43 protein-coding genes and 1 tRNA gene are annotated in these 52,077 nt (G+C 50.8%); 23 read left to right on the forward strand and 21 right to left on the reverse strand.

What is annotated here, in order from left to right:
• Window positions 1-1,163: beta family protein (locus tag HRH59_RS16790; RefSeq protein ID WP_218573550.1), on the forward strand; the 1,163-nt coding region annotated here is incomplete at its 5' end.
• Between the two features lie 28 nt (window positions 1,164-1,191).
• On the opposite strand, the gene HRH59_RS16795 is transcribed toward HRH59_RS16790, so the two are convergent.
• Window positions 1,192-1,278: transfer RNA gene (locus tag HRH59_RS16795), tRNA-Leu, on the reverse strand.
• A gap of 160 nt (window positions 1,279-1,438) precedes the next feature.
• Here HRH59_RS16795 and HRH59_RS16800 point away from each other — a divergent pair.
• Window positions 1,439-1,936: an RDD family protein gene (locus tag HRH59_RS16800; protein ID WP_173502438.1), complete on the forward strand. Its 498-nt coding sequence runs from the start codon at window positions 1,439-1,441 to the stop codon at window positions 1,934-1,936.
• An 87-nt stretch (window positions 1,937-2,023) separates the two neighbouring features.
• Here HRH59_RS16800 and lptG read toward each other — a convergent pair whose 3' ends face one another.
• Window positions 2,024-3,091: an LPS export ABC transporter permease LptG gene (lptG, locus tag HRH59_RS16805; protein ID WP_173502439.1), complete on the reverse strand. Its 1,068-nt coding sequence runs from the start codon at window positions 3,089-3,091 to the stop codon at window positions 2,024-2,026.
• Between the two features lies 1 nt (window position 3,092).
• Window positions 3,093-4,199 carry an LPS export ABC transporter permease LptF gene (gene lptF, locus HRH59_RS16810; protein WP_173502440.1) on the reverse strand — a complete coding sequence of 369 codons (1,107 nt, stop codon included), beginning with the start codon at window positions 4,197-4,199 and terminating at the stop codon, window positions 3,093-3,095.
• Window positions 4,200-4,382: 183 nt separating this feature from the next.
• Here lptF and pepA point away from each other — a divergent pair, with 183 nt between their 5' ends.
• The 8 genes from pepA (at window position 4,383) to HRH59_RS16850 (ending at window position 15,600) form a co-directional block, all read left to right on the forward strand.
• Window positions 4,383-5,891, forward strand: a complete 1,509-nt coding sequence (pepA, locus tag HRH59_RS16815; RefSeq protein WP_173502441.1) for a leucyl aminopeptidase — start codon at window positions 4,383-4,385, stop codon at window positions 5,889-5,891.
• Complete coding sequence (locus HRH59_RS16820; protein ID WP_173502442.1) at window positions 5,891-6,349, forward strand: DNA polymerase III subunit chi; 459 nt, start codon at window positions 5,891-5,893, stop codon at window positions 6,347-6,349. Before pepA ends, HRH59_RS16820 begins: the two co-directional genes overlap by 1 nt.
• 14 nt (window positions 6,350-6,363) lie before the next feature.
• Window positions 6,364-9,231 (forward strand): valine--tRNA ligase, encoded by a 2,868-nt coding sequence (locus HRH59_RS16825; RefSeq protein ID WP_173502443.1) that lies wholly within the window; start codon window positions 6,364-6,366, stop codon window positions 9,229-9,231.
• Window positions 9,232-9,557: 326 nt separating this feature from the next.
• A complete protein-coding gene (locus tag HRH59_RS16830) occupies window positions 9,558-11,039 on the forward strand; it encodes a Na+/H+ antiporter NhaC family protein (RefSeq protein WP_218573551.1) in 1,482 nt (493 codons plus the stop codon).
• Window positions 11,040-11,225: 186 nt separating this feature from the next.
• Entirely contained in the window at window positions 11,226-12,299 is a 1,074-nt protein-coding gene (locus tag HRH59_RS16835) for a hypothetical protein (RefSeq protein ID WP_173502444.1), read from the forward strand.
• A gap of 184 nt (window positions 12,300-12,483) precedes the next feature.
• Entirely contained in the window at window positions 12,484-12,975 is a 492-nt protein-coding gene (locus HRH59_RS16840; protein ID WP_173502445.1) for a TIGR03546 family protein, read from the forward strand.
• A 10-nt stretch (window positions 12,976-12,985) separates the two neighbouring features.
• On the forward strand, window positions 12,986-14,737 hold the full coding sequence (locus HRH59_RS16845; protein ID WP_173502446.1) for a TIGR03545 family protein: 1,752 nt from the start codon (window positions 12,986-12,988) through the stop codon (window positions 14,735-14,737).
• Window positions 14,738-14,877: 140 nt separating this feature from the next.
• Window positions 14,878-15,600, forward strand: a complete 723-nt coding sequence (locus HRH59_RS16850; RefSeq protein WP_173502447.1) for a DUF6795 domain-containing protein — start codon at window positions 14,878-14,880, stop codon at window positions 15,598-15,600.
• Between the two features lie 48 nt (window positions 15,601-15,648).
• On the opposite strand, the gene rraB is transcribed toward HRH59_RS16850, so the two are convergent.
• The 9 genes from rraB to nudF all read right to left on the reverse strand — a co-directional run bounded on the left by rraB (window position 15,649) and on the right by nudF (window position 25,006).
• A complete protein-coding gene (gene rraB, locus HRH59_RS16855) occupies window positions 15,649-16,020 on the reverse strand; it encodes a ribonuclease E inhibitor RraB (protein WP_173502448.1) in 372 nt (123 codons plus the stop codon).
• A gap of 4 nt (window positions 16,021-16,024) precedes the next feature.
• Window positions 16,025-16,771 carry a 1-acylglycerol-3-phosphate O-acyltransferase gene (locus HRH59_RS16860; protein ID WP_173502449.1) on the reverse strand — a complete coding sequence of 249 codons (747 nt, stop codon included), beginning with the start codon at window positions 16,769-16,771 and terminating at the stop codon, window positions 16,025-16,027.
• Between the two features lie 87 nt (window positions 16,772-16,858).
• A complete protein-coding gene (gene parC / locus HRH59_RS16865) occupies window positions 16,859-19,147 on the reverse strand; it encodes a DNA topoisomerase IV subunit A (protein ID WP_173502450.1) in 2,289 nt (762 codons plus the stop codon).
• Window positions 19,148-19,150: 3 nt separating this feature from the next.
• Window positions 19,151-20,593: a tetratricopeptide repeat protein gene (locus HRH59_RS16870; RefSeq protein ID WP_331460198.1), complete on the reverse strand. Its 1,443-nt coding sequence runs from the start codon at window positions 20,591-20,593 to the stop codon at window positions 19,151-19,153.
• A gap of 33 nt (window positions 20,594-20,626) precedes the next feature.
• Entirely contained in the window at window positions 20,627-22,522 is a 1,896-nt protein-coding gene (gene parE, locus HRH59_RS16875) for a DNA topoisomerase IV subunit B (RefSeq protein WP_173502451.1), read from the reverse strand.
• Window positions 22,523-22,557: 35 nt separating this feature from the next.
• Window positions 22,558-23,130 carry a YqiA/YcfP family alpha/beta fold hydrolase gene (locus tag HRH59_RS16880; RefSeq protein ID WP_173502452.1) on the reverse strand — a complete coding sequence of 191 codons (573 nt, stop codon included), beginning with the start codon at window positions 23,128-23,130 and terminating at the stop codon, window positions 22,558-22,560.
• Window positions 23,131-23,161: 31 nt separating this feature from the next.
• Complete coding sequence (locus tag HRH59_RS16885; RefSeq protein WP_173502453.1) at window positions 23,162-23,929, reverse strand: metallophosphoesterase family protein; 768 nt, start codon at window positions 23,927-23,929, stop codon at window positions 23,162-23,164.
• Window positions 23,929-24,369, reverse strand: a complete 441-nt coding sequence (locus HRH59_RS16890) for a DUF1249 domain-containing protein (RefSeq protein WP_331460199.1) — start codon at window positions 24,367-24,369, stop codon at window positions 23,929-23,931. The genes HRH59_RS16885 and HRH59_RS16890 overlap by 1 nt, the downstream gene beginning before the upstream one ends.
• Window position 24,370: 1 nt before the next feature.
• Window positions 24,371-25,006 (reverse strand): ADP-ribose diphosphatase, encoded by a 636-nt coding sequence (gene nudF / locus HRH59_RS16895; protein WP_173502455.1) that lies wholly within the window; start codon window positions 25,004-25,006, stop codon window positions 24,371-24,373.
• A gap of 118 nt (window positions 25,007-25,124) precedes the next feature.
• Between nudF and tolC the strand changes: the two genes are divergently transcribed.
• The 3 genes from tolC (at window position 25,125) to HRH59_RS16910 (ending at window position 28,063) form a co-directional block, all read left to right on the forward strand.
• A complete protein-coding gene (gene tolC / locus HRH59_RS16900) occupies window positions 25,125-26,420 on the forward strand; it encodes an outer membrane channel protein TolC (protein WP_173502456.1) in 1,296 nt (431 codons plus the stop codon).
• Between the two features lie 119 nt (window positions 26,421-26,539).
• A complete protein-coding gene (gene lpxL, locus HRH59_RS16905) occupies window positions 26,540-27,472 on the forward strand; it encodes an LpxL/LpxP family Kdo(2)-lipid IV(A) lauroyl/palmitoleoyl acyltransferase (protein ID WP_173502457.1) in 933 nt (310 codons plus the stop codon).
• Window positions 27,473-27,475: 3 nt separating this feature from the next.
• The gene (locus HRH59_RS16910) at window positions 27,476-28,063 is read left to right on the forward strand and encodes a TcpQ domain-containing protein (RefSeq protein ID WP_173502458.1); all 588 of its coding nucleotides are present in this window, start codon (window positions 27,476-27,478) and stop codon (window positions 28,061-28,063) included.
• A gap of 9 nt (window positions 28,064-28,072) precedes the next feature.
• On the opposite strand, the gene glnE is transcribed toward HRH59_RS16910, so the two are convergent.
• Together glnE and HRH59_RS16920 are read right to left on the reverse strand one after the other, a co-directional pair.
• A complete protein-coding gene (gene glnE, locus HRH59_RS16915) occupies window positions 28,073-30,886 on the reverse strand; it encodes a bifunctional [glutamate--ammonia ligase]-adenylyl-L-tyrosine phosphorylase/[glutamate--ammonia-ligase] adenylyltransferase (RefSeq protein WP_173502459.1) in 2,814 nt (937 codons plus the stop codon).
• Window positions 30,887-30,899: 13 nt separating this feature from the next.
• A complete protein-coding gene (locus HRH59_RS16920; RefSeq protein ID WP_173502460.1) occupies window positions 30,900-31,802 on the reverse strand; it encodes a CYTH domain-containing protein in 903 nt (300 codons plus the stop codon).
• 133 nt (window positions 31,803-31,935) lie between these two features.
• Here HRH59_RS16920 and HRH59_RS16925 point away from each other — a divergent pair, with 133 nt between their 5' ends.
• Window positions 31,936-32,541, forward strand: coding sequence for a TIGR04211 family SH3 domain-containing protein (locus tag HRH59_RS16925; RefSeq protein ID WP_173502461.1), 606 nt, complete (start codon window positions 31,936-31,938; stop codon window positions 32,539-32,541).
• A gap of 55 nt (window positions 32,542-32,596) precedes the next feature.
• Here HRH59_RS16925 and HRH59_RS16930 read toward each other — a convergent pair whose 3' ends face one another.
• Window positions 32,597-33,097 (reverse strand): Lrp/AsnC ligand binding domain-containing protein, encoded by a 501-nt coding sequence (locus HRH59_RS16930; RefSeq protein ID WP_173502462.1) that lies wholly within the window; start codon window positions 33,095-33,097, stop codon window positions 32,597-32,599.
• A gap of 132 nt (window positions 33,098-33,229) precedes the next feature.
• Here HRH59_RS16930 and putA point away from each other — a divergent pair, with 132 nt between their 5' ends.
• From putA to HRH59_RS19575, 3 genes are all read left to right on the forward strand, one after another.
• A complete protein-coding gene (gene putA / locus HRH59_RS16935) occupies window positions 33,230-37,006 on the forward strand; it encodes a bifunctional proline dehydrogenase/L-glutamate gamma-semialdehyde dehydrogenase PutA (protein WP_173502463.1) in 3,777 nt (1,258 codons plus the stop codon).
• Window positions 37,007-37,197: 191 nt separating this feature from the next.
• The gene (locus HRH59_RS16940; RefSeq protein WP_173502464.1) at window positions 37,198-38,328 is read left to right on the forward strand and encodes an HD-GYP domain-containing protein; all 1,131 of its coding nucleotides are present in this window, start codon (window positions 37,198-37,200) and stop codon (window positions 38,326-38,328) included.
• A gap of 106 nt (window positions 38,329-38,434) precedes the next feature.
• Complete coding sequence (locus HRH59_RS19575; RefSeq protein WP_173502465.1) at window positions 38,435-39,655, forward strand: HD-GYP domain-containing protein; 1,221 nt, start codon at window positions 38,435-38,437, stop codon at window positions 39,653-39,655.
• A 10-nt stretch (window positions 39,656-39,665) separates the two neighbouring features.
• Here the strand turns inward: HRH59_RS19575 and HRH59_RS16950 are convergent, their stop codons facing one another.
• Together HRH59_RS16950 and HRH59_RS16955 are read right to left on the reverse strand one after the other, a co-directional pair.
• Window positions 39,666-40,457, reverse strand: a complete 792-nt coding sequence (locus tag HRH59_RS16950) for a general secretion pathway protein GspB (RefSeq protein ID WP_173502466.1) — start codon at window positions 40,455-40,457, stop codon at window positions 39,666-39,668.
• A gap of 30 nt (window positions 40,458-40,487) precedes the next feature.
• Complete coding sequence (locus HRH59_RS16955; protein ID WP_173502467.1) at window positions 40,488-41,411, reverse strand: ExeA family protein; 924 nt, start codon at window positions 41,409-41,411, stop codon at window positions 40,488-40,490.
• Between the two features lie 97 nt (window positions 41,412-41,508).
• On the opposite strand from HRH59_RS16955, the gene HRH59_RS16960 reads away from it, so the two are divergent.
• Window positions 41,509-42,738 carry a multifunctional CCA addition/repair protein gene (locus HRH59_RS16960; RefSeq protein ID WP_173502468.1) on the forward strand — a complete coding sequence of 410 codons (1,230 nt, stop codon included), beginning with the start codon at window positions 41,509-41,511 and terminating at the stop codon, window positions 42,736-42,738.
• Here the strand turns inward: HRH59_RS16960 and HRH59_RS16965 are convergent.
• The 3 genes from HRH59_RS16965 to folB are packed head-to-tail and all read right to left on the reverse strand — an operon-like array spanning window position 42,735 to window position 44,382.
• Entirely contained in the window at window positions 42,735-43,538 is an 804-nt protein-coding gene (locus HRH59_RS16965; RefSeq protein ID WP_173502469.1) for an undecaprenyl-diphosphate phosphatase, read from the reverse strand. The two genes, HRH59_RS16960 and HRH59_RS16965, sit on opposite strands and share 4 nt — an antisense overlap.
• Entirely contained in the window at window positions 43,535-44,029 is a 495-nt protein-coding gene (gene folK, locus HRH59_RS16970; protein ID WP_173502470.1) for a 2-amino-4-hydroxy-6-hydroxymethyldihydropteridine diphosphokinase, read from the reverse strand. Before folK ends, HRH59_RS16965 begins: the two co-directional genes overlap by 4 nt.
• Entirely contained in the window at window positions 44,029-44,382 is a 354-nt protein-coding gene (folB, locus tag HRH59_RS16975) for a dihydroneopterin aldolase (RefSeq protein WP_173502471.1), read from the reverse strand. The genes folK and folB overlap by 1 nt, the downstream gene beginning before the upstream one ends.
• Window positions 44,383-44,520: 138 nt before the next feature.
• On the opposite strand from folB, the gene plsY reads away from it, so the two are divergent.
• Complete coding sequence (gene plsY / locus HRH59_RS16980; RefSeq protein ID WP_173502472.1) at window positions 44,521-45,126, forward strand: glycerol-3-phosphate 1-O-acyltransferase PlsY; 606 nt, start codon at window positions 44,521-44,523, stop codon at window positions 45,124-45,126.
• A 145-nt stretch (window positions 45,127-45,271) separates the two neighbouring features.
• On the opposite strand, the gene tsaD is transcribed toward plsY, so the two are convergent.
• Window positions 45,272-46,285, reverse strand: a complete 1,014-nt coding sequence (gene tsaD, locus HRH59_RS16985) for a tRNA (adenosine(37)-N6)-threonylcarbamoyltransferase complex transferase subunit TsaD (RefSeq protein WP_173502473.1) — start codon at window positions 46,283-46,285, stop codon at window positions 45,272-45,274.
• Between the two features lie 180 nt (window positions 46,286-46,465).
• On the opposite strand from tsaD, the gene rpsU reads away from it, so the two are divergent.
• The 4 genes from rpsU to HRH59_RS17005 all read left to right on the forward strand — a co-directional run bounded on the left by rpsU (window position 46,466) and on the right by HRH59_RS17005 (window position 52,055).
• Window positions 46,466-46,681, forward strand: a complete 216-nt coding sequence (gene rpsU, locus HRH59_RS16990) for a 30S ribosomal protein S21 (protein ID WP_027671378.1) — start codon at window positions 46,466-46,468, stop codon at window positions 46,679-46,681.
• A 173-nt stretch (window positions 46,682-46,854) separates the two neighbouring features.
• The gene (gene dnaG, locus HRH59_RS16995) at window positions 46,855-48,609 is read left to right on the forward strand and encodes a DNA primase (protein ID WP_173502474.1); all 1,755 of its coding nucleotides are present in this window, start codon (window positions 46,855-46,857) and stop codon (window positions 48,607-48,609) included.
• Window positions 48,610-48,693: 84 nt separating this feature from the next.
• Complete coding sequence (gene rpoD / locus HRH59_RS17000) at window positions 48,694-50,535, forward strand: RNA polymerase sigma factor RpoD (protein WP_173502475.1); 1,842 nt, start codon at window positions 48,694-48,696, stop codon at window positions 50,533-50,535.
• A gap of 851 nt (window positions 50,536-51,386) precedes the next feature.
• Entirely contained in the window at window positions 51,387-52,055 is a 669-nt protein-coding gene (locus HRH59_RS17005) for a hypothetical protein (protein ID WP_173502476.1), read from the forward strand.
• Window positions 52,056-52,077: the final 22 nt, after the last annotated feature.

Raw genomic sequence — 52,077 nt, forward strand, 5'->3', positions numbered from 1 at the left:
ATCTAATTTACTGTCCGGAATTAGTTGACCACTACACATACTTTCCAATTATGAAAGCAATGGCCGCTGAATTTACAGCGTTATCAAACACAAAGAGCGATGTGGCCAATTTACTGGTACCGTTGTTTGAGTTTCCGCAGAGGCCGCAGCGCAAGGCTTATACTGAATCAACTAATCCAAACGAACTTTATATTAGTGATACCTGCAAAGAAATAAGCAATGTTTGGGCTGGTCGGCCTGCAATGTTCGATACCTTTCATTGGAATCCTTCAACAACTCTGGAAAACGGTGAACATCTGACTACTAGTATATATAACCAGTTACGATCACTGGGTATTACTGCTGTGCCAGTCGTAGGCTATGACCGCTGGAGTATATACGACTATCAACTTGCTTTAAAAAGCATCATCTCGATGCATACAGGTAAAGTGTGTATTAGATTGGATCATCACGCCTTCGAAGATTCAGCTGAACCTGATTTTTTAAAAGAGATCATAGATGAAATGATTGATTTGCTGGAGCTGGAACCTGCTAACTGTCATGTACTTTTAGATTTTGAAGATGTTTATAGCGATTCGACTATCGAACTCTTTGATAAATTTGATGCGCTGTTTGACCTAATCAAAGATTACAACTTTGGCAGTTATTCTATCGCTGGCTGTTCATTACCAAAAACTATAGATATGGCGGTCTCAAAGCATAATTCATGTGGATCTGTTTTAAGAAAAGAAATGTTGCTTTGGAAAAACATTCGCACCCAGTATCCAAACCATTCAATTGGCTTTGGCGATTATGCGGTTAGAGGCCCTAGCAGTAACGCTGGCTTTCCGAACCCACATACAAATGGAAAAATTCGCTATACCAAAGAGAATGAATACTTTGTCGCTAGAGGACAAGCTATGACAAAGCCACCAAAAGGCAAGCAGCATTGGGCTTTAGCAGAAAAAGTGATAAATTCAGGACATTATTTAGGCCCTACTTTTAGTTGGGGTGACAATGAAATAATGCGATGTAAAAACCAAGAATTCCCCGGTGGAAATGCTCAGGTCTGGATCAAAATTGACACTAACCATCATCTAGCATTTGTTGTGTCAGAAATTTTTGAATACGAACGTGCTTTAACAGCGAGAGCTTTAGAAAACAATTCCAACGTACGGGCATAAGCGAAAAACTTTAGCTTGTTGGAAAATTTGGTGCCTAGGGTCGGACTCGAACCGACACGGAGTTTCCCCCGGCGGATTTTGAATCCGCTGCGTCTACCGATTTCGCCACCCAGGCACTGAGGGATATTTTGAGGTAAACGCCTGCATTATACGACGCGAATGGCGATGCGCAAGCGAATTTATGCCACAACGGTTTAGTTGCACAAAATTACAGCAGCTTCGAAAAAAGCACACTGCATGCTACACTTGCGCGGTTTTTACTGGCGGATAACACTATGTTTGCTGATGCACCCCGTGCGGGTTTAATTCGCCGTTTGGCGGCAATGCTGTATGACTGGTTAATTTTAGCTGCGCTTTGGATGGCAGCGATGGGGCTGGCGTTAGTGCTGGTAGCGCTGTTAAACAGCATTGGCGTAATTTCACTGGCCAATTATACCGACCATGCCGACTTTATTACTCAACATAAAGTCTGGTTTCAGCTGTATTCGCTGTTGTGGTTCTTTTGGTTTTATCTGTACTTTTGGTACAAAGGCGGCCAAACCCTGGGTATGCGTGCCTGGCGTTTGTTATTAGTACAGCAAAACGGTGCTGCTATCAGCTTTAAGCAAGGCTTGCTACGTGCGCTTACGGCGTTATTGGGGCTGGGTAATTTGTGGCTTTGGCTGCGCTGGGGTAAAGGCCTGGCGCTGCAGGATCAGTTAACTGATACTCAGGTAATAGTGCTGACTAAAGAGCAAAGCAAGCTGCTAAACCTGCATAAAGCAGCGCGGTGATTAAGCGCTAACAACCCGATTGCACTAAGCCAACCGTTAAACGCACGGCAGCGTGTTGGTGTGTGCAATTGGGTTGGTAAAAATTAACTATACCTTCTTACGCATTAAGTACACCGATAAGGCGATAAACAGCGCGCTGGGTACTATGGCGCCGGCCAGCGGCGGCAGCTGATACACCAGCGCCATCGGGCCAAATACCTCGTTAGCCATATAAAAACCAAAGCCGGTTAAAATACCCATAAGTACGCGGGCCGCCATGGTAACGCTGCGCAGCGGGCCAAAGATAAACGACAATGCCATTAACAACATGGCGATAATGGTCAATGGCTGCAGCGCTTTGCGCCAAAAAGCTAATTCGTAACGGCTGGAATCCTGAGCGTTTTGCTGCAGGTAATCGACGTAGTCATTTAAGCCGCTTAACGACAGCATTTCCGGCTTGATGGTTACCACACCCAGTTTGTCCGGCGTTAACGACGAGCGCCAGCCCTGCTCCGGCCACTGCTGTTTTACCACCCGCAGTTCGGTTAAATCCAACCGCTTTACCTGCTGCAGTTGCCAGGCGTCGTTATTGTACACCGCACTGTCGGCACTGGTGACCGACACTAACTGCAACTGGCTGTCGAACTGGTAAATAACAATGCCTTCCAGGTTGCCGAAATCGTCTACTTTGCTGATATTAACAAACTGATCGCCGTCTTTGGCCCAAATACCTTGCTGTGCGGCAAACAGGCTACCATCAGAAATGGCTTTGGTGCGCAGCTCGCGGGCGATGCGGTCGCTTACCGGTGCGCCCCACTCGGCCACCGCCATAACAAGCAACATCATCACCACCGCGGTTTTCATTACCGAGCTGATAATATTAAAACGCGACAAGCCGGCGGCCTGCATAACCACCAGCTCACTGCTGCTGGCCAACATACCCAGGCCAATTAAGCCGCCAATCAGGGCTGCCATCGGGAAAAAGGTCACCAGGTCGCCCGGTACGCTATACAGCGTAAATAAGGCGGCGTGTACCATATCGTAATAACCGCGGCCAACCGAACGCATCTGGTCAATAAACTTAAACATGGCGGAAATGGCCAACAACACACTTAGCGTTAACATGGAGGTGTTTAAGATGGTACGGCCGATATATAAATCAATAATTTTCAGCATCTTAACCCCTACCCGCCAGCCAGGCTCTGAAGCGTTGTGCACTACTGCGGCTGTTCATAATCAGTACCGTACCCAATAGCAAGGCGCAGCCATGCAGCCACCACATGCCCAGTGCCGGCGGAATTTTGCCATCCTCCAGTGCCGAACGGGCAATAATTAACAGCGAATAGTAGCCGAGGTATAACAGCAGCGCCGGCAGCAGGCGGCCGAATTTGCCCTGGCGCGGATTTACCCGGCTTAACGGCACAGCAATAAGTGCCAACAGCGGAATAGACAACGGTATAGCAATACGCCAGTGCCATTCGGCAATGGCTTCGTTGCTGTCCATTGTCATCAACTCGGCAGTAGAGACACTGCCCAGCTTACGCCGGCGCTGCTCTACTTCCTGTTCACGAATTTGAATTTGGTAACGCTCAAACTCGGTAATTTCAAACGCCGGTGACGCGGCATCACCGGCATAACGCCGGCCCTGCTCCAGTTGCAGCACCTGAGCGCCGTTGGCGTCTTCTTTTACATTACCGCTTTGCGCATACACAATGGAGTGGCCTGGTTCGTCGCGGGCATTACTTTGCGCCACAAACACACGGGATAACTCGCCGCTACTGCTGCCACGACCTACGTCGTGCACAAAGATCACCGCTTTTTCATTAGAGGTGTGCTGAAACCGGCCCGGCACTACCGACAACAAGCCGGCATTAGCATCGGCTTTTTCCAGAATGCGGTATTCCTGCTCGGTGGCCCAGGGGCTTAAAAACAGCGTTACAGCGCCGGCCAGTATCGCCATAGCGACAGACAGCATTAAAGTTAAGCGCGTAACGTACCACTCGCTTACGCCGGTGGCATGCAAGACGGTCATTTCGCTGTCGGCATACACACGGCCATATGCCACTAAGATGCCGATAAAAGCACTGAGCGGCAGAATGATCACCGCCAGTTGCGGCAATTTAAGCGCCACTATGCTCATGACCAACTGACCCGGGATTTCACCTTCAGACGCATCGGCCAGAATTTTGACAAAGCGCTGGCTAATGATAATGGTCATCAGAATGATAAATACCGCTAACTGAGACTTAAACACCTCACCTAACAGGTAACGAAAAATAATCAACGCGCCCCCTAAAAACCTGCCTTTTTACTGGAACCCTGGCGATTTTTCAGTAAACTTGATATTTATAGCAATTATTATCGACCAAACGGCGCAGAAAACCGAGCTTTTTTATAAAATCGCGGTAGAATTTAGCCGTTAATGGTCGGGTTATGTTAGCACAATCTCTTAGAATCAGGAGTTAGCATGGAGTTCAGCGTAAAAAGCGGAAGTCCGGAAAAACAACGCAGTGCATGCATTGTTGTCGGCGTGTACGAACCACGTCGTCTTTCCGCTGTAGCAGAACAACTGGATAAAATCAGTGAAGGATATATCAGCAACTTGCTGCGTCGCGGCGATTTGGAAGGTAAACCCGGCCAAATGCTGCTGTTGCATCACGTGCCTAACGTACTGAGCGAACGCGTATTATTGGTAGGTTGTGGCAAAGAGCGTGAGCTGGACGAGCGCCAGTATCGCCAGATCATCGCCAAAACAATCAGCACGTTAAACGAAACCGGCTCGATGGAAGCGGTATGCTTTTTATCTGAATTGCACGTAAAAGGCCGCGATACGTACTGGAAAGTGCGCCACGCTGTGGAAACCACGCAAGACTGCCTGTACGTTTTTGACCGCTTAAAAAGCAAAAAAGATGAAACGCGCCGCCCGCTGCGCAAAATTGTGTTTAATGTCCCTACACGGCGCGACTTAACCATTGGCGAAAAAGCGGTAGAGCAAGGCCTGGCCATTGCCGCCGGTATTAAACAATGTAAAGACGTCGGCAATATGCCGCCGAATATCTGTACGCCACAATATCTGGCCGACCAGGCACTGCTGCTGGCCGAAAGCTCAGCCAAAATCAGTGTCGATGTATTAGGCCCGGAAGAGCTGGCCGCACACGGTATGAATTCTTATCTCGCGGTAGGCCGCGGCTCGGTTAACGGCCCGCGTATGGCAGTTATTAAGTACAACGGCGCCGGCAATGACAGCGCACCGGTGGTGCTGGTGGGTAAAGGTTTAACCTTTGACTCCGGCGGCATCAGCTTAAAACCCGGTGATGGCATGGACGAGATGAAATACGACATGTGTGGCGCCGCCTCTGTGTTGGGTACCATGCATGCCGTTGTGCAGCTTAACCTGCCGGTTAACATTGTTGCCGTGCTGGCTGCGGCTGAAAATATGCCGGATGCCAATGCTTACCGGCCGGGTGATATTTTAACCACCATGTCGGGCCAAACGGTAGAAGTGCTGAACACCGACGCCGAGGGCCGGCTGGTGCTGTGTGATGCCTTAACATATGTTGAGCGCTTTGACCCCGAACTGGTAATAGACGTTGCCACCCTAACCGGTGCCTGCGTTATCGCACTGGGTAAGCATGCTACCGGCTTGCTGAGCAACCACAACCCGCTGGCGCATGAGATTTTAAATGCCTCAGAGCAAAGTGGTGACCGCGCCTGGCGCCTGCCGCTGTGGGATGATTATCAGGATCAGCTGGAAAGCCCGTTTGCCGATTTCAGTAACTTAGGTGGCCGCGCTGCCGGCACTATTACCGCCGCCTGCTTTTTGTCACGCTTTACCCGCAAATATAACTGGGCGCACCTGGACATTGCCGGTACCGCCTGGCGCAGTGGTGGCAAAGATAAAGGCAGCACCGGCCGGCCGGTATCCTTGTTAACCCAGTTTTTAATTAACCGGGTTGGCCAGCAGCAGGATAACTGATGCACGTTAGCTTTTATCTGCTAAGCGACACACCGGCAGAAGATCAAGCGATACAAAATGAGCTGAGCAGCACGCCAGCTCATTTTGCTTTAGCGTGCCGGCTCTGTGCCGACTTGTACCGCGCCAAACAACGGGTTTTCGTTTATACTGCCGACCAGCAACAGGCCGAAGCGTTTGACGAGCTGCTGTGGCAGTTTGATGCCGAACGCTTTGTACCGCATAACTTAAGCGGTGAAGGCCCGAAATACGGCGCGCCGGTAGAAATAAGCTGGCAGGCGCCACGGCAAAACCGGCAAGTGCTGATCAATTTAGCCACTGAGATCCCGGCCTTCGCCAACCGTTTTAGCCAAATCATCGAATTTGTTCCCACCGCCGAGCAACTAAAAGCACAGGCGCGGGAGCGTTTTAAGCAATATCGTCAGTTGGGCGTTAACCCGCAAACCGTTAACGCCCCCTGAGTACAGGTACTATCATGGAAAAGACGTTTAACCCCAGTGAAATAGAACAAGCCATGTATGACGCGTGGCAAGCCAAAGGCTACTTTGCGCCGAACGGCGATGAAAGCAACGGCAACTATTGCATTATGATCCCGCCGCCGAATGTTACCGGTAGCCTGCATATGGGCCATGCCTTTCAGCAAACCATTATGGATGCATTAACCCGCTATCAGCGCATGCAGGGTAAAAACACCCTGTGGCAGGTTGGTACCGACCATGCCGGAATCGCCACCCAAATGGTGGTAGAGCGTAAACTGGCTGCTGAAGGCCAACCGGGCCGCCACGCGCTTGGCCGCGATGCTTTTATTGAAAAAGTCTGGCAGTGGAAAGAAGAGTCCGGCGGCACTATTACCTCGCAAATGCGCCGCTTGGGTAACTCAGTAGACTGGCAGCGCGAACGCTTTACCATGGATGAAGGCTTATCCAATGCGGTGCAGGAAGTATTTGTGCGGCTGTATGACGACGAGCTGATATACCGCGGTAAACGGCTGGTAAACTGGGATCCGAAACTGCACACCGCCATCTCTGATTTGGAAGTGGAAAACAAAGAGCAAAAAGGCCATATGTGGCATTTACGCTATCCACTGGCTGACGGCGCAGTAACAGCTGATGGTAAGAATTACCTGGTTGTGGCCACCACGCGGCCGGAAACCATGCTGGGTGACACCGGTGTGGCAGTAAACCCGGAAGATCCGCGCTATCAAGCGCTGATTGGCAAAGAAATCCTGTTGCCGCTGGTTAACCGCCGTATTCCGGTGGTAGCCGATGAGCATGCCGATATGGAAAAAGGCACCGGCTGCGTCAAAATTACCCCGGCGCACGATTTTAACGACTATGAAGTCGGCAAACGCCAACAGCTGCCGATGATTAACGTGATGACACCGGATGCCACTATCCGCAGCGAAGGTGAAGGTTTTCACCCCAACGGCGAATTAAACCCGGCGCTGGTCGGCTTTATTCCTGCTGAGTATCAGGGGCTGGACCGTTATGCTGCGCGTAAAGCCATTGTCGCTGCCTTTGATGAGGCCGGCTTGCTGGAAAAAGTGGAAGATCACAACAACACCCTGCCCTATGGGGATCGCAGCGGCGTGGTAATCGAGCCGCTGCTAACCGATCAATGGTATGTGCGGGTTGCGCCACTGGCGAAAACCGCTACCGAAGCGGTAGAAAGCGGCCAGATTGAATTTGTGCCCAAGCAGTATGAAAACATGTACTACAGCTGGATGCGCGATATTCAGGATTGGTGTATTTCACGCCAGCTATGGTGGGGCCACCGTATTCCGGCCTGGTACGACCAAAACGACAAAGTGTATGTTGGCCGCAATGAAGCTGAAGTGCGCGCTAAACATCAGTTAGCCGACTCTGTGGTATTAAAGCAGGACGATGACGTATTAGACACCTGGTTCAGCTCAGCACTGTGGACCTTCTCTACTCTGGGTTGGCCGGACAATACTGAGGCGCTGCGTACCTTCCACCCCACCAATGTGTTGGTAACCGGTTTTGACATTATTTTCTTCTGGGTTGCCAGAATGATCATGATGACCATGCACTTTATTAAAGATAAAGACGGCAAACCGCAGGTACCGTTTAAGACCGTGTATGTAACCGGGCTTATCCGCGATGAAAACGGCGACAAGATGTCAAAATCCAAGGGCAACGTGGTTGACCCGCTGGATATGATTGACGGCATTACGCTGGACGCTCTGCTGGCCAAACGTACCAGCAATATGATGCAGCCCAAAGATGCTGAGAAAATTGCTGATCGCACCCGTAAGCAATTCCCCGACGGTATCAGCGCCAGCGGCACCGATGCGCTGCGCTTTACCTTAGCCGCACTGGCATCAACCGGCCGGGATATTAACTGGGATATGAAGCGCTTAGAGGGCTACCGCAACTTCTGCAATAAACTGTGGAACGCCAGCCGCTATGTGCTGATGAACACCGAAGACAAAGACTGCGGCTTTAACGGTGGCGACATGCAGTTATCGCTGGCCGATAAATGGATATTGGCGCAGTACCAGCAAACCGTTAAACAAGTGCGGCAGTACTTTGATACTTACCGCTTTGATTTAGCCGCCACCGCCTTGTACGAGTTTACCTGGAACCAGTTCTGTGACTGGTATTTAGAGCTGACCAAGCCGGTGCTGTTTAAAGGTAACGACGCCCAGCAACGCGCTACCCGCCATACGCTGGTTACCGTGCTGGAAAGCCTGCTGCGCTTAATGCACCCGATTATGCCGTTTATTACCGAAACTATCTGGCAATCGGTAAAACCATTAGCCGGCGCTACTATCAACAACAACGCCGACAGCATTATGCTGCAAGCTTACCCGCAAGTGGATGACAGCCTGGTTGATGCTACAGCGACAGCAGACCTGGAATGGTTAAAGGCAGTGATCACTGCTATCCGTAACGTGCGCGGCGAGATGAACATTGCGCCGGGTAAGCCGCTGAGCATATTGCTGCGCAACGTAAACAGTGAAGAGCAGCGCCGTTTAACGGAAAACGAAAGCTTTCTGATGAACCTGGCCAAGCTGGAGCAAATCACCGTGCTCTCAGCAGGTGCAACGCCACCTAGCTGTGCCACACAATTAATCGGCAGCATGGATTTACTTATTCCCATGGCTGGCTTAATTGATAAAGACGCTGAGCTTAGCCGCATTGCCAAACAGCTGGAGAAAACCCAACAGGAGTTGGCCCGGGTAGCCGGCAAGCTTGGCAACGCAGGTTTTGTCGCCAAAGCACCGGAAGCCGTGCTGGAAAAAGAGCGCGCCAAGCAAGCCGAGCTGGAGCAAGCCGTAGTCAAGCTGCAAGCGCAGCAAGCTGAGATCGCTGCGTTGTAACAGCATCTTGGCTGATAAAAAACCGGGCTTTATGTCCGGTTTTTTCTTGCCGCTACACGTTGCCGGCTAAGGCCCGGTTGAAAGATTCCATTTGTAGAAAAAATAATTTTTGCTATGATTGCGCGGTATTTCGGCAACTGGCTGACTATACGTTTACACTGCGTATTTATGCAGTAGCATCTGATGTTTAGCGCTGATGTTTTTGGGCGCGGCACGGCCGCTATATGCAAAATATTGTAAACAGCCGCTCCGTTGAGTTGGGTTATCTGCTGCAACGGTTCACTTAACTTTTATCCGGCCAGCCGGAAGTTTAATGAGAATAATAAATGATGTCAGCAGATACCCTGGTCGAGAGTCTCGCCGAACCTGTTGCAGCGGCGGCCGAAGCGGCCGCCGTAGTTGTCACTACCCCTTCTGCTATCAGTTTAATACCACCGGTTGTCGTATTAGCTATCGCTATTTGGTTAAAACGGCCCATATTGGCGCTGGTGATGGGTGCCATAGCAGGGTTGCTGTTGTTATCGCCGGTTGGCGCCCTGGGTAACTTTGCCGAAACCTCGCTTCGGGTAATGCAAGATGAAACCATTGGCTGGTTAATTCTGGTGTGTGGTGGTTTTGGCTCACTTATCGCGTTACTGGTGCATACCGGTGGCGCTTTTGCCTTTGGCCGCGCCGCACAAAATGTGGCCAAAGGCCGCAAGTCATCACTGCTGATGACCTGTTTCCTCGGCATTGTAATTTTTGTTGATGATTACTTAAACGCGCTGACCGTGGGTGAAACCATGAAGCGCATCACCGACAAATACAAAGTATCGCGTGAAATGCTGGCTTATATTGTCGACTCTACCGCCGCGCCGATTTGCGTACTTATTCCTATTTCTACCTGGGCAGTGTTTTTTGGTGGTTTACTGGTCGCCAACGATGTTGCGCCGGCCGGCGACACCAGTGGCATTCAAACCTATATCTCAGCTATTCCTTACATGCTGTATGCCTGGCTGGCGATGATTATGGTGATCTTAGTCATTTTGGGCATAGTACCGATATTTGGCCCGATGAAAAAGGCCGAGTTGGCAGCACAACAATCCATGATTGCCGCCGAAGATGCGCCTAACTCTGCAACGACGGCACAAGACACCCATTCTGCCGATGATTTTGCCGTACAATCATTTGAAGAAGAATTTGAGCAAAGCAACCGTAAAACCGGCAAGCTGCATAACTTTTTGCTGCCGATGATTATGCTGGTTGGTTTTACTATATGGTTTGAAATTGATGTATGGCAGGGCCTGTTAATGACCTTCCTGCTCACTTTGCCACTGTATTTAGCACAGCGCCTGATGAACATCTCCGAGATGATGGACGTGATGATCCACGGTTTTAAAACCATGCTACCGGCTATTTGTACCGTAATTGCCGCCTTTATCTTTAAAGACGTGTGCGACCAATTGGGTTTGCCGCAATATATTATTGATAACCTGGCGCCCTATATGAGCGCGCAGCTGCTGCCGGCATTGGTGTTCTTCTCTATGGCGATTCTGGCCTTTGCTACCGGTTCGTCCTGGGGTATTTTTGCTGTGTCTATTCCTATTGTGATGCCACTGGCGTTTGCGGTAGAAGCCAATATTCCGCTGGTAATAGGTGCGCTGTTATCCGCCAGTTCATTCGGTAGCCAGGCTTGTTTTTACAGTGACTCTACCGTACTGGCAGCACAAGGCTCGGGGTGCAACCTGATGAGCCACGCACTAACACAGTTTCCGTACGCCTTTATGGCGGCTGTGTTGGCGTTTTTTGGCTTTATTGCCTTGGCGTAAGGATAAGGCGCCGTTAGCGGCGCCTTTAACAAAGTATCAGCCAGTAATGGTTAGTTCTGAAAGACCGGAATTGTTATTTTTTGCAATCTAATGAATGAAATGTTATTTTTTAATTGAAGTTAGCTTTTTGAGTTGTTATTTTGTCCCCACTTTGGTTCAGACTTTATAACATAGGAAATTTAAGCTATGGGGTTAAAAAATGTATTCATCTGTGCTGCTGCAATAACATTCTCAATCCCATGGAGTGTCCAAGCCAGCGATGCCTTGTTTTGTCAGAATTGTACTTCTGAGACGTTAGCAAAGCAGGAAGCGGCAAATCATGCTCCCCGTCTGTATTGCCAGAGCCCTAATCCTGATGAGTTTATGACTCCAGATAACCAGTATTGCTACTCTACGCAAAAAAGAGTGATTTTGGTTAATCCTGATACAAAGTCTATATACGCTTATAGTGTTGGTCATGTTCAGGCGGCGCCGTGGAATACTACTGTAACACCTGTTTCAATTACTTCAGCTCAAAGAACGGGTTATTTGAAAGTAGTCGATTTTTACAAAGATTATAAAAACGCCGTAGCTGACGCAGAGTATGTCCTAAATGCCAATGCCAGATCACAGTGGAAAGGGCGTACAGTAGTGAGCACAGCAAGCAGTTCATCCGAATGTCCGGTAAATACTGCCTTGGATTATTTTACCGATCCGTCAAAAATGACAGCTTTGCGCGATACAATTGCCTTGCAGATTGCGACCGGACTAAAAGGCAATATTAATGACTATTTTCAGTCTGGCGCACAAGTTAATAATATTGGTGTCTCTCTGTTAGGAAGTGGATTTTCTATTGGCTGGAATTCCAGCACGAAGAAACCAGTTTTTATTAAAAGTTTCACTCATAGTGAGCTGCCATCCAGTTTTGATGATACTCTTATTTTTGATATGGAATTAAACGGATTTTCCGCTAATGGGCTGCCACAAATAGGTTTTAAAGTAAATGATACTTCCCGAGTGGCGGGCTATCAGATATCTGATCTTAAAGGAAATTTCGGGGCCTTGCCGATAACCAATAATTGTGTGTTAGAAAAACTCCAACGATTGACTGCAGATGGTGATTTTCTAAATAAAGACGGTAAACCTGTAAATATAGGAGGTGGCTTCGATAACACCCCTGCACCAGGAACGGGTGGCGGCGGGGGCGGAAGCGGCCAAACTTGTACAGTTTATTTTTATCAAAGTGGCCAGTTGCTGTACGTGTTCAGAACGATGTGTTGAATGCATTTAGTTTGTTTTTATTTTAGTAAAAGCGCCACTCGTGGCGCTTTATCTCTTTTTAAGGCATCTCTAAATTAACGTGGCTTATGTTCAACAGTTTTCCGCTGACAAAAAACCGGTAGGCTGTTACCTTATATGGCAACCTTATATAACAACTTTATACAGCCTGTTTACCGGAGTGTTTATGCTTACCTTAGTGGCTAAAATTCTGAAAGTGCTTAACTCTGAAGCCTCACCCTGGCAAATTGGCTGGGCCATTGCACTGGGCCTGTTTGCTGGCGTGCTGCCGTTTGGCTTACTCACCTTACTGATCATCTTAATTGTCTGCCTGCTGACCATTAATCTGTCGACCTTTATCGTGGTATGGGGCTTAACCTCCGGGCTGATGTTACTGCTTGCCGACCCGCTGGAACGCCTGACCTGGCAGTACGCGCAACACGATAACTTGCTGGCGTTATTGGCCAATACCGAAACCCTGCAATTGCTGCATTTACACCATACCCTGACACTGGGCGCCTTTGTGCTGGGTGCCGTGCTATTGCTACCCGTGGCCTGGTTAAGTAAAGCCCTGGTGCTGCAATACCGCGTACGCATTATGGCCAGCGTACAAAAATGGAAAATTATGCAGATGCTCAAAGCCAGCAAGCTGTTTGCGCTATACGAAAAATTGAATTAAGGAGCACGATATGATCATTCGTAAATCCGGTTGGTTAGTATTTATTGTGTTCTTCGCCGCCTTACTGGCACTGGTGTATCTGTTGGCAGGTCCGGCTATCCGGCTTGGCATGGTGTATAGCCTGGAAAAAACCGTTGGCGCTGAAGTTAATATCAGCAAGGTATCGCTTGAGCTGGCCCCGCTGGCGCTGCGTATCAACGACCTGCAGATAACCGATGCCGCTAAGCCGACACACAACAGTTTAAGCTTTGGTCACGCACGCGCATCGCTGGAACTGTGGCCGGCGCTATTGGGTTATTATGTTATTGAAGAGCTGACAGTAGATGGCCTGCAATACGGTGCTCAGCGCAGCAGTGAAGGCAAGGTGTACCGCCAACCCGGCGTTGAGGGCGAAAAAGTTGATATCGCCAAACTGCTGCAGGTCGATTTACCCGATGCTGATGAACTGGTAGCACGGGCGAACCTGCAAACCCCGGCCAAAGCCGACGCCTTAAAGCAGTTAGCCGCAACAGAGCAGCAACAACTAAAAGGCCTGCAAGACCAGCTCCCCACTAAAGAGACGCTGGCGCAATATCAGGCTGACATTAAAGCCCTGACTGACAGTAAAATTACCAACGCTGCCGACCTCGCTGCCAAGGCAGAACAGCTGCAGCAGTTAAAAGACAAACTGAATGCGGAAAAAGCTAAAGTAGCACAGGTAAAACAACAGCTGTCGCAAAGCAAAGACAGCCTGCAGCAAGCCGTTGCTGAATTAAAAGCCGCCAGTGCCGCCGATTACACCAAAGTGCAACAGTTAGCTAATTTAACTGACGGCGGTTTAGCCGGTATCAGCCAGATTTTACTCGGCGATGTATGGGGCGCACGTATTGCGCAGTTACAAAGCCTGTATTTATTGGCTAAACCCTATCTGCCGGAAAAAACGGCAGCAACAGAGGATAAAACAACAGAACCCGAAGTCGTCTTGCCCAACCGCATTTTGCCGTTACCGGGCCAGCCTTACCCCGATTTTTGGGTAAAAACCGCCAGAGTTAACTGGCTTATCGGCGGCGGCGAAGCCACCATCGCCTTGCAGGATGTGACCGCCCAGCACGCACTGATTAACAGCGCCACCACATTTTCGCTGGACGTAGAACAGCTGCCGCAACTGGCCGCGTTTAAATTAAACGGCGACTTTGCGATTATGCAGCAAATGGTCACCAACCTGAACTGGCAGTTGGAGGGGTTAAACTTGCAACCGCTTACTTTGGGTAAGGGCGACACGGCACTGGATTTGGCAGCGGGCCTTATCAGTTCAACCGGTAAACTTAACCTGACCGACGACCAAATTGCACAGCAAGCCAGTGTGGTATTAGCAGCGGCGAACTTTAACAGCAGCGGTAATAAGTATCTGCAACAACTGGCGGCGTTATTAAACCAGCAACAGCAAATTCCGCTTAATATTGCCACCAGCGGCTTAATCAGCGAGCCGGATGTCAGTATCCGCTCCTCGCTGGACAAATTGCTCGGCGATGCGCTGCTGGGTGAAGCCAAGCAAAAAGTGGCCGCCTACCAAAGCGAGCTGCAGGCTAAACTGAACAGCCAGTTGCAAACCGCATTAGCCGGCCAGCAAGACTGGGCCGCCCTGCTGACACAGCAAGACGGTGCTGCAGCTGATGCCAGCGGCAGTATTGAAGAGATGCTTAATGCCAAGCTGGCCGATGTAAAAGATCAGGCCAAAGACAAGCTGAAAGATAAACTGCTGAATAAACTCGGCGGCGGCTGAACACTGATTTCCGACGGGGTCGCGGTAATGCGGCCCTTTTTTGAATACACACAATCTCATTTGTTTTACATTTAGTTTAAATTAATGCAAACTTCAACCTACCTGTTTAAACCAAGCAATGCGTTGCTTAAGGAACCGGTATGACGCTGGGTTGGACCATCTTTGCCTGCATAGGCACATTCTTTTTATCTTATGTGGTGTTAGCCATCGGCTTTGTTACCGCCTTTGGCTTACAGCAACACAGCAAGCTGCTGAACTACTACGTCGTCAGTGCCTGGGCCTGGTTACCGGGCTCCGGTATTTTGGCCATTATTCTGGCTATCGGTAATTACCGCAGTGGTGCAGCGGCCGATGGCTATTGGGTGCTGTTGCTGCCGTTTGCTGCCCTGACGGTCTATTTTGCCGGCCTGTTATTGTTAGACAAAAAACGTGAATATGTATTATCGCCAGCGGTAAACGGCCGTGTTACCCAAGATGGCTTACCCTGCCGGGGCGCTTGTGTAGTGCGCACACTGATGCACGGCGAAACCCGGTATGAAGACGAAGCCGTGACCGATGAACAGGGCCGGTTTCAGTTTGCCGCCAAAACTGTGATATCGCGCGGCTGGTTTAAAAGCCGTTATCGTCAAGAGTTGTACCTGAAAACCGACAGTGATGCCGGGCTGCTGTGGTATATCAGCGCCGACAGCGTGTTAAGCCACAAGAGCATTGATATTTTACTGCAACAGCTGCAATGCGAGTTAACCAACCCTGAAGTGGAGTACGAGCTGGTCAACTTTGAGCAACCGGAACAACCGCTAACCGCCGTCAGCCGCAGCATCTTTAACCAGCCACAGCTGGTTAAAACCATAACACCTTGTTAAAGGCATAAAAAAGCCGCTTTTCAGCGGCTTTTTTGTTTTCAGTAAGCGTTATTCTTCGTCGTCATCCAGCTCTATTTCATCTTCGTCGCTTTCAAAATAGGTGCCCCAGCCGTCGTACTCGACTTTGTGCTTGTGTGCCAACTCTTCTAACTTAACGGCGTCGGCCACTATGCTGTCGGCATCCAGTGGTTGCTCACGGATGGCATCGAATACCCAGGCATTGCTGCCGTCTTCAAACTCTACTTCTTCGGCATCGGTAACTTCGTAGCCCAGTTTAAACAGCTCTACTGCCAGCTTTTCCAGTTTGGCAAAGTCTTTGTCGTAGAAGTGATGCTCAACCGTGTAAAGCGCATCCGGATCGCTGCCGTCTTCTAACAAGGCGGCGATGGTGTCTTCGGTAAATTCCTGCCAGTTTTCCATAAAGTTACTCTTTAGCTGCAATATTACCGGCAGTGTAGTCGTTGCCCAGTTCGCTATCAAGTTCGGCGATTTTTGTCTGCATCTGAGCGTGCATATTTTGCGCGAAATCACGGATATTCAATTGCTCTTTCGGCAGTTCTACCGGTGCCATCAGTTCAATAATCACTTTGCCGTTGTTCCAGCGGTTTAGCTTAAACTGGCCGTGGGTATTGCTCATACACACCGGCACCAATGCCACTTTAGCTTCCAGCGCGATATGAAAGGCGCCGGTTTTAAACGGCAGCAGGCCGCGGCCGTAGCTGCGGGTACCCTCAGGGAACATCCAAACCGAAATATTGTGCTTACTGATCCGCTCGGCCGCACCTAACATAGCGCCCAAAGCACGGCTTTTGTTTTGCCGATCGATAAGGATATTACCGCTAAGCCAATACAGCTGGCCGAAAAACGGAATGTACTTCAGGCTTTTTTTACCGATAGTAACGGTACGCGGCTGCACACCGTTGCTGATGGTAAATAAATCGAGGTTATTCTGATGGTTGGCAATGTACACATAGGGTGTAGCCGGGTCGATATCCGGGTGGCGGCGCACTTCAACGCTGATACCAAAAATACGTGATACCCAACCGTACCAATGCGAGAAAATATACACATTATTCGGATGAAATGGCCGCACCAGACAAATCAGCAAACCCGCCACTGTACTGATAAGAAAAAACAGCACCAATAAAATTAACCTGACTACCGCTATCACCGCACACTCCGCTTTGCCGTTTTGTTCCGGCTGTTGTCACTGGCGCAAAACAAGGGCGCCGTAAAAAAGGCGCCCAGTATAGCGGTTTTACTCCGGGCTGCTGGTTTGATCACTGGCCGTTTCGGCGCTTTGATTCAGTAAAATCTCATCAATGCGCTGTAAACCCCGCGGCAGCTTATTACCACGCCGGCCACGCTCGCCATGGTAATGCGCCAAATCGTCGGCTTTAAGGCCCAGCTTACGTTTACCGGCGACCAGGGTTACGCTGCCATCTGCCGGCACTATCGCCAGCTGACACACATATTCTTCGCGGCTGGCAGCACGGCTTGACGGTATCGACATCAGCTTATTGCCTTTGCCTTTGCTCAGCTTCGGCAAATCCGCTACCGGGAAAACCAACATGCGGCCTTCGTTAGAAATACACAGCACTAAATCGGTATCCGGCTGTTTTACCACTAACGGCGGTAACACTTTAGCGCCTGTCGGTAAACTCAGCACCGCTTTACCGGCCTTGTTACGGCTGAGTAAATCGCTGTATTGCGCCACAAAACCGTAGCCTGCATCACTGGCTAATAACAGCGTTTGTTTATCATCGCCCAGCAACACATGATCGAACGATTCGCCGGCTACCACCGCAAAACGACCGCTTAACGGCTCACCCTGACCACGGGCCGAGGGCAGCTCGTGTGCTTCGGTAGCAAAACTACGCCCGGACGAATCAATAAACACGGCTAATTGATTAGAGCGGCCGCTGGCCAGGGCTTTAAAGGCATCACCGGCTTTGTAACTTAGTGCATTGCCATCGACATCATGGCCTTTAGCACAGCGCACCCAGCCTTTCTCTGACAACACTACGGTTACCGGCTCGCTGGGCAGCAGTTCTTTTTCGCTCAGTGCTTTGGCTTCACCGCGCATCACCAGCGGGCTGCGCCGGTCATCACCGTATTTCTGCGCATCGGCCAATAACTCGTCGCGGATTAATTTTGTCAGCTTTTTCTCTGAGCCTAAAATGCCGGCTAACTTATCACGCTCTTTGGCCAGTTCATCCTGCTCACCGCGGATCTTGGTTTCTTCCAGTTTGGCTAAATGACGTAACTTCAGCTCTAAAATGGCTTCAGCCTGGCGCTCACTGATACCGAAAAAGGCAATCAGCTCGGGCTTGGGCTCATCAAAGGTGCGGATAATACGGATCACATCATCAATATTTAAAAAGGCGATTAATAAACCTTCTAATACATGTAGGCGATCCAACACTTTGTCGAGGCGATACTGCAAACGCCGGCGCACCGTATCACGACGGAACACTAACCATTCACTGAGAATTTCCAGCAGGTTTTTCACCCGCGGCCGCTGGTCCAGACCGAGGATATTAATATTAACGCGGTAGCTTTTTTCCAGATCGGTAGTAGCAAACAGATGCTGCATTAACTGCTCAACATCAATGCGGTTTGACCGCGGCACTATCACGATACGGGTCGGGTTTTCGTGATCTGACTCATCACGTAAATCACTGACCATCGGCAGTTTTTTCGCCTGCATTTGCGCCGCAATTTGTTCCAGCACTTTAGAACCGGATGTTTGATGCGGCAGTGCAGTAATAACAATGTCGCCGTCTTCCTGCATATACACGGCACGCATTTTTATACTGCCGCGGCCGGTTTCATAAATAGCTGCTAAGTCAGCCGCTGGGCTGATAATCTCAGCATCAGTCGGGTAATCCGGGCCTTTTACGTACTGCATTAAGTCCGTTACGCTGCTGTGCGGGTTATCCAGTAAGGCGGCACAGGCGTGCGCCACTTCACGGGCGTTGTGCGGCGGTATATCGGTCGCCATACCAACAGCAATGCCGGTAATACCGTTCAATAAGATATGCGGTAACCTGGCCGGTAACACTTTGGGCTCTTCCAGGGTGCCGTCAAAGTTTGGCAGCCAGTCGGTGGTACCGGCACCCAACTCAGATAATAGCACCTCAGAGAAGCGCGATAGTTTGGCTTCAGTGTAACGCATGGCGGCGAACGATTTCGGATCGTCCGGCGCACCCCAGTTACCCTGACCATCTACCAGCGGGTAGCGGTAAGAAAACGGCTGAGCCATTAACACCATAGCTTCATAACAGGCAGAATCGCCGTGTGGGTGGAATTTACCCAATACGTCACCCACGGTACGGGCCGATTTTTTAAACTTGGCCAGGTGCGATAAACCCAGTTCAGACATGGCATAGATAATACGCCGTTGTACCGGCTTTAACCCATCGCCGATATGCGGCAGGGCGCGGTCCATAATGACGTACATTGAATAGTTTAAGTAAGCGTCTTCAGTAAAACGGCGCAGCGGTAACTGCTCTACCCCATCATGTGATATTACGGTTTCTGTCATAACTTATCCTGTCTGCACCGGGCTCTCAGTGCCCGCTGCGGTTTTTTTATCTGTACGCCGCGTCAGTTGCCACAGCAATAAAATCAGCAATACAAGGGTTGTGCACCCGAGGATACCCAGCCATAAAAATTGCAGTTGCCGGGCACGTTCTGCCTGCGCCAACCGTAAGGCTTTTAATTCGTTGTCCTGCTCCAGCAAACGCTGCACTTGCAGCTGCCGTTCGTGATCAAAGTTCAGCCGCATTTGCTCTATGGCCAACTCATTTTCTTTATTACGCACATCCTGAAACGCGAAGACAAATTCATGCAGTTGCTGATAAGCCCGCTGAAACTCCCCCTGGTCGGCCAGCAACTGCGCTTTTAAATACCATACATTTAACCGTGTCGGACTGTCGGCTTCGACGCCCTCACTGGTCAGGCTGTCTTCGTACAACATCACCTGTTGCAGCGCCAGCGAGGTTTGCTTCAGTTTGCGGTAAATCAGCGCTTTTTCGTAATAATGCGTGGAGATATGCGAGGTAGATTGCAGCTGCGGTAAATACTCTTCCGCTTTGCGGATATAAGATAATGCCGCCTCAGAGCGGCCGCTGTCACTGCTGGTAATCGCCAGGCCCAAATAAGCATGATACAGATTCACCATATCCTGCACTTGCAGGCTTTTTTGCAACATTTTATTGTAAGTTTGCAATGACAGCTCATAGCGCTCTAAAAAGCTGTAAGTGCGGGCCAGATTAAACAACACGGTGATCTGGTTTTTCTGCCAACCCAGTTGCTCATACAAGCTTAACGCGGTTTCCAGCAGTTCTATCGCTTCATCTTCATATGCCAAAGAGGCATACAACAGCCCCAGTTCACCGTTAATTTCTGCTGATACCTCAGGGTCGTTTAAGCGCATGGCGCGCTGATACACATCCTGCAGCAGTGCTAACGCCTGCTGTTGCTGATTCTGCACATTAAGAATAGCCGCCTGATTAATCTGCCCCATCAGCAGCTGTTTTTTATCTTCCAGCAACGTAGCCAGCGCTATACCCTGCTGATAATGTTGCATCGCCGCGTTGTAATCTGTTTGCATTTCTCTGGCAAAACCAAGCTCGTACAGCAGTTTTACCTTCAGTACCGACTGCTGCTGGCCCAACAATGCCAAGCCTTGTTCCGCAGCTTGTTGCTGTTGCTGATGCCGGCCCAGGCCGTCAAATATTGTCGCCTGTAAATAGTACCAATGGGCCTGCTGCTGCTGCGTTAAGCTTTGCAGTTCATGCTGATGTTGTTGTAACAGCGCCAACATCGCTTCCGGCTGTTGGCGTTTTTCTGCGGCAACCTGCTGTAACCAGCCGGGCAGTTCTGCTGTTGTTACTATATCCTGTGCCGCGTCCTGTGCCGCCAGCGTTGAGGGCATGCCAAATTGCAAACCGCAGCCTAACAGCATCAGAGTAAAGTATCTTTTCACGGTATTCAGCGCCTTGTTATTGTCGGGTATGCGTTACACACTGATCGCAGCTTTATCACCTTTTAACTCTAACCAGTCACGCCGGTCAGTCGCGCGCTTTTTCGCCAACAACATATCCATCAACTCCATGGTTTGCGCCACATCATCGATGGTTAGCTGCACTAAACGCCGGGTATTCGGGTCCATGGTAGTTTCACGCAGCTGCAACGGGTTCATTTCACCCAAGCCTTTAAAACGCTGCACATTGACCTTGCCGCGCTTTTTCTCTGCTTCTATGCGGTCAAGAATGCCGTTTTTCTCATCTTCATCCAGCGCATAATAGACTTCTTTACCTATATCAATACGGTATAGCGGCGGCATTGCTACATAGACATGGCCGGCTTCCACCAGGCTGCTAAAATGCCGCATAAACAATGCGCACAGTAAGGTAGCAATGTGTAATCCGTCGGAGTCAGCATCAGCTAAAATACACAGTTTGCCGTAACGTAAGCCGGTTAAATCTTCGCTGTCCGGGTCCATACCAATCGCGACAGAAATATCATGTACCTCCTGCGAAGCTAAAATTTGGCCGGACTCCACTTCCCAGGTGTTAAGTATTTTACCGCGCAGCGGCATTACCGCCTGAAATTCACGGTCGCGGGCTTGTTTGGCGCTGCCGCCGGCTGAATCACCTTCTACCAGAAACAGTTCAGTGCGGTTAAGATCCTGCGCCGAGCAATCTGCCAGTTTGCCGGGCAAGGCCGGGCCGGAGGTGACTTTTTTGCGCACCACTTTTTTCGCTGCTTTTAAGCGTTTTTGTGCGTTGTTAATGCAGAAATCGGCCAGACTCTCCGCAATATCCGTATGCTCGTTCAGCCATAAGCTAAAGGCATCTTTAACAATACCGGAGACAAAAGCCGACGACTGGCGCGACGACAAACGCTCTTTGGTTTGGCCGGCAAACTGCGGGTCCTGCATTTTTAACGATAAAATATAGGAGCAGCGGTCCCAGACGTCTTCCGGCGATAGTTTAATACCGCGCGGCAACAGGTTACGAAACTCACAAAATTCGCGCAGTGCCTCCAGCAAGCCCTGGCGTAAGCCATTAACATGAGTACCGCCCTGGGCGGTGGGAATTAAGTTAACATAGCTTTCAGTAACCAGCTCGCCGCCTTCAGGCAACCATAACAGCGCCCACTCTACGGCTTCGGTACTGGCACTGAAGCTGCCGGTAAAGGGTTTTTCCGGCAGGCAAATGTAATCTTTTACCGACTCGGCCAGATAATCTTTAATACCGTTTTGATAGCACCACTGGTACTGCTGCTGGTTCACTTTATCGTCAAAACTGACGGTTAAACCCGGACACAATACCGCTTTGGCTTTCAGTACATGCAACATGCGGCTGACAGAGAACTTTGGCGAGTCAAAATAAGACGGCGTAGGCCAAAACCGCACCCGGGTGCCGGTATTACGCTTACCTACGGTGCCGGTAACGGCCAGTTCGGCCACTTTATTGCCGTGTTCAAACGCCATTTCATAAATATTGCCGTCACGGCGCACGGTTACATCTACACGGCTGGATAAGGCGTTAACCACCGAGATACCCACGCCGTGCAAGCCACCGGAGAATTGATAATTTTTATTGGAAAATTTACCGCCGGCGTGCAGGCGGCAGAAAATCAGCTCGACGCCGGTAACACCCTCTTCAGGGTGAATATCGACCGGCATACCACGGCCGTTATCAATCACTTCCAGCGACTGATCATCATGCAGAATAACCTGCACCGTATCCGCATGCCCGGCTAAGGCTTCATCCACACTGTTATCAATAACTTCCTGGCCCAAATGGTTAGGCCGGGTGGTATCGGTATACATTCCCGGGCGACGTTGCACCGGCTCTAATCCGGTCAGTACTTCAATCGAGTCGGCATTGTATTGTTGTGCAGTCATAGTCTCGTCACTGGCTGATAGGATTAAGCGCGTTTTTACGCGAGTTGGCAAAAATTGGCAATAGTCTGCAACTGGCCGGCATAGCCGACATAGCTGTGATCGCCACCTTCGCTCAGGTTTATGTTTGCGCCCTGATAGTAATCAAGCGCAAGACGGTAATCTAACACTTCATCGCCGCTTTGCAACAGCAGCAGATAATTCTCTGGCCGCTGCAACCGCTGCGGCATCAGCTGTGCTAACACCCCGATTTGTCCGGTGCCGACATCATAGTGTTGTTGCAGCACCGGATGGTAATAGCGACCTAAATGTTGATTTAATACAGTATGCGGTGCCACCGCCGGATTAATCAGGCAGGCACGGCAGTTAATCTGTTCGGCGATACAGGTCGCCAGAAAGCCACCCAGCGAGCTGCCGATCAGCGCGACATCCCGCCTGCTGCCGATATGTTGCTGCAATAACTGCATGGCGGCTGTTGGATCGTAGGGTAAATCCGGCGCGCTGAACTCGATGCGGGGATAATGCTGCTGAAAAAAATCGCGGGTCAGTACCGCTTTATCTGACTGCGATGAGCTGGCAAAGCCATGTAAATACACTACTTTTTTATTCATTATTTATGCTTACTACTTAATTTTCAGTTATTTATTTACTTAACTGCAGCCGGCGAAACTGCCAGCTGACACTGCCTTGTGCCGCAAAATACCAATCGCACCACTGCGGCCCGTCGTCTTTAGTTTGCCAGTCCGGCGTTGCTAAAAACTGCACTGAGCTGGCCGGACAACCGACAATAGTTACGCCCTGTTGCTGCGACTGATAGGCATAATGTGCATGACCATGGGCAATACCGGCAATACGCGGCTCTGTTGCTATGTTTTGCCACAACGCCGCAGCATCCTGTTGGCCGTGTTTATCAATAAAGCAGTGTAACGGCGCCGGATGATGATGGCAAAACAACCAGATTGCCGCGGCACTGCTATGTTTGCATGCGGTTTGCAGCCAGGCTTGTTCTGCCGGCACAAAAGCGCCGGCCGGGGTATCGCCTTTGCTGTTAAGTAACAGTAACTGCCAATCGCCCAACTGTAAGTTGCGCTCCGGCCGGAACGGCGCCTCGCTGCACAATTGCGCCAACATGGCGATATCATCATGATTCCCCGGCAGACAAAATACCGGGCAGGAAAGCGGCGCCAGTAACTTAGCCAACAACTGATAAGATGCCGCTGTATGATCCTGCGTTAAATCGCCGGTTAGCAGCACCGCGTCAGGTTGCTCTATCACCAGAGTAGCGACTATGGCAGCAAGATGAGCAGCCGGCTGCACCTGATGGTAAACACCCTCTGCGCTGGCCAGTAAATGACAATCGGTGATTTGCGCCAGTCGGTACTGCGCTTTGGCACTGAACGAATACTGCATCAACCGAACGCCAGCTCCCGGTTAATATAGCCCTGGCCGGCGCACAATTTTAACCAGTCACGCAGCAGCAGGTTAATTTGCCGTTTTTCGTCCGGCAGTAACATTTCGGCATTGGGGTAATCGTAACGGGCTTTAAAACGGCTGATATGCTGGCAAGACAACACTTCGGCCACCTGCGCATCATGATACAAACGCACGACAAAACCGGGACGAAAATAGTGCTCGCGCTCGTCAGTCAGTTCAATCTGTAAGGTGGTGGTAAAACGCGCAACCTCCGTCACACTGATCCGGTACTGATGCTGCTCTGTCACATTGATTACCGTGGCCTGACCAGGTGTAGTGCCATCAGCCAGATAGCGGTTTAGCTGAGCGTAGTTACGCTCACACAATGCCAGAAAATCCGGTAGCTTAGGTACATATTTCCGGCGTTTAAACCACACGTTACGCCCTCCAGGCCTGCTGTACTTTATCAAGGTTAAGCGCCAGCCATTGCAGCGCAATAACACTGGCGGCATTATCTATCTTTTGTTCTGCCAGCAGCTGCATAGCCGCCGGGCGTGTAACAACATGCACTTTAATATCTTCATGCTCGTCGGCCAGACCAAAAATACCGTTTTGCACCGGTTGCGTCAGCCGGCCCAAAAACAGTTGTATGCGCTCGGTAGTGCCGCCCGGGCTGGATAAGTAGCTAAGCATAGGCCAAAGTTCATTAATTGTTAACCCCGCTTCTTCCTCTGCTTCGCGCCTGGCCACCTGCTCTGCGCTCTCGCCGGGCTCAATCATACCGGCTATTGCTTCAAGCAACCAGGGGCTGGAGCTGGTCAACGCGGCACCAAGCCGGACCTGCTCTATCAGCACTATTTCATCAGTGTCGGCATTGTACGGCAACACTACAGCGGCGTGACCGCGCTCGAAAATTTCACGTTGCATCGGCTCACTCCAGCCACCGTTAAACAAACGATGGCGTAAGGTATAGCGGTCTAAGCGGAAAAAACCTTGAAAAACCGTGCTTTTGTCGAGAATTTCCAGATCCTGGCGATTAAATGAGGGATACTGCGGCATATTGTTTTCAGACATAACTGCACTCACATTCTGTTACACTCTTGCATGTAACTTTACGGTTTAATGATTACTTAGTTTACAGTATCAGAGTATTATTCGTGCAGTTTCCTTTTAGCTGGCCAGGATTGGTAAAATGAAAAAAACCTTATTAAGCACTTTGTTAGCGTCATCTTTCGCACTGTTAAGTTGGCACACCGCTGCAGCAGATCTGCAGGAAATTTATCAGTTAGCCACACAAAAAGACCCAACCGTATTGCGCGCTGCTGCAACTCGAGATGCCGCAGCCTTAAATATTGATGTATCTCGGGCATCACTGTTACCTAACATCACTGCCAGCGCCAGCTTTGGCCGCGATGACAGAAGCAGCAGCAGTTTTGATGCTCCTAACAGCTCCTCCGCCGGCATAACGTTGCAGCAGAGCCTGTTTAACTGGAGCGATTGGGGTCGTTTATCCCGTGCCGAGCAGGTTGCATTGCAAGTGCAAACCGTTTACGACAGCGAAGTGCAAAACCTGATAGTCCGGGTAACCCAATCCTATTTTAATGTTTTAGGTGCTATTGATGATCTGGGTTTTGCTCAGGCCGAAAAACGCGCCATTGAACGCCAGTTGGAACAGACCAAGCAACGCTTTGCGGTGGGTTTAACCGCGATTACCGACGTACATGAAGCCCAGGCTCAGTATGACAGTGCAGTAGCACGTGAAATTGCTGCAGAAAACGAATTGGAGAACGCCCGCGAGTTCTTGCGTGAGATTACCGGCCAGTACCACGAAGATTTAGCGCTGTTAAACACCGACAAATTTGCTCCGGGCTCGCCATCACCGGCCGCGGTGCAAGATTGGGTTAAGCTGGCCCAAGATTATAATTTGGTACTAAAAAGCCAGCGCGTACTGTTGGATATTGCCGATAAAGATATCGATTTGGCCAAAGCCGGCCATTACCCGACATTAGGTCTGACGGCACGCATGGGGACAGGTAAAGTTTCCGGCGCTGATCGCGTTGACACCAGCTCTGTCGGCATTGAGCTGGCGGTGCCTATTTACAGCGGAGGTGGTGTATCGGCCGGAGTAGAAGTAGCGAAAGCGAACTATGTTGAAGTAGGCCAAACGCTGGAGTTGAACCACCGTGCGGTTATCCGCCAGGTACGCAGTTCATTTAACGGTGTAAATGCGCAAATTTCCTCTATCCGCGCCTTAGAGCAAGCTGTGGTGTCTGCCGAAAGTGCATTAAACGCCACTGAGGCCGGCTTTGAAGTAGGTACCCGTACTATTGTGGATGTACTGCAAAGTACCCGTAACCTGTTTGAGGCACGCCGTAATTTATCCAGCGCCCGTTATACCTATATCGTTACCATGTTGCAGTTAAAACAAGCTGCAGGTAGCCTATCTGAACAGGATTTAGCGGCAATTAACCAGGCGTTGACCAACTAGTCAGGTACTCTTCGCTTCTAAGGTTCACCGCGTCCGCGGTGAACCTCTTACCAGTTTTCACTATCACCGCCGCCGATTTTCGTTACAATAGCGCATTATTTTTTTGCTGAGGACAGCGCGTGGTTCAGGCTCCGCAGTTTAGCTGGCGTTTTTTACTGCCAAAATATTGGTTATTGTGGCTTGGTGCCGCCTTACTCTGGTTAATCAGCTGGTTACCTTATCCGGTATTAATGTGGCTGGGGGCAGGCTTTGGCCGTGTGTTGCACCGGTTGCTTAAATCACGGCGTAAAGTAGCGCGGCGCAATATTCAGCTGTGCTTTCCTGCTATGCCCGCCGCCGAACAAGCTGCGTTGGTAAAACGCAATTTTGAGGAAACAGGCAAAGCCCTGTTTGATACTGTGATTGGCTGGTGGTGGCCGGACTGGCGCATTAAAAAGCTGGCCCATTTCAGTGGTTATCAACATATTGAAGCCGCGACTGCGCAAGGCAAAGGTGTGTTATTGTTAGCGGCGCATTTTCTGCATTTGGAAGGTGCCTGCCGCGTTTTTGGCTTAACCCACCCCAGCGTGGGCTTTTACCGGCCGCATAATAATCCGTTGATGGACTACCTGCAGTACCACGGCCGTAACAAAGCCAATAAATATATGGTAGGCAAACGCGATGTTAAAGGCCTGATTAGCGCCCTGAATCAGCAGGAAGTGTGTTTTTACCTGCCGGATCAGGATTATGGCCGCAACCGCAGCGAGTTTGTGCCGTTTTTTGCCGTTAGTGACACTGCCACCACTACCGGTACTTTGTTGTTTGCTAACGCCGCTAACTGCGTGGTTATACCGGTGGTGACCAGCCGGTTGCCCGGTAATAAAGGTTATCATATTGATGTACTGCCACCGTTAACGCCCTTTCCAACCGGGGATGACAAGGCTGACGTTACCAGAGTTAACCAATGGGTTGAGCAGGCAGTATTGCGCCAACCTGAGCAATATATGTGGCTGCATCGCCGGTTTAAAACCAGGCCGCAGGCAGATGCCCCTTCGCTGTATAAAGGAGACTAAAGTATGTGGTTTTGGTTGCGTAATCTGACAATATTAGTGGTATTAGGCACTCTGGCGTATCTGATTCTGACACGGCCGGACTTTTTGATTCGTAAAAACTCTGCCAATGAAGCCGCCGAAGGTTTCAGTGAGTTTTACAGCAAAATTCGCGGCTCTATTGCCGATGGTGCCCGCGAAATATCCGAGTTTCGCCTTACCCTGCCTGATACCAGCGACAAATTAACCGGGCAATTAAAGCAACGCGCTAAAGTAGTAGTGCCTGGCGATGACAACTGGCGCGGCCAGGTAACTGACCGGCGCTTTCGTGAAGGTGACACCGTTAAAACCAAACTGACAGAATATGCCCGGGCCGAGGGCGTCGAACTGTTTTGGACCTTGCCGCGCGATTACGTAGTTAAGCAATATTTTCAAACAGACAGCACCTTAATAGAAACTATCTACGAAGTGGGCGTTGCCATCGCACCGGATTTCTCCTCGCCGGTGCTGTCTTATTATTGTCCGCGCGAACGCGCCGCGGTGATAACCGACAAAGCCAACGACCATCTGCAACAAAACTGCATTACCGCAGATACCAAGCCCAAAGCTAAATAACGCTGAGGGCTAAAGCGGATAAAATAGCTGCTGCCATACGTGTTCAACCTGCTGCCTGGCCTGCTGCAGGCTGTCAAGGGAAGGCAGCGTAGCCGGCGCCAGTGTTTGACGGTGGCCGGCACCGCGTAACAACTGATAAGCCTGCTGCAACTGCACTACCTGCTCTGTGCTGAGTAAACCGGCGGCTGCAGCTGCATCCAGAATGCGGATATTATCGCTGTAGCGGTATAAGCTGCTGTCTGTTGCGGCATGCGCCAACACCAGGTATTGGCTGATAAATTCCAGGTCCACTATGCCGCCGCTGCTGTGCTTAGGATCTGCGGCGTCGGCAGCATGATGCTGACGCAGTTTTTCCCGCATTTGCACTACATCTGCCTTGAGGCTGGTTAGATCACGGGGCTGGCTGAGAATGCGCTGACGAATTTGCTCAAACTGCTGCTGTAATGCTGCGCTGCCATAAATCAGCCGCGCCCGTACTAACGCCTGATGCTCCCAGGTCCAGGCTTCCTGCTGCAAATACTCGCCATAGGTATTGATATGAATGGCCAGCAAGCCCGAGTTACCTGAGGGACGCAGCCGGGTATCTATGTCGTACAGCACCCCGCTGTTAGTGCGGGTGGTGCACAGATGCAGCACCCGCTGCACCAGTTTTAAATAAAACTGTTTTGAATCAATACTACGCTCACCATTGGTTGCCTGCTGGCTGTCGCAGTTATGCACAAATACCAGGTCCAGATCAGAGCCGTAACCCAGCTCCAGCCCGCCCAGTTTGCCATAGGCTATAACAGCAAAGCCTTTATCTTCTGCGCTGGCATTCGCCGGTACGCCATAGCGCTCTGCCATTTGCTGCCACGCCAGCTCAACCACCTGCGCCATCACTTCTTCGGCCAGCCAGGTCAGGTGATCGCTCACCTTCATCAGCGGCAACACACCACTGATATCAGCAGCGGCGATACGCAGCTGTTGTGCTTGTTTATATTGGCGCAGTGTTTCCATCTGCAGCTCTAAATCATCCGCCGGTACACGCAGCATGTGCTGGCGCAAGCGGTCGCTGTAGTCGGTGCGGCTGGCAACCTGATATAACTGCGCCGGGTCAATAAGCTCGTCCAGCAACATCGGGTAGCGCGCCAATTGTTCTGCCAACCAACCACTTTGATTACACAGCAACACTAATTGCTGCAGCGCGGCGGTATTTTCAAACAGCAGCTCCAGATAGGCGGTACGGGTAACAATGTGGCGGAACACGCCCAGCACCCGTGCCAATACCGTGGGCTGGCTTTGCTGCTGTTGCAGCATATGTAATAACAACGGCACCAGCTTAGCCAGAAAGTCACGGCCACGCGGACCGACACTGCGCTTTTGACAGTCTTGCTTAAACTCGTGTAACTGCGCAATCAGTGCCATTGCATCCGGCACATCCAGCCAGTCCAGTTGCGGGGCTAAATCCTCTGCCGGCTGTTCGCTGTCCCACAGCAATTTACCCACGCTGGTGTCCTGTTGCTCCGGCTCTTCGCCGTTGTCTATCACCAGTTTAAATTGTTGATGCACCCGTGCCATAGCGCCATCTACCTGGTGTTGCAGCGTTGCCCAGCTATCCAGTTGCAGTGCAGCGAGCAATTGTGCTCGCGGTAACTCATCTTGCGGCAAGGTTTGGGTTTGCTGATCGTCTATGCCCTGCAATGCCTGCTCTACGCGGCGCAACAATAAATAATCGCTGCGCAGTTCATCGGCTTGTTCTGGCGTTAACACCGCCTCGTGCGCCAGTACCGGCAGCGCTTTTAGCAATGACGGTTGCTGCATAGCCGGAATCCGGCCACCGCGGATCAGTTGCAGCGTTTGTACGATAAATTCCACTTCGCGGATACCGCCAACACCCAGCTTAATATTGTCGCGCCGGTTTAAACGGCGGTTTTCCTGCTCAATTTGTTGTTTCATCCGCCGCAGCGATTCGATGGCAGAAAAGTCGATATAACGCCGGTAAATAAAGGGCTTAAGCAGCTGCTGCAACTCAGCGCTGTGCCGGCCGTCCGGATTCAGCACCCGCGCCTTTAACATGGCGTAACGTTCCCACTCGCGGCCTTGCTCCTGATAATAATCTTCCATCGCGGCAAAGCTCAGCACCAAAGGGCCACTGTCACCAAAAGGCCGCAGCCGCATATCGACGCGATAAGCAAAACCGTCAGCGGTAACCTGATGCAACGCCGCTATCAGCTTTTGCCCCAGCTTAGTGAAAAACTGCTGGTGCTCGGTGCTGCGCCGGCCACCGCTGGTGTCGCCGTTAGCCGGATAGGTGAAAATTAAATCAATATCAGAGGAGAAGTTCAGCTCGCCACCGCCCAGTTTACCCATCCCCAGAATAAGCAACGGCATCGGCTTGCCCTGATCATCCAACGGCGTTCCCCACTGCACGCTCAACTGCTGATAGGCCCAGTGGTAAGCGGTATTGATCAGCACATCAGCCAACTGCGATACCTGCTGTAAACTGGCTTCGATCTGCTGTAACTGCAAAATATCAGCCGCCAGAATGCGACACAGCTGCGCATTGCGGTAGCGGCGCAGCGCGGCAAACACTGCCGCTTCATCTGTTGGTGCGGTATCTGCCGCCAGTACAGGGCCTGGCGTGGCCAGCTGCTGCTGTAAGGTTGCCGGGTCACAAAACTCTGCCAGTAGCCGGGGTTGTTGCTGCAACGTACGGCCGATAAAACTGCTGGCACTGAGCAAGCGCTGCAGTTGCTGCAGTTGTTTGCTGCTCAGACTGCTTAGCTCAAACCGGCTGAGTATTTGCGCCAGATAATCGTTTAATGCAGCATTATTTTGCGTCATTGTTAGCTCCGCATCACTGGTTATGGTACAGGTACTCAGATACGGCCAACAGCAGCAGATGATAATTTTGCTGCGTAAGTACACTGGCATCTGACATCAGCTGCGACGCCAGCCCGGCCGCTTGCGGGCTTAACGGCTGCAATAGCGGCACGGCCTGCATACTGACTGCCAGCGCCGATAATGCTGTTGCCGCAGCGGCTAAAGCGGCACTACCGGCTTGCTGTTGATAACAAGCCGCTGCTTGTTGTAAGGCGTTAATTTGCGTCAGCAGGCTGTCACCGTTGTGCGCCGGCACGGCAAGCTGTTGCCGTGTTGCCAGGCCATAGCCACGCGCGGCTTTACTCAGCCAACCGGTTTGCAGCGGTAACTGTTGTAACAACTGCCGCGCCAGATTAAATAATTGCTGTGCCTCACCACTTAACAGCTCTAACTCCAGCTCGGCAATTGGTTGCGTACGCTGCGCAGCCTGTACCTTACCCTGGTCATACACCAGCTCTACCATGCTGCCGTCACTGCATTGCAGTTGCCAGCTTTTGCGGTTGAAGTCGGTGCGGAATAACTCAGTAAGCTGCTGCTGTAACTGCGCTATATCAGTAGCCGGCGGCCAGATGTGCGCCGGGAAAGCCGCCAGTTGCGGCAGCACAGTCGCGCAGGCAACATTGTATTCAGGTCGCATTTGCATAGCGCCGTGCTGCCGGCCGGCCAGTTTAATGGTTTGTTCATAACAGCCGCGCTTAAGACGGCTACGCAGCCCCATATCATGGCGGCGAAACCAGTTATCGTCAGTATCAAAGTAGGCATTCAGTAAGTTGGTGTCATCACTGCCCTGCACCTTGCCCAGCTGTGGCAGCAACGCGATCAGCTGCGGTAAATACGACGGCGGCATTAAAAACTTCAGTTCCAGTTCAGTGCTCATCTGCTACTCTGTTTGCTACGGTAGCGGTGCTGTGCCACCTTACCGTTTTAACCCTTGTCAATTGCCGCGCAACTCCCTATCATCCAAGGAGTTGGCTGCAAAGCTATTTTGTACAAATAAGCTCAGGATACCTATGTTCAGATTAATTAAAAGCTCCCTGCTGGTATTATTTTCGGCGTACTGCTTAAGCCTTGCCGGCGCAGCCGTTGCCCAGACAGAAAGCAAACCGGCGTTTATCAGCGATGCATTATTTGTTTATCTGCATTCCGGCCCCAGCAACCAGTACCGCATTATCGGTACGGTAAATGCCGGCCAGAGCGTAACCTTTCTGTCCGAAGATGCAGACACCGGTTATGCGCAAATTCAGTTTGAAGGTAACAAGACCGGCTGGCTGCCGAAAGAGTATGTTACCTATACGCCCGGGCTGGTCAGCCAGTTAGAGCAACTGAAGTCAGACTATGCCAATCATAACGAAAATATTATGCAGTTGGAGCAACAACGTGATCAGTTGAACAGCCAGCTGAACAAAGCTGTGGCTGAACGCCAAACTGCAATTGAACAGCTTGAACAGGCAAACCGCGCCTACGAGCAGTTAAAAGGCCAGGTGGAGGCCACGCAAACCTCTATTTGGCAAAAGCCCATGGTGCTGGGTTCTTTGATCTTGCTGGCAGGGTTAATCTTTGGCTTATTATTGCCACTGCTGATGCCAAAACGCCGCGACAGCGAGCGCTGGATGTAAATTGCTCTACTTAGCTTGTAACGCCGGCGCCCGCCGTGCAGTTACAAGCTAATGCTTAACTCTGGCCGGTTTCGCTGCTTTTTAACGGCAAGCCGGTATCGCTCTTTACCTGCTCAATAACCACATAGGTATGGGTTTGTGCTACCCCGGGTAAATCAACAATTAGCGCCAGGATACTGCGATATGCATCCATATTTGGCAGGCGTAATTTTAATAAGTAATCGAAACCGCCGGCCACCATATGGCACTCGGCAACCTGCGGAATTTGTACTACCGCATCGCGAAACTTATCAAACACCTCACTGGTGGTTCTGTCCAGCGTAACCTGAATAAACGCGGCGGTGCCAAAACCCAGCCTGGCGGCATTTAATCTTGCACCGAACCCGTCTATATAGCCCTCTTTTTCCAGCCGCTTTACCCTGTCGATACAAGGGCTGGCGCTTAAATTCACTTTTTTTGCCAAATCAACATTAGCAATACGGCCGTCGCGCTGCAGCGTATCCAGAATACTGATATCTATCCGGTCCAGCCCTTTACTCTTAGCAGGTGTACTCATGGCAGCAACTTTTCTGGTTTTGTTTGATGTTGGCAGAATTATATAGGGTTAAAGCAAAAAAATAACCACCCTATGCGGCAGAGTTTTCACTAGAATGCCGCATTCTCAAATCTTGTCAGGAAGCTTACTGCCATGCTGTATAACGGTTCCCTGGTTGCCACCCAACCGCTGCGTCAAATTATTCGTGATTTCTATCGTGCCGATGAAGATAAGGTATTAGATTACCTGCTGCCACTGGCCGACATAGGCGTTAATGCCCGCAGCCGGGCATGGGAGCGGGCCCGCAGGTTAGTACTTAACATCCGTCAGGCGCAAGCCGGCAAGGGCGGTGTTGATGCACTGTTAAATGAGTTCTCGTTGTCGACAGATGAAGGCCTGGTGCTGATGTGTTTGGCCGAAGCCCTACTGCGTGTGCCGGATAAAACCACGGCCGACCGCCTTATTCGCGATAAATTGTCTCAAGGTGACTGGAGTGCGCATCTGGGCAACAGCAGCTCGTTATTTGTTAACGCATCGGCCTGGGGCCTGCTGTTAACCGGTAAGTTGGTGAACTACTCTGACGAGCAGAAAAAACAACAGTTTGGTTTGCTGAAACGCACCTGCGGCCGCCTGGGCGAGCCGGTGATCCGCCAGGCTGTGCGTTATGCCATGCAAATTATGGGCGCGCAGTTTGTCATGGGCACCACCATAGGCGAAGCATTAACCCGTGCCACAGAAATGGAAGCGAAAGGCTTTCGCTACTCCTACGATATGCTGGGCGAAGGCGCCCGCACTATGGCGGATGCCGATCGTTACTTCGACAGTTATATGCAGGCGATAGACACCATTGGCAAAGCCGCCAAAGGCCGCGGCCCGTTTAACAGCCCCGGCATTTCGGTGAAATTGTCGGCCATTCACCCGCGCTATGAATTCAGCCATCGCGACCGCGTAATGGCCGAGTTGGTGCCGCGGGTAAAACAACTGGCATTAGCTGCTAAAGCCTATGATATCGGTTTTACTATTGATGCCGAGGAAGCCGACCGACTGGATTTATCGCTGGATATCATTGAAGCTGTGTTCAGTGACCCGGCGCTGGAAAACTGGCAAGGCTTTGGTCTGGCGGTACAGGCTTACCAGAAACGCGGCATCCATGTGATTGAGTGGCTGCGTGATTTAACCGTGAAAGTTGGTCGCAAAATGATGGTGCGGCTGGTTAAAGGTGCTTATTGGGACAGCGAAATTAAACTCAGCCAGTTGGAGGGGTTCAGTGATTTTCCGGTGTTCAGCCGCAAGCCTGCTACCGATGTGTCTTATCAGGCTTGTGCAAAGAAAATGCTCAGCTACCGCGACAGTATCTACCCGCAGTTTGCTACGCACAATGCCTATACTGTGGCCAGCATCATGGAAATGACCACAGATTACACTGGTTTTGAGTTTCAGCGTTTACACGGCATGGGCGATGCGCTGTACGACGAAATCGTCATTAAAGATAACATCCCCTGCCGTATCTACGCGCCGGTTGGCGAACACTCTGACTTATTGGCCTATTTAGTGCGGCGCTTGCTGGAAAACGGCGCTAACAGCTCCTTCGTCAATAACATCGTCGATGAAAGCATCCCGGTAGAATCACTGCTGGGCGACCCGGTAGAAACGGTGCGCGGCTGGCACAAAAAGCGCAATCAACAGATCCCGTTACCTGCCGCGTTGTATGGTTCTGAACGGCAAAACTCTGCCGGGCTGGATTTAACCGATATTGACCGGATAGAACCGGTAAAAACAGCAATGGCTAAGTGGTTTGACAGCACTAAGCAACTGACTGTGCAACATGACGCTGTGGCGGTAACCAACCCGGCAAATCTTGATGAAGTTATCGGTTATCTGCACTATGCCGACCAGAGCAAAATGCAGCAAATACTGGCCAATGCTGAAGCGGCTTTTGCCGGCTGGTCAGTAACCGCCGCCGCTGAACGTGCCGCCCTGCTGCGCCGTATTGCCGATGCGTTGGAAAGCCACCGTGATGAACTGTTGGCACTATGCATTAAAGAGGCCGGTAAAACCTTAGGCGACAGCGTTGCTGAAATACGTGAAGCAGTCGACTTTTGCCGCTACTATGCCGCCCGCGCTGATGAGCTGTTTGCCCGGCCACAGCAAGCCCGCGGCGTATTTTTATGTATCAGCCCGTGGAATTTCCCGCTGGCCATTTTCCTCGGCCAGGTAGCCGCTGCTATTGTTACCGGTAACAGCGTAGTGGCCAAACCGGCAGAACAAACCAGTTTAATTGCCGTACGTACAGTTGAAATAATGCAGCAGTGCGGCATGCCGGAGCATGTGGTGCAGTTGGTTATTGCGCCCGGCAGTCAGGTGGGTGAGCACATAGTGCCGGACAGCCGCATTAAGGGCGTGATGTTTACCGGCTCGACGGAAACCGGTTGCTGGATCGCCCGTAAACTGGCAGAACGCGGCGGCGAGCCGGTACCGCTGATTGCCGAAACCGGTGGCCAGAACTGTATGATTGTCGACTCAACCGCCTTGCCGGAGCAGGTAGTGGATGATGTTATTTCATCCGGTTTCCAAAGTGCCGGCCAGCGCTGCTCGGCACTGCGGGTATTATTCCTGCAGGAAGATGTGGCAGATAAGATTATCACCATGCTAAAAGGCGCCATGGCACAGTTGCATGTGGGCGACCCACAGTGGCTCAGTACTGATTTAGGCCCGGTTATTGATGCCAAAGCACTGGATCGCTTAAACAGCCATGTGCAGTATTTAGCCGATAAAGCTACCCTACACTACGAGTGCAGCATTCCATCGGGTGAGCGGCACTACTTCTTCGCCCCGCGGTTATACGAAATCAGCGACTTAACCGTGCTGGAGCGCGAGGTGTTTGGCCCGGTAGTGCATATTATCCGCTTTAATGCCAACCAGCTGGATAGCATTATTAACCAAATCAACGCCACCGGCTATGGCCTTACCATGGGCGTACACAGCCGTATTGAGCAGTTTACCCAACGCATCGCCCGCGATATCAAAGCCGGCAATATCTATATTAACCGCAATATGATTGGTGCTGTGGTTGGCGTACAGCCGTTTGGTGGTCGTGGCCTGTCCGGTACCGGCCCAAAAGCCGGCGGCCCGTTGTATTTAACACGGCTGGTTAAAGATAACACCGATGTCAGCTGCGCAGAGCTCAGCGAACAAAAGCGCCGGCGTCTGCTTAATGAAACCACCAGCAATGCTGTAGCCTATGCAATGCCAACGGCGGCAGCGGCGCAGCAACAATGGGCGCAACTGAACATTAACCAGCGCACCTCGGTATTGCGTCAGTTCCTCGCGTCTTTGGCGGCGAACGCGGTAGTACATAAACTGGAACCGGATTTAGAACAAGTGCTTACTCTGGCGCAGCAAAAACTGCAACGGGTCGAGCGTGAGCTGCAAAAACCGGTAATGTTGCCGGGGCCAACCGGTGAGAGCAATATGTTGGTACTGGACCCACGCGGCATTCTGGCACTGGTGCGGGATGAAACCAGCTCGTTCAGTCATTGGCTGGTCGCTATTATCACTGCGCTGGCTGCCGGAAACGCAGTGATCACCGCGGTAGAAGACAGCGACATTGCCGAAGCAGAAGCCTGTATTAAAGCACTGTTGCAAGCCGGCATGCCGGCACATCTGTTAGCGGTAGTGCGGTTGGACTGCCTGACCACACTGCTGGCTCATGCTGAGCTGGCAGGGGCCATAGTGGAAGTGAGCAGCGCAGTAAAACCGTTGTGTGCTGAATTACTTGCCAGCCGTGAAGGTGCTATTTTACCGTTGATTACTGCACCGGCCGGACAACGCTTGCTGCAGCGCTTAATCACCGAAAAAACGGTGACTATCAACACCACAGCCGCCGGCGGTAATGCGTCTTTGATGACCATGGCAGATAACGCCGGCTAAACACGCGGTTGTTACTGCCGGCAGCGTTGCTGTTGAGCCAAGACTAAAGCCCGCTGTTGCGGGCTTTATGCTATGTTTTACAGCATGCTATCGCAGCATTATGACAAATCGACTCTTTGTTAATATACAGTTAAGCAACATCAGGTATACTACGCGGCTGATGTAATGATGGGGTGCAGGCTAAACACAAGATGGCGTATCAGGAAGTAAACATCACCGATTTACAGCCGGGAAGCTATGTGGTGCAGGTACTGCAACAAACCGGCGATGTAATCGTAAAACATGCCGGCTGGGTTCGCACAACACAGGCGGTTGATGTGCTGCGCCAAAAAGGCGTGCGCGTACTGCTGATTGATCCTGATAAAAAACTGCCGGTTAAAACGCCCCCGGCCCCGGTACCAGAGGCTGCCGCCACTGCAAACGAGCCGCCGGCGCGCAGTTTGTTCAGCACAGAATGGCCCAAAGCAGAAAAAGTATTACAACAAACCGGTAAAGCGCAGCGCCAGTTACTGGACGCCGTGCGGCTGGAAAAAGCCATAGATCTGAGTTTAATTTATGAAGTCAGTGCCGGTTTGTCAGAGTCAGTTGCCCGCAATCAGGATGTTCTGCTGTGCCTGACCCGCATTGCCGAGCAAAGCGATGTCCTGCTGCAACACAGTATCAGCTGCGCCATTTATATGGCCGCTTTCGGCCGTTACCTTGGCTTACCGCCGCATAAGGTGCAGGCGTTGATCACCGCCGCCCTGCTGCATGATATCGGCAAAACCACTAACTCAGATTATCTTAACGCTGCCGATCATGTTGCTATAGCCGCCAGTATGGCTGCCCTGCAAAAAACGCCGCATCTGGCCGGCGAAATTTCTCTGTGGATCAGCCAACACTGTGCTTATCTCGATGGCAGTGGTTCGCCGAAAATCAGCAGCAAACAAATTGATAAAGGTAGCCGCATGCTGGCTATTGTAAACCATTACGAAAACCTGACTTCACCCCAGCCGGGCAAGCAGGGGCCATTGAGTGCATCACGCCAGTTGCTCGACCTTACTCCCAATCAGTTAGATGCTGAATTACTGCAACTGTTTATTAAATGTATCGGCGTGTATCCGCCGGGCTCAGTGGTAAAGCTCAGCAGTGGCCGGCTGGCACTGGTGCTGGAAAACAATCCGAAAAAGCCGGTGCAACCGAAAGTAAAAGTGTTTTACCACAGCGTACATCAGCACCATATCCCTGCAAAAATGCTCGACCTGGCGCGGCAGCAGGAAGAACAGATCGAAGGCTGCGTTGATTTAAAAAAATTTGGTTTGGACGTACGCAACTATTTGTAATGACCCGGTAACCCCCTGCAATTTCCTCTGTTTAACACGGCCCTTGTTTAAGCCGGCGCCAGGCACTAGTATCCTATAAATATGTCATTAATAAAGTGTGCCTATAGTGAAGACAATTCCCATTGATCAACTGATCTGCGGTATGTTTATTGTCAACATCGCGCAACAGCAAGCCGGCGCCAGCCTGAATGTAAAGGGGCTGATAAAAGATCCTGCACAAATTGCCCTGCTTAAAAGCAAGGGGGTAACTGCGGTGGTCATTGACCCGGCCAAACAACAGGTTACCAGCTTAGACGACGGCGACGACGGCGAATTTCGCCATGCCAGGGCCGGTACTGCGCCAACGGTACTGAGCGCCAGACAAAGCACCAAAAAAACCAGCATGGCACAAGAGCTGGCGCGGGCCGAAAAACTCTATGCCGAAGCCAAAAACCTGCAAAAACGTGCCTTTCGCGATATCAGTAACGGTAAAACCATTGATGTTGCCGACTTTCGTAACTGCGCTGACGGTATTATTGACTCGGTATTTCGCAACCAGGATGCCTTATTGTGCATGAGCCGCATTCGCGACAAAGACGCCTATTTACTTGAGCACTCGGTAAACGTCTCCATTTTGATGAGCATCTTTGCCAAGTATCTCAATATGGAAGAGTCGGTGATTGAGCAACTGGCTACCGGTGCCTTATTGCATGACATTGGTAAAATTCAGGTGCCGGACGCGGTGTTAAATAAACCCGGCCGGCTTACTGACGAAGAATTTGTAGAAATGCGCAAGCACGTCGAGTACAGCCGCGATATTTTGCAACAAACCGAAGGTATTTCAGCGATAAGTTTAGATGTGGCCGCAAATCACCACGAACGCCTTGATGGTAAAGGTTACCCAGCCGGTTTAAGCGGTGAGCAAATATCCTTGTACAGCCGGATGATTGCCATTGTTGATACCTATGATGCCATTACCGCACAACGAGTGTATAAAAGCGGCCAAACCAGCGTTAAAGCGCTGAAAATTTTACTCGCCGATAGCCCGCATCATTTCGACCCGGTATTGGTAAAACAGTTTATCAGCGCCATAGGGATGTACCCGCCCGGCACCCTGGTAAAACTGGATAGCGAGAAACTTGCACTGGTGCTGGAAAACAATCCCGGCAGCCTGACCTGCCCTATTGTTAAAGTGTTCTACCATGGCACCAAGCGGCACTATTTAACCCCGGTTACGCTGGATTTGACCAACGCGCGTTGCAATGATGCCATTAATACCGCGGTAGACGCACTGGAATATAAGATTGATCTGAAGAAGTTTTTTAATCAGTTTATGTTAAAAACCTGAGCCAACCGGGCTAGCTGCCCGGCCATTCTGTCAGCGCTGCCATGCTGAACAACTGGCTACCCCACTGCAACAGCACAAATTGCGGCGTAATTTCTTTAATACGGATATCTGCCGTTACCCACTGGCCTTCCTGCAGCGTTTTGCCGTTTACTTTCACCCAACGTTGGCTGGCCGTGGTGGCATAAACATGCGCATCAAAGCGCAGCGGCGGGATCTGCTGCTGCAGTTGCCGCTCAAGGCTATTAATATCGCGCGCCGGAGCTGCAGCATTGCGTTGCACGGTATTACTACGCCGGCTGTCTTCGGTAGCCTCTATCGCCGAAGCAAATTTATCCCTCAGCTCTGCTGATACCTCAGGGTCAACAGCAGGCTCAGGCGTAGCCGCTATTAACGGCTGAGGTTCCGCTGCAGCAGTGCCTGCTGTCACCATCGCCATGGCAGGTTCACTGGCCAGCTGCTCCTGCACCACTTGCGGTTGCAGCGGTTGCGGCGTTAGTGCCCGGGTTAATTCGGTAACAACAGCCGGTGCTGTTTTATCTGCTGCCGCTTTATCTACTACCGCGTCGCCGGCGTGGCTTAATGCCGCCAGAATAGCCTCGGGTTGCGCCGGTATCACTACCTCTGCAGCAGGAGTTACAGTGGGTTTAACCAGCGGCATTAACAGATAGGCGGCGACGGCGCCGGTTAGCAGCGCCAACAGTAAGGCCAGCGCCAATGCCAGTTTACGCCAAAACGCGCTGCCATCTGCCACCACCGCTGCGGTTTGATGTTGCTGTTTCAGGGCTTGCATTAAAATTGACATAAAGTTCAAAACCCGGTTAGTGCTGCGTGATTAACTGTGCAGCAGCGGCATCAACACCACTGCCAGGCTAAAGCCCAGCACTATAGCGCAAAGGCCCAATACAGGCCAGAACCAGCGCGGCGGTGCAACCTTGTTTACCTGCTCAGACAACGGCAGAATTTCCGCAGCAGCCTGTTGCACTAATTTATGGCTGACGATGGCCTGTTGCTGGCTATAGGCACCAAGCAAGGCGCGATCTGCCATCAGATTTAACAGCCGTGGTATACCGCCACTAAGCTGAAACAGCTTTTTTACCGCGGCATCACTAAATACCGGCCGGCTGCAGCCCGCTACCTGCAATCGAAACTTAAGGTAGTGTTTTACTTCATCCAGGCTAAGCGGCAACAAGTGATAGCGCGCCGTAATGCGCTGCGCTAACTGGCGTAAATCATTACGTTTTAACAGTTGCTGCAGCTCCGGCTGGCCAATCAAAATCACCTGCAGCAACTTACGGGTATTGGTTTCCAGGTTGGTAAGCAAGCGCAGCTGCTCCAGCACCGCCGGCTGCAGATGTTGCGCCTCATCAATAATTAACAACGTATGCTTGCCGGCGTCGTGGTTTTTTATTAACCGTGCTTTTATTTTGTCGCCCAACAGCTTTAAGCTGGCATCGGCTTTTTTGTAACGGATTTTCAGCTCATCGCAAATGGCCGCCAACAGCTCCAGCTCAGATAAGGTCGGGTTTAAGATAAAAGCCACCTCGGCACTTTCATCCAGCTCCTGCAATAAACAACGCGACACGGTGGTTTTACCGGTTCCCACTTCACCGGTCAGCAGCACAAAGCCCCCGGCCTCCCCCAGACCATAACGTAAATGTGCTAACGCCTCGGCATGGCGCGGGCTTAAATACATAAAGTCAGGGTTGGGGGCGATGGAGAACGGGGCACTGGTTAAGCCGAAAAATCCGCTGTACATACTGCTTCCTGCTGGTGATGGCGCTGCCATTTGTTGCGACCGTGCATTTTGAAAGACGACGGGTATAATGGCAAAAAAATTGGCAACAGGAAAGCCGGTGCAACGATATCTGGTAGGTGGTGCAGTACGCGACAGTCTTTTGGGCTACCCGTTTCACGAGCGGGATTGGGTGGTGGTGGGCGCAACACCGCAGCAAATGCTGGATTTGGGCTATCAGCAAGTCGGTAAAGACTTTCCGGTATTTTTGCACCCGCAGACCAAAGAAGAGCACGCGCTGGCCCGTACCGAGCGTAAAAGCGGCAAAGGCTACACCGGCTTTAGTGTCTATGCCGCAGCGGATGTTACGCTGGAGCAGGATTTATTGCGCCGTGATTTAACCATTAACGCCATTGCGCAGGCCGATGACGGCACTTTAGTTGACCCCTTTGGTGGCGTGGCTGATATTAAACAAAAAATTCTGCGTCACGTGTCTGACGCCTTTGCTGAAGACCCGCTGCGCGTGCTGCGGGTAGCACGTTTCTATGCCCGCTATGCCCATTTAGGCTTTAGTGTTGCCGCAGATACCCAAGCGCTGATGCGCAGGCTGAGTGACGAGCTCAGCACTCTGACGCCGGAGCGGGTATGGCAGGAAACGGCCAAAGCGCTTAGCGAGCAAACGCCACAGGCGTATTTTCAACTGTTACGCGATACCGCGGCGCTGGCAACACTCATGCCTGAGCTGGATGCACTATGGGGCGTACCGCAACCACCGCAGTGGCACCCGGAAATTGATACCGGCGTGCATATGCTGATGGTACTGCAGCAAGCCGCGCTGTTATCACCGAGGCTGGATATCCGTTTTGCCGCTCTGGTGCATGACTTAGGCAAAGGCATTACCAGCCCGGAATTGTGGCCATCACATCATGGTCATGAACATAGCGGTTTGCCGCTGATTCAGCAGCTGTGCGACAGGTTACGGGTACCGAATGACTGTCGCGAGCTGGCATTGCTGGTGTGTGAATATCACCAATTGGTGCACCGCGCCCGGGAGCTTAAAAGCAGCACAGTATTAAAGCTGTTTGATGCCATTGATATCTGGCGCAAGCCTGAGCGGCTTAACGACATCTTATTGTGCTGCACGGCTGATTTACGTGGTCGCACCGGTTTTGAGCAGGCAGAGTACCCACAGGCTGCCTATTTGCAGGCACTGGCCGGCGCAGCGCGGCTGATAAATGCCAAAGAGTTAGTGGCACAGGGCTTAACAGGTGAAGCGATAAAACATGGCCTGCAGCGTGGCCGCCTGTCGGCAATTAAGGCGGCTAAGCTGCAATGGCAAGCAAAAAATTAAGCGGCACTACCCAGCACTGCCAGCAGTACTACACCCAATAACAAGCGGTAGATAACAAACGGCAACATGCCCATGCGCTCTATGACTTTTAAAAACAAATGAATACAAATAAAGGCGCTGACAAAAGACAAACCGGTTCCCAGCAAGATCGCCGTTATATCGTAATGGGTAGGCTCTGCCAGTAACTTGCTGCCCTGATAGCCACCGCTTAATATGATAATCGGGATAGACAGTAAAAAAGAGAACCGTGCCGCACTGACTCTGTCCAGCCCCAGCATCAGCGCGGCAGTCATGGTAATACCTGAGCGTGAAGTGCCGGGAATAAGCGCAACAGCCTGGGCTATACCAATCAACAACGCTTGTTTCCAGCTTAGCTGTTCCATGCTTTGCACTTGTTTTGCCGTAGCATCTGCCAGCCACAACGCCAAACCAAATACGATGGTCGTGATAGCAATAACATAAGGCGAGCGCAGGAAGGTTTCTATCAAATCAGCTGCCAGTAAGCCGGCTAAACCAGCCGGAATGGTAGCTAATATCACCCACCAGGCCAGTTTACTCCCGGTGCTGTGTTTGCCACCCAGGCTTTGAAACCAGCCCACCGTTAACTGGCCGATATCACGGCGGAAATACAGCATTACGGCTAATAAGGTGCCGACATGCACAGCAACATCAAACACCAGCCCCTGATCCTGCCAGCCAAATACGGCAGAGGGCAAAATAAGATGAGCAGAGGACGAAATAGGTAAAAACTCGGTAAGACCTTGAATAATAGCTAAAATAATCACTTCCACTGTACTCACTGCTTATCACTCCAGTTAAATGGCACCGGCCATAGTTTTTGTCGTTTATCATAGTTTTGCCACAAGCGGGCATAGCTTTGCCCGCTGCCCGGATGCAGCACATCCGGCGCTAATTCGGCCAGCGGCCACAATACAAAGGCGTTTTCGGTTATTTCCTGCCGCGGCAGAATGACAGGGCTATCGCATATTACGTCATCATAGGTCAGCAGGTCTAAATCCAGCGTGCGGCCGCAAAACTTCTCTGCACCGCGCACTCTGCCAAACTTATCTTCAATCTGTTTTAACAGCGCCACGCACTGCGCAATGCTTAAATCGGTGTCGGCCGCGGCCACCATATTGTAAAACGCATCACCACTAAAACCGACCGCCTCGCTTTCATACACGGATGACAGTTGCACCGCAGCAAAATGCTGTTGTAAGGCGTGTACGCCGGCACGAACATAGTATTCACGCTCGATATTGCTGCCAATGCTGATATAAATACGCGCCATCAGCTGCGGCTCCTGACAATATGTACACCCACAGTTTGCGCTTGTTTCACCGCGCCGGGCTTACTTACTGTCACTTCCACTTTAGTGGTGGCAAACTCACTCAGCAGCAGTTGCGCAACCCGCTCGGCCACGGTTTCAATTAGCTCTATCGGCGCAGCAGTAATAAGCTGAGTGACTTTTTCAGCAATAACCGCGTAATCCAGCGTTAATTTAATATCATCTGATGCGGCCGCACTGCGTTGATCTGCCGTTAGCGCCAGATCGAGAAATAAGCTTTGCGTTATCGCCTTTTCCCACTCATAGACCCCAATTACGGTATCAACTTGTAGCTGTTTTATAAAAACTATGTCCATTCAGTTACATCCGCATTGCGTTATTTCTCGTATCAGGTAGGCTGGTCGGATAGGCAAAACTGCGAAAACCCTATATTCTGCAGGCGCTACGCCGGGATGCAATCTTAACGTAAAAACTGGTGCTGAGGAACCGCCTTAATGACCCCGCTGATTGGAATTATGATGTTGGCTGCCTATTTGTTAGGCTCCGTTTCGTCGGCAGTGCTGGTCAGCAAGCTGTTTCGCTTACCCGACCCCCGCCTACACGGCTCCGGCAACCCGGGCGCCACCAACGTATTACGCCTGGGCGGTAAACTACCGGCCATTTTGGTACTGCTGTTTGATATCTTAAAGGGCACCATTCCGGTGTGGGGGTCTTACTTTCTTAAAATTGAGCCGCTGTTTCTCGGCTTAATTGCTATCTGTGCCTGTGTCGGTCATATTTTCCCGCTGTTTTTTGGTTTTAAAGGCGGCAAAGCGGTGGCAACGGCCTTTGGTGCCATGATGCCCATCGGGCTGGATTTAGCCGGTTTGCTGATCGCCAGTTGGCTGATTATCGTGGCCCTCAGCGGTTACTCCTCGTTGGCGGCTATTTTAACCGTTACCTTAGCACCGCTGTTTACCTGGTTTATAAAACCGCTGTATACCATACCGGTGCTGATGCTGAGTATTCTGATTATTGTGCGCCACCGCGAGAATATCGTTAGGCTGTGGCGCGGCAAAGAAAGCAAAGTGTGGGATAAAAGCAAACGAATTCGGGAGTGAACAGCAGCTTCGGCTGTGCTTTCGGTTGCAACTCCCACTCTGGCTCGCCACAGCAACTCGCCCTACTGCCTACGGCAGGGCTCAGACACTCTGTGGCGCCCAAATCGGGATTCCAACCTTCAGTCCAAACTACTGACTTATCAAATTAGACCGCCGGCAAGTCCTGCATTGGCCAGCGCGGTGTTACGCCGATAGTTAAATCCTGCTGCTGCCCGGCCGCTAAACGGTAATACCCCGCCAGCGCTATCATGGCGCCATTGTCGGTGCAAAACTCTTTGCGCGGATAAAACACTTCGCCACCATGGCGCTTAAGTAACTGCGCTAACTGCTCACGCAGCGACGTATTAGCACTAACACCACCGGCGATCACCAGACGTTTGTAGCCGGTTTGCTGCAGCGCGCGCTCACATTTAATCACCAGGGTATCTACCACAGCCTGCTGAAACGAGGCTGCAATATCGGCTTGTACCTGCGTACCGCTGCCCTCTTTGGCTATGACATTCGCCGCAGAGGTTTTTAAACCGCTAAAGCTGAAATCCAGCCCGGGCCGGTCAGTCATTGGCCGCGGAAACTTGTACTTTTTACTGTCGCCCTGGGTCGCCAATTTTGCCAGTAAGGGGCCGCCGGGATAATCCAGCCCCATGAGTTTGGCGGTTTTATCAAAGGCCTCACCGGCAGCGTCATCAATAGACTCGCCTAGCAGCTCATAGCGGCCAATACCTTCGACGCCCACTAACTGAGTGTGGCCACCCGAGACCAACAGCGCTAAAAACGGAAACTGCGGCGGGTTGGCTTCCAGCATCGGCGCCAGCAAATGGCCTTCCATATGATGTACTGCCAGCGCCGGTTTATTCCACGCCATAGCCAAAGACCGGCCAATAGCTGCGCCAACCAACAAAGCGCCGGCTAAACCCGGCCCGGCAGTATAGGCCACGCCATCAATATCGGCCGGCTGGCAGTTAGCTTCGCGCAGCGCTTGTTTAATCAGCGGTATGGTTTTGCGGATATGGTCGCGCGAGGCAAGCTCCGGCACTACACCGCCGTAATCGGCATGTAACGGGATCTGGCTGTACAGGACATGGCTTAACAAACCCAGCTTGTCGTCATACACGGCAATACCGGTTTCATCGCAGGATGTTTCTATACCTAAAACTCGCATCTGTGTCTCAATTCCGCTAAAATGGCCGCCATTGTACCGGCTCAGTTCATTCAGAGCCAGAGGATCGGATTTAGATCGCAGAACTGCTTTACATCGCCCTGTCTTTTTGCGTAAAATGCCGCACCATTTTTAATCGTATTGGTTCACAGATAACCAATTTGGCCCTGAGGTGAGAATTTAATGCCTGTTGTTAAAGTAAAAGAAAACGAACCGTTTGACGTAGCATTACGTCGTTTCAAGCGCTCATGCGAAAAAGCTGGTGTATTAGCTGACGTTCGCGCTAAAGAATTCTACGAGAAGCCAACCTGGATCCGTAAGCGTAAAAAAGCAGCAGCTGTTAAGCGTCATGCTAAGAAGCTGTCTCGCGAAAACGCACGTCGCATCAAGCTGTACTAAGCCTAACCGGCTGTTAGTACCCGCTTAGCGACACCGGTGCTGTCTGCTGTGCACACTACGCCAGCAATGCTAATAGCAAAGAGCAGCCCGATGTAACAGCGCAAAGTCGACATCTGCATACCGTGCCCGCAAGGCACGGTTTGTCTTTTTCTGAATAACGCCGAAGGAAAAAGGTGGCAGGACAAATCCCCAGACAGTTTATCGACGAGTTGTTGGCCCGCACCGACATCGTTGAACTGATAGACCAGCGCGTACCGCTGAAAAAAGCCGGTAGAAATTACGCTGCCTGTTGTCCGTTCCATAGTGAAAAATCGCCCTCTTTTACCGTTAGCCCCGACAAGCAGTTTTACCATTGCTTTGGCTGTGGCGCGCACGGCAATGCCATCAGCTTTATGATGGAGTTTGAACAACTCGAATTTGTTGAAGCCATTGAAGAGCTGGCGCAGCAACATCATCTTGAAGTTCCACGCGAGCAAGGCACCGGCCCTAAACGCCCTGCGGCGCAGGCTGATGATTATCACCTGATGCAGCAAGCCGCGGAGTTTTATCAACAGCAATTACAACAGCACCCTAATGCTGCCATGGTGCAGCAGTATGTTGCCGGGCGCGGCTTAACAGCGAAAACCCTGGCCGACTTTGCTATTGGCTACGCGCCGGACGGCTGGGATAACCTGCTTAAACGCCTAAGCCCGGGCAACAATAAGCCACTGCGCGACCAGTTAGCTGAGCTGCGGCTAATCAACCGCAACGACAACGGCCGCGAGTATGACTTTTTCCGCGAACGCTTAATGTTTCCCATCCGCGACAAACGCGGCCGCGTTATTGCCTTTGGTGGCCGCGTGTTGGGCGACGGCACGCCGAAATATTTAAATTCGCCGGAAAGTCGTTTATTTCATAAAGGTCGCGAACTGTATGGCCTGTACGAAGTGCGCCAACAACCGGGCCATGTTGAGCAAATACTGGTGGTTGAAGGCTATATGGATGTGGTGGCGCTGGCCGAACACGATATCCGCTTTGCCGTGGCCTGCCTGGGTACTGCCACTACGTCGGATCATATGCATACGCTGTTTCGCTATACACCCAAAGTGGTGTGCTGCTACGACGGTGACCGTGCCGGTCGCGATGCCGCCTGGCGTGCCTTGCAAAGTGCCCTGCCGCAATTAAAAGACGGCGTAGAATTAAATTTTGTGTTTTTGCCCGACGGCGAAGACCCGGACTCACTGGTGCAAAAAGAAGGCAAAGCTGCGTTTTTACAGCGTATTGCCGGCGCCATGCCGCTGAATCAGTACTTTTTTGAGCATTTGGTGCAGGAATTTGACCCGGCTACCGATGCCGGTAAATCGGCGCTATCGGTAAAAGCCGCTGAGCTGATTAAACAAATACCCAGTGAATTTTATCGCGACAGTTTAAGCGATAAATTAGCCAACCTGCTTGGCAAGCCGCGTGAGCGCACAAAAGCCGGCGTAAACCGCGCGTCAAACCGGGTAAAACCGGCGGCGATGAAGATAACACCAATGCGCCGTGCTATTGGTTTATTGCTGCAGTACCCCAACTTAGTTAACTTAATGCCGGATGCGCCGGAGTTGGCTGAAGCCAATATTCCCGGTATTGCCTTGTTATTATCACTGCAACACCGGCTGTTGCAGCAACCTGAGCTGACGACAGCACAGTTGATCGAGCAGTGGCGGGATTTACCCGAACACAGCATTTTAATGACACTGGCCACCTGGGATCACCAGATAGCACAGGAACAATTATCACAGGAATTTGTCGATACCTTTCACTCAATAGAGGATCAGTATCTGCAACAACGGCTGGAAGCCCTGGAACGAAAAGACAAATTGCAACAACTGACGAAAGCCGAATGGCATGAGTACAAACTGCTGTTGCAAGCGCTGAAAAGCAAAAAACCAAAGCTTGTGAACTAATGCGGCTGGCTAGAAAAGCCGCGCTTTGTTATAATCGCTAGTTCGCAATTTTACATTAATCAAATTGGTGGAAGATAAGTCTCTATGGAGCAAAATCCTCAGTCGCAGTTAAAACTCCTGATCATTAAAGGTAAAGAGCAAGGTTATCTTACCTTTGCTGAGGTGAACGATCACCTGCCGCAAGACATTATCGATTCAGATCAGATAGAAGACATTATCCGCATGATCAATGACATGGGTATTCAGGTGTTTGAAAGCGCCCCTGATGCCGATGACTTGATCATGACCGATGCCACCACAGATGAAGACGCCGTTGAAGAAGCGGCACAAGCCTTAGTCAGCGTGGACAAAGAACTGGGCCGCACTACCGACCCGGTACGGATGTACATGCGTGAAATGGGCACCGTAGAGCTTCTGACCCGTGAAGGCGAAATCGACATTGCCAAGCGCATTGAAGACGGCATTAACACGGTACAAAGCTCTGTAGCAGAATATCCGGAAGCCATCACTTACCTGCTGGAGCAGTGGGATAAGTACGAAGCCGAAGAAATTCGCTTAAGCGACATTGTTACCGCCTTTATCGATCCGAACGAAATTGACGATGCGCCGGTTGCCGGCAGCCATATCGGCTCTGACGTGCCGGAAGATAAAATGGACGACGATGACAGCGACGACGATGACGACGATGATAGCGACGCTGACGACGGCGACACCGGCCCGGATCCGGAGATGGCCCGGCTGAAGTTCGGCGAACTGCGTACCCAGTACGACGTTACCCGCAACTCGATCGTGAAAAACGGCCGTGAGCACGCTACCACCAAAGTTGAAATTGAAAAATTAAGCGAAGTGTTCCGCTGCTTCCGCCTGGTACCAAAACAGTTCGATCGCCTGGTTAAAAACATGCGCGAAATGATGGACCGTGTGCGCGTGCAGGAACGCATCGTGATGAAACACTGCGTTGAATACGCAAAAATGCCGAAGAAGAACTTTGTTAAAGCCTTTACCGGCTTTGAAACCTCTACGGCATGGTTATCCGCAGAAATTGCGGCTAACAAACCTTATTCTGCCAAACTGCAGGAAATGCAGGAAGAACTGGTTCGCAGCATTGAAAAGCTGAAAAAGGTAGAAGAAGAAACCGGCTTAAGTATCTTTAAAATTAAAGATATTAACCGTCGCATGTCGATTGGCGAAGCCAAAGCCCGCCGCGCCAAGAAAGAGATGGTAGAAGCAAACTTACGTTTGGTTATCTCTATTGCGAAAAAGTACACCAACCGTGGTTTGCAGTTCCTTGACCTGATCCAGGAAGGTAACATCGGCTTGATGAAAGCGGTAGATAAGTTTGAATACCGTCGCGGCTATAAGTTTTCAACCTACGCCACCTGGTGGATCCGTCAGGCCATTACGCGTTCTATCGCCGACCAGGCCCGCACCATCCGTATTCCGGTGCATATGATTGAAACCATCAACAAGCTGAACCGTATTTCGCGGCAGATGTTACAGGAAATGGGCCGCGAGCCGTCACCGGAAGAATTATCTGAGCGCATGCAAATGCCGGAAGATAAAATCCGCAAGGTGCTGAAAATCGCCAAAGAGCCGATTTCAATGGAAACACCGATTGGTGATGATGAAGACTCGCATCTGGGCGACTTTATCGAAGATGCCACCGGTGAATCACCGCTGGACTCTGCCACCATGGAAAGCCTGAAAAACGCTACCAACGAAGTACTGGCCGGCTTAACCGCCCGCGAAGCCAAAGTACTGCGTATGCGCTTCGGTATCGATATGAACACCGACCACACGCTGGAAGAAGTCGGCAAACAGTTTGACGTAACACGCGAGCGTATCCGTCAAATTGAAGCCAAAGCCCTGCGTAAACTGCGCCACCCGTCACGTTCAGAAGTATTAAAAAGCTTCCTTGACGAGTAAGTTCATTAAACAAAAAGGCGCCGTAAGGCGCCTTTTTACTTTGTACCGTGCAAAAAATAAGCAGTTAAACCCGTACCGGCAGATAAGCCAGATGACAAAGCCGGCAAAACTTCTTATACTGCACGCCGCTGCTTATACCGTCTGGTATTTAAAGCGGAAATGGCCCCATAGCTCAGTTGGTTAGAGCGCTCGACTCATAATCGATCGGTCGCTGGTTCTTATGTGGTATAGTAATAACTTGCGTACTTAAAAGGGGATAAAATCAAGGTCTAAAGCCTTGACAGAAAAGAGAGGCAGGAAGTATCTTTGCTACAATACGCTTGCGTATATAAATGACAATTTGGCCCGTTAGCTCAGTTGGTTAGAGCACCCGACTCATAAATAATTGTGACCTATATCCGTAATGATATATGGAAAAATCGGATGAATTGCTGGAAAGCTTCATTTCTTAAGAAATATGCCAATCAGCAGCCAAGCCTAAGAGGCGTCTTAGGAAGGTTCAGAGACTAGGTGGAGCAGCACGAACTTGCTGTGTAATACACCATTAGCGTCCGACACCCCACCGTGTAAACGAGGGTGATGATATAGTCCAGTCCAGTGCGAAAGCATTGGGGTAACTGAATCGGTAGGTCCCGTGTTCAAGTCACGGACGGGCCACCACTCCTCTGTCATTTATCTAGACGGCTCTATAAAACGAGCCTGTTTTTTATTTACCCATACCCACTAGATTTTAATCACAAAAAAGCAACTTGTATCTCATTGGAAAATTTTGTGATTTTCAATTAAATACGCAACAACACTTACTTAAATTAAAAGTGCTGGTATACTGGGTTTATCTCGGAGAAACCTTAATGCCAAAAAAACACTTTATAATTGTCGGCGACATTACAGATGGCTTAATTATTGATAAAGATGGTCAGCCTTCCCAAGCGTTCAATGCATTTGTAGAACACGCTATTCAGAAAGATCTTGCTACCAACACTGTTAAGGCATATGCCGAGCACGTATATAGGTTTTTAAATTACATTTATCGAGCAATTGAGATAACGACAGCGATTGTCGATAAACATTACCTCCGACAAATCATTTATTCATATTCGTCATACTTGATACACGGAGTTGATTCTCCTAATGAACTAGCTCGCAAAATTGCCACTGAGAATAAACGAACAAAGAAACTACAGGTATCTTCCATTGGCCCAATAGACAATGCGATTACTTACTTCATCCGGCTAGGAGAGTTAATCCAATCTGAAGAAGGTCCTTATGCAATCTCACCTCTTTTAGAGGCGATCAGCTCACCTCGAAGTCTTGCTGAAAAGTCGAAGATGAAAGCTAACAGTATGTTGGCAGGTGTTCTCAGGGGAGGGCTTTCCGATATTGAGCGAGTCAAGTACGGAATTTCGACGCTACAAATAGGTGGAAAAAAGGCAAAGCAATCAAAAAAGTACATCACCCGTTCAGTAGATCTTGAAGTGATTGCTGATGTTATAGAGGCGTCACCGGGTAATACCCCCTAAAAATAACTGACGTCAAAAGTAG

This window comes from Rheinheimera lutimaris, assembly GCF_013283795.1.
Taxonomy (GTDB): Bacteria; Pseudomonadota; Gammaproteobacteria; order Enterobacterales; family Alteromonadaceae; genus Alishewanella; species Alishewanella lutimaris.

Bases quoted from the DNA above. Each gene is read 5' to 3' on its own strand.
- HRH59_RS16930 (WP_173502462.1), bottom strand. From the start codon at position 33,097: ATGAGTACACCTGCTAAGAGTAAAGGGCTGGACCGGATAGATATCAGT.
- HRH59_RS16830 (WP_218573551.1), top strand. From the start codon at position 9,558: ATGATGTCAGCAGATACCCTGGTCGAGAGTCTCGCCGAACCTGTTGCA.
- HRH59_RS16910 (WP_173502458.1), top strand. From the start codon at position 27,476: ATGTGGTTTTGGTTGCGTAATCTGACAATATTAGTGGTATTAGGCACT.
- parE (WP_173502451.1), bottom strand. From the start codon at position 22,522: ATGACTGCACAACAATACAATGCCGACTCGATTGAAGTACTGACCGGA.
- folB (WP_173502471.1), bottom strand. From the start codon at position 44,382: ATGGACATAGTTTTTATAAAACAGCTACAAGTTGATACCGTAATTGGG.
- HRH59_RS16950 (WP_173502466.1), bottom strand. From the start codon at position 40,457: ATGTCAATTTTAATGCAAGCCCTGAAACAGCAACATCAAACCGCAGCG.
- pepA (WP_173502441.1), top strand. From the start codon at position 4,383: ATGGAGTTCAGCGTAAAAAGCGGAAGTCCGGAAAAACAACGCAGTGCA.
- HRH59_RS16885 (WP_173502453.1), bottom strand. From the start codon at position 23,929: ATGCAGTATTCGTTCAGTGCCAAAGCGCAGTACCGACTGGCGCAAATC.
- HRH59_RS16940 (WP_173502464.1), top strand. From the start codon at position 37,198: ATGGCGTATCAGGAAGTAAACATCACCGATTTACAGCCGGGAAGCTAT.
- HRH59_RS16840 (WP_173502445.1), top strand. From the start codon at position 12,484: ATGCTTACCTTAGTGGCTAAAATTCTGAAAGTGCTTAACTCTGAAGCC.
- HRH59_RS16925 (WP_173502461.1), top strand. From the start codon at position 31,936: ATGTTCAGATTAATTAAAAGCTCCCTGCTGGTATTATTTTCGGCGTAC.
- rpsU (WP_027671378.1), top strand. From the start codon at position 46,466: ATGCCTGTTGTTAAAGTAAAAGAAAACGAACCGTTTGACGTAGCATTA.
- rraB (WP_173502448.1), bottom strand. From the start codon at position 16,020: ATGGAAAACTGGCAGGAATTTACCGAAGACACCATCGCCGCCTTGTTA.
- tsaD (WP_173502473.1), bottom strand. From the start codon at position 46,285: ATGCGAGTTTTAGGTATAGAAACATCCTGCGATGAAACCGGTATTGCC.
- HRH59_RS17005 (WP_173502476.1), top strand. From the start codon at position 51,387: ATGCCAAAAAAACACTTTATAATTGTCGGCGACATTACAGATGGCTTA.
- HRH59_RS16820 (WP_173502442.1), top strand. From the start codon at position 5,891: ATGCACGTTAGCTTTTATCTGCTAAGCGACACACCGGCAGAAGATCAA.
- HRH59_RS16825 (WP_173502443.1), top strand. From the start codon at position 6,364: ATGGAAAAGACGTTTAACCCCAGTGAAATAGAACAAGCCATGTATGAC.
- glnE (WP_173502459.1), bottom strand. From the start codon at position 30,886: ATGACGCAAAATAATGCTGCATTAAACGATTATCTGGCGCAAATACTC.
- HRH59_RS16800 (WP_173502438.1), top strand. From the start codon at position 1,439: ATGTTTGCTGATGCACCCCGTGCGGGTTTAATTCGCCGTTTGGCGGCA.
- lptG (WP_173502439.1), bottom strand. From the start codon at position 3,091: ATGCTGAAAATTATTGATTTATATATCGGCCGTACCATCTTAAACACC.
- HRH59_RS16845 (WP_173502446.1), top strand. From the start codon at position 12,986: ATGATCATTCGTAAATCCGGTTGGTTAGTATTTATTGTGTTCTTCGCC.
- rpoD (WP_173502475.1), top strand. From the start codon at position 48,694: ATGGAGCAAAATCCTCAGTCGCAGTTAAAACTCCTGATCATTAAAGGT.
- HRH59_RS16835 (WP_173502444.1), top strand. From the start codon at position 11,226: ATGGGGTTAAAAAATGTATTCATCTGTGCTGCTGCAATAACATTCTCA.
- HRH59_RS16920 (WP_173502460.1), bottom strand. From the start codon at position 31,802: ATGAGCACTGAACTGGAACTGAAGTTTTTAATGCCGCCGTCGTATTTA.
- tolC (WP_173502456.1), top strand. From the start codon at position 25,125: ATGAAAAAAACCTTATTAAGCACTTTGTTAGCGTCATCTTTCGCACTG.
- parC (WP_173502450.1), bottom strand. From the start codon at position 19,147: ATGACAGAAACCGTAATATCACATGATGGGGTAGAGCAGTTACCGCTG.
- putA (WP_173502463.1), top strand. From the start codon at position 33,230: ATGCTGTATAACGGTTCCCTGGTTGCCACCCAACCGCTGCGTCAAATT.
- HRH59_RS16955 (WP_173502467.1), bottom strand. From the start codon at position 41,411: ATGTACAGCGGATTTTTCGGCTTAACCAGTGCCCCGTTCTCCATCGCC.
- nudF (WP_173502455.1), bottom strand. From the start codon at position 25,006: ATGTCTGAAAACAATATGCCGCAGTATCCCTCATTTAATCGCCAGGAT.
- folK (WP_173502470.1), bottom strand. From the start codon at position 44,029: ATGGCGCGTATTTATATCAGCATTGGCAGCAATATCGAGCGTGAATAC.
- HRH59_RS16880 (WP_173502452.1), bottom strand. From the start codon at position 23,130: ATGAATAAAAAAGTAGTGTATTTACATGGCTTTGCCAGCTCATCGCAG.
- plsY (WP_173502472.1), top strand. From the start codon at position 44,521: ATGACCCCGCTGATTGGAATTATGATGTTGGCTGCCTATTTGTTAGGC.
- HRH59_RS16850 (WP_173502447.1), top strand. From the start codon at position 14,878: ATGACGCTGGGTTGGACCATCTTTGCCTGCATAGGCACATTCTTTTTA.